Source organism: Bacillus salipaludis (assembly GCF_004358205.1).
Genome location: NZ_SMYO01000005.1, coordinates 1 through 57,671 on the forward strand (window position 1 = coordinate 1; position 57,671 = coordinate 57,671).

53 protein-coding genes, 8 tRNA genes, 3 riboswitches and 1 other annotated feature (1 of these 65 running past the window's edge) are annotated in these 57,671 nt (G+C 39.2%); of the genes, 44 read left to right on the forward strand and 17 right to left on the reverse strand.

Features of this window, described 5'->3' with window-relative positions:
- The first annotated feature begins 64 nt into the window (after positions 1–64).
- The 13 genes from E2K98_RS10625 to E2K98_RS10685 all read left to right on the forward strand — a co-directional run bounded on the left by E2K98_RS10625 (position 65) and on the right by E2K98_RS10685 (position 9,526).
- Positions 65–141, forward strand: a tRNA-Asp gene (locus E2K98_RS10625).
- 6 nt (positions 142–147) lie between these two features.
- A tRNA-Phe gene (locus tag E2K98_RS10630) sits at positions 148–223 on the forward strand.
- 31 nt (positions 224–254) lie between these two features.
- A tRNA-His gene (locus E2K98_RS10635) sits at positions 255–330 on the forward strand.
- 6 nt (positions 331–336) lie between these two features.
- Positions 337–410, forward strand: a tRNA-Gly gene (locus E2K98_RS10640).
- Between the two features lie 6 nt (positions 411–416).
- Positions 417–493: transfer RNA gene (locus E2K98_RS10645), tRNA-Ile, on the forward strand.
- Between the two features lie 12 nt (positions 494–505).
- Positions 506–580: transfer RNA gene (locus E2K98_RS10650), tRNA-Asn, on the forward strand.
- 3 nt (positions 581–583) lie between these two features.
- Positions 584–674: transfer RNA gene (locus E2K98_RS10655), tRNA-Ser, on the forward strand.
- 12 nt (positions 675–686) lie between these two features.
- A tRNA-Glu gene (locus tag E2K98_RS10660) sits at positions 687–758 on the forward strand.
- 855 nt (positions 759–1,613) lie between these two features.
- Positions 1,614–3,560, forward strand: a complete 1,947-nt coding sequence (gene glgB / locus E2K98_RS10665) for a 1,4-alpha-glucan branching protein GlgB (RefSeq protein WP_133334232.1) — start codon at positions 1,614–1,616, stop codon at positions 3,558–3,560.
- Complete coding sequence (locus E2K98_RS10670; protein WP_133334233.1) at positions 3,502–4,647, forward strand: glucose-1-phosphate adenylyltransferase; 1,146 nt, start codon at positions 3,502–3,504, stop codon at positions 4,645–4,647. Before glgB ends, E2K98_RS10670 begins: the two co-directional genes overlap by 59 nt.
- Positions 4,648–4,669: 22 nt before the next feature.
- Positions 4,670–5,701, forward strand: coding sequence for a GlgC family sugar phosphate nucleotidyltransferase (locus E2K98_RS10675; protein WP_133334234.1), 1,032 nt, complete (start codon positions 4,670–4,672; stop codon positions 5,699–5,701).
- The gene (gene glgA, locus E2K98_RS10680; protein ID WP_133334235.1) at positions 5,698–7,149 is read left to right on the forward strand and encodes a glycogen synthase GlgA; all 1,452 of its coding nucleotides are present in this window, start codon (positions 5,698–5,700) and stop codon (positions 7,147–7,149) included. Before E2K98_RS10675 ends, glgA begins: the two co-directional genes overlap by 4 nt.
- Positions 7,139–9,526 carry a glycogen/starch/alpha-glucan phosphorylase gene (locus E2K98_RS10685; RefSeq protein WP_133334236.1) on the forward strand — a complete coding sequence of 796 codons (2,388 nt, stop codon included), beginning with the start codon at positions 7,139–7,141 and terminating at the stop codon, positions 9,524–9,526. Before glgA ends, E2K98_RS10685 begins: the two co-directional genes overlap by 11 nt.
- Before the next feature lie 210 nt (positions 9,527–9,736).
- On the opposite strand, the gene E2K98_RS10690 is transcribed toward E2K98_RS10685, so the two are convergent.
- Positions 9,737–10,666, reverse strand: coding sequence for a 1,4-dihydroxy-2-naphthoate polyprenyltransferase (locus E2K98_RS10690; RefSeq protein ID WP_133334237.1), 930 nt, complete (start codon positions 10,664–10,666; stop codon positions 9,737–9,739).
- A 351-nt stretch (positions 10,667–11,017) separates the two neighbouring features.
- Here E2K98_RS10690 and E2K98_RS10695 point away from each other — a divergent pair, with 351 nt between their 5' ends.
- The 5 genes from E2K98_RS10695 (at position 11,018) to E2K98_RS10715 (ending at position 17,373) form a co-directional block, all read left to right on the forward strand.
- Positions 11,018–12,418, forward strand: coding sequence for an isochorismate synthase (locus E2K98_RS10695; RefSeq protein ID WP_133334238.1), 1,401 nt, complete (start codon positions 11,018–11,020; stop codon positions 12,416–12,418).
- Between the two features lies 1 nt (position 12,419).
- Positions 12,420–14,174 (forward strand): 2-succinyl-5-enolpyruvyl-6-hydroxy-3-cyclohexene-1-carboxylic-acid synthase, encoded by a 1,755-nt coding sequence (menD, locus tag E2K98_RS10700; RefSeq protein WP_133334239.1) that lies wholly within the window; start codon positions 12,420–12,422, stop codon positions 14,172–14,174.
- Entirely contained in the window at positions 14,165–15,001 is an 837-nt protein-coding gene (gene menH / locus E2K98_RS10705) for a 2-succinyl-6-hydroxy-2,4-cyclohexadiene-1-carboxylate synthase (protein WP_133334240.1), read from the forward strand. The genes menD and menH overlap by 10 nt, the downstream gene beginning before the upstream one ends.
- On the forward strand, positions 14,991–15,809 hold the full coding sequence (menB, locus tag E2K98_RS10710) for a 1,4-dihydroxy-2-naphthoyl-CoA synthase (protein WP_133334241.1): 819 nt from the start codon (positions 14,991–14,993) through the stop codon (positions 15,807–15,809). Before menH ends, menB begins: the two co-directional genes overlap by 11 nt.
- Positions 15,810–15,894: 85 nt before the next feature.
- A complete protein-coding gene (locus tag E2K98_RS10715; RefSeq protein ID WP_133334242.1) occupies positions 15,895–17,373 on the forward strand; it encodes an o-succinylbenzoate--CoA ligase in 1,479 nt (492 codons plus the stop codon).
- Positions 17,374–17,418: 45 nt separating this feature from the next.
- On the opposite strand, the gene E2K98_RS10720 is transcribed toward E2K98_RS10715, so the two are convergent.
- Together E2K98_RS10720 and E2K98_RS10725 are read right to left on the reverse strand one after the other, a co-directional pair.
- Positions 17,419–17,577, reverse strand: a complete 159-nt coding sequence (locus tag E2K98_RS10720; RefSeq protein ID WP_133334243.1) for a DUF1540 domain-containing protein — start codon at positions 17,575–17,577, stop codon at positions 17,419–17,421.
- A gap of 83 nt (positions 17,578–17,660) precedes the next feature.
- Positions 17,661–18,599 (reverse strand): metal ABC transporter solute-binding protein, Zn/Mn family, encoded by a 939-nt coding sequence (locus E2K98_RS10725; protein ID WP_133334244.1) that lies wholly within the window; start codon positions 18,597–18,599, stop codon positions 17,661–17,663.
- 208 nt (positions 18,600–18,807) lie between these two features.
- Between E2K98_RS10725 and E2K98_RS10730 the strand changes: the two genes are divergently transcribed.
- Complete coding sequence (locus E2K98_RS10730) at positions 18,808–19,380, forward strand: beta-class carbonic anhydrase (protein WP_133334245.1); 573 nt, start codon at positions 18,808–18,810, stop codon at positions 19,378–19,380.
- Here the strand turns inward: E2K98_RS10730 and yidD are convergent.
- The gene (gene yidD, locus E2K98_RS10735; protein WP_165976259.1) at positions 19,377–19,613 is read right to left on the reverse strand and encodes a membrane protein insertion efficiency factor YidD; all 237 of its coding nucleotides are present in this window, start codon (positions 19,611–19,613) and stop codon (positions 19,377–19,379) included. The two genes, E2K98_RS10730 and yidD, sit on opposite strands and share 4 nt — an antisense overlap.
- Before the next feature lie 144 nt (positions 19,614–19,757).
- On the opposite strand from yidD, the gene E2K98_RS10740 reads away from it, so the two are divergent.
- Positions 19,758–20,228, forward strand: coding sequence for an S-ribosylhomocysteine lyase (locus E2K98_RS10740; RefSeq protein WP_133334247.1), 471 nt, complete (start codon positions 19,758–19,760; stop codon positions 20,226–20,228).
- A 35-nt stretch (positions 20,229–20,263) separates the two neighbouring features.
- On the opposite strand, the gene ytzI is transcribed toward E2K98_RS10740, so the two are convergent.
- The 6 genes from ytzI to E2K98_RS10770 all read right to left on the reverse strand — a co-directional run bounded on the left by ytzI (position 20,264) and on the right by E2K98_RS10770 (position 26,107).
- Positions 20,264–20,431: a YtzI protein gene (gene ytzI / locus E2K98_RS10745; protein WP_133334248.1), complete on the reverse strand. Its 168-nt coding sequence runs from the start codon at positions 20,429–20,431 to the stop codon at positions 20,264–20,266.
- Positions 20,432–20,538: 107 nt separating this feature from the next.
- Complete coding sequence (locus E2K98_RS10750; RefSeq protein WP_133334249.1) at positions 20,539–20,796, reverse strand: DUF6154 family protein; 258 nt, start codon at positions 20,794–20,796, stop codon at positions 20,539–20,541.
- Positions 20,797–21,017: 221 nt separating this feature from the next.
- Positions 21,018–21,500, reverse strand: coding sequence for a carbonic anhydrase (locus E2K98_RS10755; protein WP_133334250.1), 483 nt, complete (start codon positions 21,498–21,500; stop codon positions 21,018–21,020).
- A 13-nt stretch (positions 21,501–21,513) separates the two neighbouring features.
- Positions 21,514–21,879 carry a DUF2294 domain-containing protein gene (locus E2K98_RS10760; protein WP_133334251.1) on the reverse strand — a complete coding sequence of 122 codons (366 nt, stop codon included), beginning with the start codon at positions 21,877–21,879 and terminating at the stop codon, positions 21,514–21,516.
- A gap of 83 nt (positions 21,880–21,962) precedes the next feature.
- Entirely contained in the window at positions 21,963–24,563 is a 2,601-nt protein-coding gene (locus E2K98_RS10765) for a DUF2309 domain-containing protein (RefSeq protein ID WP_235824797.1), read from the reverse strand.
- Between the two features lie 14 nt (positions 24,564–24,577).
- Positions 24,578–26,107: an NADH dehydrogenase subunit 5 gene (locus tag E2K98_RS10770; RefSeq protein WP_133334253.1), complete on the reverse strand. Its 1,530-nt coding sequence runs from the start codon at positions 26,105–26,107 to the stop codon at positions 24,578–24,580.
- A 474-nt stretch (positions 26,108–26,581) separates the two neighbouring features.
- On the opposite strand from E2K98_RS10770, the gene E2K98_RS10775 reads away from it, so the two are divergent.
- From E2K98_RS10775 to purU, 14 genes are all read left to right on the forward strand, one after another.
- The gene (locus E2K98_RS10775) at positions 26,582–26,905 is read left to right on the forward strand and encodes a hydrolase (RefSeq protein WP_133334254.1); all 324 of its coding nucleotides are present in this window, start codon (positions 26,582–26,584) and stop codon (positions 26,903–26,905) included.
- Between the two features lie 94 nt (positions 26,906–26,999).
- Positions 27,000–27,467 carry an RNA deprotection pyrophosphohydrolase gene (gene ytkD, locus E2K98_RS10780; RefSeq protein WP_133334255.1) on the forward strand — a complete coding sequence of 156 codons (468 nt, stop codon included), beginning with the start codon at positions 27,000–27,002 and terminating at the stop codon, positions 27,465–27,467.
- A gap of 159 nt (positions 27,468–27,626) precedes the next feature.
- Positions 27,627–27,728: riboswitch (glycine riboswitch) on the forward strand.
- Between the two features lie 215 nt (positions 27,729–27,943).
- Positions 27,944–29,332, forward strand: coding sequence for an amino acid permease (locus E2K98_RS10785; RefSeq protein ID WP_133334256.1), 1,389 nt, complete (start codon positions 27,944–27,946; stop codon positions 29,330–29,332).
- A 216-nt stretch (positions 29,333–29,548) separates the two neighbouring features.
- A riboswitch (glycine riboswitch) is annotated at positions 29,549–29,649 on the forward strand.
- 155 nt (positions 29,650–29,804) lie between these two features.
- Complete coding sequence (glyA, locus tag E2K98_RS10790; protein ID WP_133334257.1) at positions 29,805–31,055, forward strand: serine hydroxymethyltransferase; 1,251 nt, start codon at positions 29,805–29,807, stop codon at positions 31,053–31,055.
- Positions 31,056–31,072: 17 nt separating this feature from the next.
- Positions 31,073–31,585 (forward strand): serine dehydratase beta chain, encoded by a 513-nt coding sequence (locus E2K98_RS10795; protein WP_133334258.1) that lies wholly within the window; start codon positions 31,073–31,075, stop codon positions 31,583–31,585.
- On the forward strand, positions 31,585–32,466 hold the full coding sequence (gene sdaAA / locus E2K98_RS10800) for an L-serine ammonia-lyase, iron-sulfur-dependent, subunit alpha (RefSeq protein WP_133334259.1): 882 nt from the start codon (positions 31,585–31,587) through the stop codon (positions 32,464–32,466). Before E2K98_RS10795 ends, sdaAA begins: the two co-directional genes overlap by 1 nt.
- An 11-nt stretch (positions 32,467–32,477) precedes the next feature.
- The gene (gene gcvT / locus E2K98_RS10805; protein ID WP_133334260.1) at positions 32,478–33,590 is read left to right on the forward strand and encodes a glycine cleavage system aminomethyltransferase GcvT; all 1,113 of its coding nucleotides are present in this window, start codon (positions 32,478–32,480) and stop codon (positions 33,588–33,590) included.
- Positions 33,591–33,713: 123 nt separating this feature from the next.
- Positions 33,714–34,112, forward strand: a complete 399-nt coding sequence (gene gcvH / locus E2K98_RS10810; RefSeq protein WP_026572110.1) for a glycine cleavage system protein GcvH — start codon at positions 33,714–33,716, stop codon at positions 34,110–34,112.
- 1 nt (position 34,113) lies between these two features.
- A complete protein-coding gene (gene gcvPA / locus E2K98_RS10815) occupies positions 34,114–35,466 on the forward strand; it encodes an aminomethyl-transferring glycine dehydrogenase subunit GcvPA (protein WP_133334261.1) in 1,353 nt (450 codons plus the stop codon).
- Positions 35,459–36,949: an aminomethyl-transferring glycine dehydrogenase subunit GcvPB gene (gene gcvPB / locus E2K98_RS10820; RefSeq protein WP_133334262.1), complete on the forward strand. Its 1,491-nt coding sequence runs from the start codon at positions 35,459–35,461 to the stop codon at positions 36,947–36,949. Before gcvPA ends, gcvPB begins: the two co-directional genes overlap by 8 nt.
- A 242-nt stretch (positions 36,950–37,191) precedes the next feature.
- Positions 37,192–38,073: a lipoyl synthase gene (gene lipA / locus E2K98_RS10825; RefSeq protein ID WP_133334263.1), complete on the forward strand. Its 882-nt coding sequence runs from the start codon at positions 37,192–37,194 to the stop codon at positions 38,071–38,073.
- A 38-nt stretch (positions 38,074–38,111) separates the two neighbouring features.
- Positions 38,112–38,417: an iron-sulfur cluster biosynthesis family protein gene (locus E2K98_RS10830; RefSeq protein WP_133334264.1), complete on the forward strand. Its 306-nt coding sequence runs from the start codon at positions 38,112–38,114 to the stop codon at positions 38,415–38,417.
- A gap of 113 nt (positions 38,418–38,530) precedes the next feature.
- Positions 38,531–39,931: a dihydrolipoyl dehydrogenase gene (gene lpdA / locus E2K98_RS10835; RefSeq protein WP_133334265.1), complete on the forward strand. Its 1,401-nt coding sequence runs from the start codon at positions 38,531–38,533 to the stop codon at positions 39,929–39,931.
- A gap of 18 nt (positions 39,932–39,949) precedes the next feature.
- Positions 39,950–40,819 carry a formyltetrahydrofolate deformylase gene (purU, locus tag E2K98_RS10840; RefSeq protein WP_133334266.1) on the forward strand — a complete coding sequence of 290 codons (870 nt, stop codon included), beginning with the start codon at positions 39,950–39,952 and terminating at the stop codon, positions 40,817–40,819.
- 575 nt (positions 40,820–41,394) lie between these two features.
- Here the strand turns inward: purU and E2K98_RS10845 are convergent.
- The 3 genes from E2K98_RS10845 to E2K98_RS10855 are packed head-to-tail and all read right to left on the reverse strand — an operon-like array spanning position 41,395 to position 44,015.
- The gene (locus E2K98_RS10845; protein WP_133334267.1) at positions 41,395–42,195 is read right to left on the reverse strand and encodes an ABC transporter permease; all 801 of its coding nucleotides are present in this window, start codon (positions 42,193–42,195) and stop codon (positions 41,395–41,397) included.
- Positions 42,182–42,952: an ABC transporter ATP-binding protein gene (locus E2K98_RS10850; RefSeq protein WP_133334268.1), complete on the reverse strand. Its 771-nt coding sequence runs from the start codon at positions 42,950–42,952 to the stop codon at positions 42,182–42,184. Before E2K98_RS10850 ends, E2K98_RS10845 begins: the two co-directional genes overlap by 14 nt.
- Positions 42,953–43,001: 49 nt before the next feature.
- Positions 43,002–44,015, reverse strand: coding sequence for an ABC transporter substrate-binding protein (locus E2K98_RS10855; RefSeq protein WP_133334269.1), 1,014 nt, complete (start codon positions 44,013–44,015; stop codon positions 43,002–43,004).
- Positions 44,016–44,163: 148 nt separating this feature from the next.
- Here E2K98_RS10855 and E2K98_RS10860 point away from each other — a divergent pair, with 148 nt between their 5' ends.
- Both E2K98_RS10860 and E2K98_RS10865 read left to right on the forward strand, forming a co-directional pair.
- The gene (locus E2K98_RS10860) at positions 44,164–44,925 is read left to right on the forward strand and encodes an alpha/beta hydrolase family protein (protein WP_133334699.1); all 762 of its coding nucleotides are present in this window, start codon (positions 44,164–44,166) and stop codon (positions 44,923–44,925) included.
- A 38-nt stretch (positions 44,926–44,963) separates the two neighbouring features.
- Entirely contained in the window at positions 44,964–45,206 is a 243-nt protein-coding gene (locus E2K98_RS10865) for a DUF2584 domain-containing protein (protein WP_026572121.1), read from the forward strand.
- Between the two features lie 198 nt (positions 45,207–45,404).
- Here E2K98_RS10865 and pckA read toward each other — a convergent pair whose 3' ends face one another.
- Positions 45,405–46,988: a phosphoenolpyruvate carboxykinase (ATP) gene (gene pckA / locus E2K98_RS10870; protein WP_133334270.1), complete on the reverse strand. Its 1,584-nt coding sequence runs from the start codon at positions 46,986–46,988 to the stop codon at positions 45,405–45,407.
- A 274-nt stretch (positions 46,989–47,262) separates the two neighbouring features.
- A riboswitch (SAM riboswitch) is annotated at positions 47,263–47,419 on the forward strand.
- 241 nt (positions 47,420–47,660) lie between these two features.
- Between pckA and metK the strand changes: the two genes are divergently transcribed.
- Positions 47,661–48,860: a methionine adenosyltransferase gene (gene metK, locus E2K98_RS10875; protein WP_133334271.1), complete on the forward strand. Its 1,200-nt coding sequence runs from the start codon at positions 47,661–47,663 to the stop codon at positions 48,858–48,860.
- 148 nt (positions 48,861–49,008) lie between these two features.
- Positions 49,009–50,907: an asparagine synthase (glutamine-hydrolyzing) gene (gene asnB / locus E2K98_RS10880; protein WP_133334272.1), complete on the forward strand. Its 1,899-nt coding sequence runs from the start codon at positions 49,009–49,011 to the stop codon at positions 50,905–50,907.
- 18 nt (positions 50,908–50,925) lie between these two features.
- Here the strand turns inward: asnB and E2K98_RS10885 are convergent, their stop codons facing one another.
- Entirely contained in the window at positions 50,926–51,444 is a 519-nt protein-coding gene (locus E2K98_RS10885; RefSeq protein WP_133334273.1) for a gamma carbonic anhydrase, read from the reverse strand.
- 203 nt (positions 51,445–51,647) lie between these two features.
- Here E2K98_RS10885 and E2K98_RS10890 point away from each other — a divergent pair, with 203 nt between their 5' ends.
- Together E2K98_RS10890 and E2K98_RS10895 are read left to right on the forward strand one after the other, a co-directional pair.
- A complete protein-coding gene (locus E2K98_RS10890) occupies positions 51,648–52,451 on the forward strand; it encodes an alpha/beta hydrolase (protein WP_133334274.1) in 804 nt (267 codons plus the stop codon).
- 15 nt (positions 52,452–52,466) lie between these two features.
- Positions 52,467–53,558 carry a tetraprenyl-beta-curcumene synthase family protein gene (locus E2K98_RS10895; protein WP_133334275.1) on the forward strand — a complete coding sequence of 364 codons (1,092 nt, stop codon included), beginning with the start codon at positions 52,467–52,469 and terminating at the stop codon, positions 53,556–53,558.
- Between the two features lie 27 nt (positions 53,559–53,585).
- Here the strand turns inward: E2K98_RS10895 and E2K98_RS10900 are convergent, their stop codons facing one another.
- Positions 53,586–54,158: a class I SAM-dependent methyltransferase gene (locus E2K98_RS10900; protein WP_133334276.1), complete on the reverse strand. Its 573-nt coding sequence runs from the start codon at positions 54,156–54,158 to the stop codon at positions 53,586–53,588.
- Positions 54,155–55,114, reverse strand: coding sequence for a TIGR01212 family radical SAM protein (locus E2K98_RS10905; RefSeq protein WP_133334277.1), 960 nt, complete (start codon positions 55,112–55,114; stop codon positions 54,155–54,157). The genes E2K98_RS10900 and E2K98_RS10905 overlap by 4 nt, the downstream gene beginning before the upstream one ends.
- 176 nt (positions 55,115–55,290) lie before the next feature.
- On the opposite strand from E2K98_RS10905, the gene E2K98_RS10910 reads away from it, so the two are divergent.
- The 4 genes from E2K98_RS10910 to leuS all read left to right on the forward strand — a co-directional run.
- Entirely contained in the window at positions 55,291–55,578 is a 288-nt protein-coding gene (locus E2K98_RS10910) for a YtzC family protein (protein ID WP_026572130.1), read from the forward strand.
- Between the two features lie 20 nt (positions 55,579–55,598).
- Positions 55,599–55,778 carry a hypothetical protein gene (locus E2K98_RS10915; RefSeq protein ID WP_026572131.1) on the forward strand — a complete coding sequence of 60 codons (180 nt, stop codon included), beginning with the start codon at positions 55,599–55,601 and terminating at the stop codon, positions 55,776–55,778.
- A 149-nt stretch (positions 55,779–55,927) separates the two neighbouring features.
- Positions 55,928–57,109, forward strand: a complete 1,182-nt coding sequence (locus E2K98_RS10920; protein ID WP_133334278.1) for an MDR family MFS transporter — start codon at positions 55,928–55,930, stop codon at positions 57,107–57,109.
- A gap of 154 nt (positions 57,110–57,263) precedes the next feature.
- Positions 57,264–57,481: a binding site (T-box leader), on the forward strand.
- A 40-nt stretch (positions 57,482–57,521) separates the two neighbouring features.
- A protein-coding gene (gene leuS, locus E2K98_RS10925; protein WP_133334279.1) for a leucine--tRNA ligase crosses the window boundary here: on the forward strand, positions 57,522–57,671 show its 5' end (the start). The gene runs 2,268 nt beyond the window's last position; the window shows 150 of its 2,418 coding nt (coding positions 1–150); the start codon lies at positions 57,522–57,524; its stop codon lies beyond the right edge, outside the window.

Sequence of the window (57,671 nt, forward strand, 5' to 3'; positions counted from 1 at the left end):
AGTCTGGTAGCTCGTCGGGCTCATAACCCGAAGGTCGCAGGTTCAAATCCTGCCTCCGCAATTTGGTCTGGTAGTTCAGTTGGTTAGAATGCCTGCCTGTCACGCAGGAGGTCGCGGGTTCGAGTCCCGTCCAGACCGCCATTTGTTGGCTCAGTAGCTCAGTCGGTAGAGCAAAGGACTGAAAATCCTTGTGTCGGCGGTTCGATTCCGTCCTGAGCCACCATTTAAATTTCAATAGCATGCTTCCAAGTATGGCGGTTGTGGCGAAGTGGTTAACGCATCGGATTGTGGTTCCGACATTCGTGGGTTCGATTCCCATCAGCCGCCCCATAAAATGCGGGTGTAGTTTACTGGTAAAACCTCAGCCTTCCAAGCTGATGTAGTGGGTTCGATTCCCATCACCCGCTCCAAAATATGGGCCTATAGCTCAGCTGGTTAGAGCGCACGCCTGATAAGCGTGAGGTCGATGGTTCGAGTCCATTTAGGCCCACCATATTTTAATTATTCCGCAGTAGCTCAGTGGTAGAGCTATCGGCTGTTAACCGATCGGTCGTAGGTTCGAGTCCTACCTGCGGAGCCATATAGAGAAGTACCCAAGTGGCTCAAGGGGCTCCCCTGCTAAGGGAGTAGGTCGGGTAACCGGCGCGAGGGTTCGAATCCCTTCTTCTCTGCCATAAAATTTAATCGGCCCCTTGGTCAAGCGGTTAAGACACCGCCCTTTCACGGCGGTAACACGGGTTCGAATCCCGTAGGGGTCATATAGTAAAGCTGATGATATAGTTCATCAGCTTTTTTATATTGAAGGATCCTCCGCCATAGAATCTATATGAGACTGAATTTTATGAATTACTTTTGTATGTTTCCTCAATGTACGTATAGGGGATAGATGTAAATAAGCCACGAGACTAAAAGTGTCTCCAATACAGCGTATAGGAGACAGATACGGATGTATCATGACTGAAAGTGTCTCTTATAGGGCGTATAGGAGACAGATATCGGTGTATCATAACTGAAAGTGTCTCCTATAGAGCATTTAGTAGACAATTATGAATGAATTAAGGCTAAAGTGTCCCCAAAAGGCCCCTTTAACAAGTATTTGTTAAAAAAGTATCTCTTACGCAACATGCTGCATTTATGAAGATTTTTATAGGTTCATGTACTTTCTACTTTTAAAAATCATTATTTCCACTTTCTACGTTTTACTTTCTGATTTAGCAAATATACGTTCCACTTTCTACGTTTTACTTTCCGGTTTAACCAATATACTTTCCACCTTTCACACTTTACTTTCCACCTACCAAAATTTATCGTCCGCCTCGACCCAAACCGAACCACTCTCCATTAATATTTTCCTCTATATATCTTCCACTCCTACAATCACAAAATGTAAACGCTGCCAGGCAGAAACTTTTTTTAAGAGATTTCATCTGTTTTTGTCGAGAAACGTTATTTTCTTTGTCTGTTATGCTCGAATTCTGTCGAAAAAGCAAGCAATATGGAATTTGATAATAGTTATTGTCAGAAAACATAAAAAAGTATTTCAACGAAAATACAATAATTACAATTATAATTGTACTTTGTAATACATATTTTCAATGGAGATGAGAAAAGCCATGGCAGTGAATACATTTTTTCCTACTGACTATCAGTTGCATTTATTTCATGAAGGAAGCTTTTTTCAAAGTCACCAGCTTTTTGGCGCTCATATCTATAAAGATTCCGATAAAGTATATACACGGTTTTGCGTATGGGCCCCTAGGGCGCTAGAGGTGAGGCTAGCTGGCGATTTTAATAATTGGAACGGAAAGGGATATGAACTACAAAAAGTGAATGATGAGGGTGTTTGGATTCTCATAATGGACCAGGACCTTGAAGGACGCCTTTATAAGTACGAAATTATGACTGAAAATGGTGAGGTCATCAAAAAGGCTGATCCATATGCATTTTATTCAGAACTACGTCCGAATACTGCATCAGTTGTTTATTCCTTAGAAGGATATTTGTGGCAGGATGAACAGTGGATGAATCAGAGAAGGAAAAAAAACTTTCTATCAGAGCCTTCTGTTATCTATGAAGTTCATCTAGGGTCATGGCTGAAGAAGCAGGATGAAGAATTTTTATCCTATAAGGAATTGGCGGCAGAGCTTCTTCCCTATGTTCTTGAACATGGGTTCACACATATTGAGTTATTACCCCTTGTTGAACATCCGCTCGATGCGTCTTGGGGATATCAAGGTACAGGTTATTATTCTGTAACTTCAAGATATGGTAAACCGGAAGATTTCATGTATTTTGTTGACCAGTGCCACCAGCAAGGAATAGGAGTTATTCTTGACTGGGTACCAGGGCATTTTTGTAAAGATGCACATGGTTTATATCAGTTTGATGGTTCGCATGTCTACTCTTATAGTGATGTACATGATCGGGAAAACCCGGTATGGGGGACAGCGAATTTTGATTTAGGAAAAGCTGAAGTGCAGAGCTTCCTTATTTCAAATGCCTTTTTTTGGATGCTTTACTACCATATTGATGGTTTTCGAATGGATGCGGTTGCCAATATTATTTATTGGCCGAATGCCGACGGAAAAATTGAAAACCCATATGGGATTGAATTTTTAAAGAAATTGAACAAAGAAATCCACGAATATGATCCATCCTTCTTGGTGATTGGAGAGGACTCAACTGATTTTCCTCGTGTCACCACACCGGTTTGTTATGGAGGATTAGGCTTCGATTATAAATGGAATATGGGCTGGATGAATGACATGCTTGAATATATGGAGACACCCCCTTATTCTCGTTCAAAAGTCCATTCAAATGTATCCTTTTCGCTTTTATATGCATTTTCAGAAAACTTCATGCTTCCATTCTCTCACGATGAAGTTGTCCATGGGAAAAAGTCATTATTAGATAAAATGCCAGGTGATTATTGGGAAAAGTTTGCTCAATTACGACTATTACTGGGCTATATGTACGCCCACCCTGGCAAGAAACTGTTATTTATGGGATTTGAACTAGGGCAATTTTCTGAATGGAAAGATAAAGAACAGCTTGATTGGAACTTGCTGGAGTATGACATGCATCAAAAAATGAATGTGTATGTTAAAGAATTAACAAAGTTTTACAAACGTTCAAAACCTCTTTATGAATTAGACCATCTTCAGGACGGATTTGAATGGATTGATGTAAATAATCATCATCAATCAATCTTTTCTTTTATCCGAAAAGGAAAAAAAGTGGAAGAGTCATTAATTATTATTTGTAATTTTACAGGGGTTGGATATGAAAATTATCGGATTGGTGTTCCGTCCCCTGGAGAATATCGAGAAATTTTTAATAATGATTACGAAATATTCGGCGGTGCCGGATGGATGAATAAAAAGAAAATCATCTCTAAAGAGGAGCCGTTTCATGGCAGGAGATATTCTGTTGAAGTAACCATTCCGCCATTTGGATTCCTCATTATTAGACCTGTCAAAAAGCGAAAGGAGAGAAAAGGAAATGGGAAAGAAAAAGTGCGTAGCCATGCTATTGGCAGGAGGGAAAGGAAGCAGACTTAACTCTCTCACAAAGGACCTTGCAAAACCGGCTGTACCTTTTGGGGGGAAATATCGGATTATTGATTTTCCTTTAAGTAACTGCTCTAATTCCGGTATCGATACCGTTGGTGTTTTAACGCAATATCAGCCATTACTGCTCAACTCGTATATTGGAATTGGCAGTGCCTGGGATCTTGACCGAAAGGATGGCGGGGTAACTGTTTTACCTCCATATAGTGAATCGTCTGAAGTTAAGTGGTACACAGGTACGGCTAGTGCCATTTATCAAAATTTAAATTATCTTAAGCAATACCAGCCGGAATATGTGTTAATACTTTCCGGAGATCACATCTATAAAATGAACTACGAAAGCATGCTTGAATATCATATTGAAAAAAGGGCGGATGTCACGATTTCCCTAATTGAAGTACCATGGGCAGAAGCCAACCGCTTTGGCATTATGAGTACGAATGAGGATATGAGAATTACAGAGTTTGAGGAAAAGCCGAGCAGTCCTAAAAATAATCTTGCTTCCATGGGCATTTACATTTTTAGCTGGAATATACTGAAAGAATATTTGGAAATGGATGAAAGAAATCCTCATTCCAGTCATGACTTTGGAAAGGATGTTATTCCTTTATTACTGGATGAAAAGAAGAAACTTTATGCCTACCCTTTTAAAGGGTACTGGAAAGATGTAGGTACGGTCCAAAGCCTTTGGGAAGCCAATATGGATTTATTAAATGATAAGTGTGAATTAGATTTATTCGATCTTGACTGGAGAATTTATTCAGTTAATCCGAATCAGCCACCGCAATATATTGCCCCAAATGCTATCGTTACAGAATCACTTATCAACGAAGGGTGCACCATTGAAGGTGAGATTGAAAAGTCAGTTCTATTTCAAGGGGTAAGTGTGGGGCAAGGGACAATTATAAAAGAATCAGTCATTATGCCTGATGCAATTATTGGTAATAATGTCTTGATTGAAAAGGCAATTGTTCCAAGTGAAGTTACGGTTCCGGATGGAACAGTCATTCGTTCATATGAAGATGAAATTATCCTTGTGACAGAAGAAATGTTAAGTGGGCTATATCCTGCGTTTTAAATAAATAAGGAGGGAATAAGGTTTGAAAAGAAGGCTATTAGGAGTAATTGACGCAACAACCTATCATGAAGATTTAGAGGACTTAATCACACACCGCTCACTTGCAGCCCTGCCTTTTGGCGGGCGCTATCGAATGATTGATTTTATTCTTTCCAACATGGTTAATTCCGGAATCCGCAGCGTGGCGATTTTTCCGAAGCAACAATACCGTTCATTAATGGACCATTTAGGTTCAGGAAAGAATTGGGATCTAAATCGAAAACGAGATGGACTGTTCTTTTTTCCTTCGCCCATTCTCGAAAATGATCAAAACAAAGTCGGTTCATTTGATCATTTTGCGGCTAATATGGACTATTTTTATCGCAGCACCCAAGAATACGCAATTATTGCTAATTGCTATACTGTTTTTAATATGAACTTTAAACCTCTTTTGGATTGGCATATCCGTTCAGGTTGTGATATCACAGAACTCCATCACAAAGACGGCCAGCCGATGGAGATTTACTTAGTAAAAACCTCCCTGCTTATGAAATTAATTGAAACCAGAAATGAAACAGGGTATACCTGTATGAAAGACGTTGTTCGGGATATTCATCATGAATACACAGTCTGCCACCATGTATATGATGGATATGCAGTAATGATTGATTCATTCCAAAACTATTATTCTACGAGTATGGAAATGTTAAACCCAGCTGTTTGGAAGCAGTTATTTTTAAAAGACCAGCCAATTTTAACCAAGGTAAAGGATGAGCCGCCATCAAAATATATCAAAGGCTCAAGCGTAAAAAATACGATGATTGCCAATGGCTGCATAATCAACGGTACAGTTGAAAATAGCATTATCTCTAGGGGCGTTAAAATTGGTAAAGGGTCAGTTATTAAAAACTGTATTATCATGCAGAAGTGCCAAATCGAGGATAATTGTTACCTAGATTCGGTGATTTTAGATAAGGATGTCAAAGTTCAGGCTGGAACCCAATTAACGGGGACAGCTCAGAATCCATATGTTATTCGTAAAGGTACGAAACAAGGAGTGTTGATTAATTCGTGAAAGTTTTATTTACAGTTTCTGAATGTGGTCCATTTGTAAAATCTGGAGGGCTTGCCGATGTTGCAGGCTCTCTTCCCAAAGAATTAAAGAGTCTTGGTACAGATGTTAGAGTGATCCTTCCTAAATATGGTACAATTTCTGATGATTTTAAGAAGGAAATGAAAAAAATAAAGGAATTTACTGTTCCCGTAGGCTGGAGAAATCAATATTGCGGGATTGAAGAGCTGGTTTACCAAGGACTTACCTTTTATTTTGTCGATAATGAATATTATTTCAAACGAGAAAGCCTTTATGGTTTCTTTGATGATGGGGAAAGATTTGCTTTCTTTAACCGGGCTGTGTTAGAAGCCTTATCACACCTTAATTTCTTTCCAGATGTCCTCCACTGCCATGACTGGCATACAGCGATGATTCCTTTCCTTCTAAGAAAGGAATATTATCAACGAAAAGGGTACGGTAAAATCCGCACAGTCTTTACAATTCATAATCTTCAATTTCAGGGAATTTACCCAAATGAAGTATTAGAGGATTTATTTGGAATGGACCGTAAGGCTGTCGATTTGGGACAACTGGAGTTTTTCGGAAATGTTAATTTTATGAAAGCTGCTATTGTGGCTGCCGATAAAATTACGACTGTTAGTCCTACGTATAAGGAGGAAATACAAACACCAACCTATGGTGAAAAGTTGAACGGTCTTTTGAAAACAAGGGAAGAAGACCTTCTTGGAATCCTGAATGGGATTGATGAGGATTTTTATAATCCGGAAAAGGATCCATTTATTTATCAAAGGTACACGGCCAATAATCATGAGAAAAAGTCCGTTAATAAACGCGAGATTCAAAAGCTTTTTGGTCTGCCGCAATCCTCGGGGACTCAGCTTATGGTGATGATTTCCCGACTTACGAAACAAAAAGGGTTTGACCTGGTTAAATGTGTCCTTAGAGAAATCCTGCAAGAGGATATCCAGTTAATTGTTCTTGGAACAGGCGATTACGAGTTTGAAGAATATTTTAGACAGGCTGCAAGGGTTTATCCTGAAAAATTAAAAGTTTATACCGGATTTAGTGAAGAACTGGCTCATAGGCTGTATGCTGCGGCAGACCTATTTTTAATGCCGTCACTCTTTGAGCCATGCGGGCTTGGTCAGATTATTGCCATGAAATACGGTGCCATTCCGATTGTTAGGGAAACCGGCGGGTTGAATGATACCGTTCAAGCCTGGAATGAAGCAACAGGTGAAGGAAATGGCTTCTCATTCAGCCATTTTAATGCACATGACATGCTCTATACGATTCAGAGAGCCATTCATTTTTACCATGATCAGAAGGTATGGCCAAAGCTCGTAAAGAGGGCTATGGAGACGGATAATAGCTGGGCACAGTCCGCATTCAGATATAATCAACTCTATGCAGAGCTCATCTCAAGGAGTGAAACTCATGTTTTCTAGTAAAAACGGGTTTAAAAAGACTTTTTTAAAAAGAGTTGAGATGGTATGTGGGACTAGTTTTGCCGAGAGTACGGAGCGGGACCATTTTCAAACCCTAGGAAATATGATTCGTGAATATGTAAGCAATGATTGGATTAAAACCAATGAACATTACCGGGAAACGAAGGGGAAACAGGTTTACTATCTCTCCATTGAGTATCTTTTGGGGAAACTTTTACGACAAAATTTAATCAATCTTGGTATCGAAAATGTGGTCCAAGAAGGGCTTGGGGAACTTGGGATTGATTTAAGCGAGTTAGAAGAGTTTGAAGCGGATGCAGGCTTGGGAAATGGTGGCTTAGGTAGGCTGGCCGCCTGTTTTTTAGATTCCCTCGCCTCGCTTAATCTTCCTGGCCATGGATATGGCATCCGCTATAAACACGGGTTGTTTGAACAAAAGATTGTCGACGGGTACCAGGTTGAACTTCCGGAACAGTGGCTTCGGAGCGGGAATGTTTGGGAAATTCGTAAGGCAGATTTAGCGGTTAAAATTCCATTTTGGGGGAAAGTAGAAGCTAAAATGGAAAATGGCAGGCTTCAGTTTCAGCATTTGAATGCTGAAACAATTACTGCCGTGCCCCATGACATGCCGGTAGTCGGCTATAACACTGACACTGTCAATACATTAAGGTTATGGAACGCCGAGCCTTCACAATTTCCGATCCACCATGATATTTTAAGGTATAAAAGAGAAACAGAGTCTGTTTCGGAATTTTTATATCCTGATGATACGCATGATGAAGGAAAGATTTTACGATTAAAGCAGCAGTATTTTTTAGTTTCTGCGAGCCTTCAATCCATTATTAAGTCCTACCGTCAGCAGCATGGCAATTTAGCACAACTTCATGAGTATGTCTGCATCCATATCAATGATACTCATCCTGTTTTGGCTATTCCCGAATTGATGCGGATATTAATTGATGAGGAGTCATTTGAGTGGGACGAGGCATGGAATATTACGAAAAATACCATTTCCTATACCAATCATACCACTTTAACAGAGGCCTTAGAAAAATGGCCGCTCAGGATTTTCCGCCCGCTGCTTCCACGAATTTATATGATTGTAGAAGAGATCAATGAACGGTTTTGTAAGGAACTTTGGGAACGGTATCCTGGGGATTGGGACCGAATTGCGAAGGTTGCCATTATTGCGGATGATCAGGTGAAAATGGCTCATTTAGCAATCGTCGGAAGCTTCAGTGTAAATGGGGTTGCGAAACTCCACACAGAAATTCTAAAGAATCGGGAAATGAGTCAGTTTTATCAGTTGTTTCCGGAGAAATTTAACAATAAAACGAATGGAATTGCCCATCGGCGCTGGCTATTAAAGGCAAACCCAAAATTATCGGGCTTAATTTCCGAAACAATTGGTACTAATTGGACACAAGCACCGAATGAATTAGTTCGGTTAAGCGAATATGAGAATAATACATCCTTCTTAGAACGTTTAGCGAAGATTAAAAAGGATAATAAAGAAAGACTTGCAGATGTCATTCATGAAAAAACAGGAGTTGCAGTTGATACGAATTCTATTTTTGATGTGCAGGTAAAAAGACTTCATGCCTATAAACGTCAGCTGCTCAATGTTTTACATATCATGTATCTTTATAACCAAATTAAAGAGGATTCAAGTTTTTCGATGGTTCCAAGGGTGTTTATTTTTGGTGCTAAAGCTTCACCGGGATACTATTATGCAAAGAAAATCATTAAATTAATTAATACGGTTGCAGAAAAGGTCAATCATGATCCAAAAGTCGGTGATCGTATGAAGGTCATTTTTATGGAGAACTATCGCGTTTCATTAGCAGAGAAAATTTTTCCCGCTGCTGATGTAAGTGAACAAATTTCTACAGCGAGTAAAGAAGCTTCGGGAACAGGAAATATGAAATTTATGATTAATGGAGCCCTTACAGTAGGAACACTGGATGGTGCTAATATTGAAATCCGTGAATTAGTAGGGGATTCCAATATTTTTACTTTTGGACTTACGGCGGATGAAGTACTGCATCATTACCAACATGGCGGCTACCAGTCCCTTGAATATTATCATCATGATTGGCGGATTCGGCAGGCCGTGGACCAGCTGGTCAATGGATTCTTCCCAGGAGTATATAATGAATTTGAGCCGATATTCGATTCTCTACTTGAGGAGAATGATCAATACTTTGTTTTAAAGGACTTTGCCTCCTATGTGGATATTCAGAAAGTAATTGGCAACACTTTTATGGACCCAATTAAGTGGCAAAAAATGAGTTTAGCGAACATTGCCAATGCCGGCTATTTTTCCAGCGACCGAACGATTCAAGAGTATGCTGATGATATTTGGGGCATTAAGTAATAGGCTGTATTAAAGTATAATGTTGATTTTTGAACAACGTTGATTGGAGTGGAAGGCACGAAGACTCCTGTGGGAGTACGGGACAGGGGAGACCCCACAGGAGCGAAGCGACGAGGAGGCTCCCCGAACCGCCCACGGAAAGCGAAGTGCCTGGAACGGAAATCAACCACCAAGTTAAAAAGGGAGACCAATAATACGGCCTCCCTTTTATTATGAGAAAAAGTGTCCAATAAAGATTCCGACAGCTAATAGAAATCCAAAGATTGTATTCGTTTGAGCTGTAGCTTTCATGGCTGGTGCCATTTGAATAGGAAGGGTGTTTTCGATAAATCCCTTTGTTGCTTTGATTGCTTTTGGTGCACTAATTATAACAATTGCGACCCAGGCAGGAGTGACTCCGGCAACAATCAGAGCGATCACCCAAAGATAAGAGAATGTAAACATCCCAGCAAGTAGATATATAGCTCTTTTCTTTCCTAGCAGAATGGCAACCGTTTTTCGGCCGTTTTTCTTATCTCCATCAAGGTCGCGAATGTTATTGGATAGCATGATTTCACCGACAAGTACCATACTAGGAACAGACACAAGAATGCTGGTACTAGTAACTGTACCGGTTTGAATAAAGAAAGAGATTAAAATAATCAACATTCCCATAAAGAAACCAGAGAAAATCTCTCCAAATGGGGTATAAGCAATTGGGAAAGGCCCTCCAGTATAAAAATATCCGATTGCCATACAAATCAATCCAACTAATGCAAGCCACCAGCTGCTGTTTGCACAAATATATACTCCTAATAATAAAGCAATCCCATAAAAACCAAAGGCAAGATTTAAAACGGTTTTTGGTTTAATTCCATCACGGACAATCGTACCGCCAATTCCGACCGATTCCTCATTATCTAAGCCTCGTTTGAAATCAAAATACTCATTAAACATATTGGTTGCTGCCTGTATTAACAAACTGGCAATCAGCATAGCAATAAAAAGTCCCACGTGAATTTTTTCATATTTAAGTGATAGTGCTGTCCCAAGCAGGACCGGTACAAAAGATGCCGTTAGCGTATGGGGGCGGGTCATTTGCCACCAAACCTGAAAACCGCGGTTTGATTCCACAGCTGAACGCTGTAAATTTGGCTGCATATTTATTCTCTCCCTTTTAAAATTTTATCTATATTCCAAGCTTAATTTCTAATAGGACCAATGATCTTTCCAAATACTAAGTGTAAGAAAACAAAGAGTCAGTGTCAATGGAATTTTATTAGTTAGCCTAGCAGATAATACCTGTTTGATTGAAAAGACCGTTTAACTAGCATGAGGAAATACCCGATTATACTGTTTTTATACGAAAAAGAAAAATTTACTATATAATAAGGAATGAAAAGGAAGGAAAAGACATGGATTTATTGACTTTTTTACGATGGGAGTAGTATGTTTAAATAGGCTTGAAAATGAATGGATAACAGCATTTTTAGCTGTTTTGGAGGGATTTTTTTGGTTACCATTCACGAATTAGAATTAAAGGAAAGGGGCCTTTTGGCTCTTACAAGAGCAAAAAAACTTGGCCGGTCCATTTTAGTAAGTGAAGTTCATCAAATGGATTGGATGAACCCTTTTACATTTTTTTTGCTGGGGAAGGAACGCTATCTGGGTGAACGTTTTTTCTGGAAGGACCCAACAGATGAAATAGTGCTTACAGGTATTGGAATATCAAAACAAATTCAGTCGGATCAGGCTACTGACCGCTTTTTTCATGTTGATAAAGAATGGCAGACTTTTTTAAAGGATAGCCTTATTTATAATTCATATTCAGAATCGGGGGTCGGGCCCGTCATGTTTGGCGGATTTTCTTTTGACCCTCACAAACCCAAAACAAATCTTTGGTCAAAATACCCGGATTCACTGTTTCATATCCCGAAATACATGTTAAGTATTATAAAGGGTCAAACCTTTCTTACAACCAACATTGTTTGTACCCCAAATGATGATGAATCATTATTTACAAAGATTCTGGACGAAAGAAATCAGCTTATACGTTCCAGCAATCAGAAGTTCGAAACAAAGTCAGCAGACCTCCTTATGACGAAAGAAATTTCCCCTGAATCGTGGAAAGCGTCCGTTGATGAAGTTGTAAAGGATTTAAAGACAGGCCCATTAAAAAAGGTTGTTCTTGCCCGTGAACTCCGTCTGTTATTTAATACTACGGTTGAACCGGAATCCGTATTAAATCGGTTATCTGAGCAGCAACAAGATAGTTATCTCTTTGTGTTTGAATCCAATGGGGATTGCTTTATCGGGGCTACTCCTGAACGGCTAATAAAGAAGCAGAATACTCACATTTTTTCGACTTGCCTTGCAGGCTCTATTTCGAGAGGCCAAACAGAGGAAGAGGATGAACATTTAGGTAAGACCTTATTAAACGACAAGAAAAATCTAATCGAGCATGGTTATGTTGTTGAAATGATTAAGGAAGCTTTAGAGGAATCCTGTGAAGAAATTATCCTTCCTGATAAGCCGCAATTAATGAAAATTAGAGACATACAGCATCTTTATACACCAGTTGTGGGAAGAGCTAAGAGCGATGCTTCTTTGCTCCATATAGTTGAGAGGCTCCATCCAACACCAGCCCTTGGAGGGCTGCCAAAAAAAGAAGCGGTTGAAAAAATCAGGGAAGTAGAAAAACTTGATCGGGGCTTTTATGCAGCACCCCTTGGCTGGGTGGACTATCGTGAAAATGGAGAATTTGCTGTTGCGATTAGGTCCGGCCTTATTCAGGGAAAGGAAGTTTCCTTATTCGCCGGATGCGGTGTTGTTTCCGATTCTGAATCAGAAAGTGAATATTTAGAGACGGATTTAAAATTTAGACCGATGCTTCGTGCTCTTGGAGGAAATTAAAATGAGTCATCAGGAATCACTAACTGCTTATATTGCAGCATTTGTTTCAGAGCTTGTGCTTTCCGGCATAACCGATGTCGTAGTCAGCCCAGGCTCCCGTTCAACACCAATGGCTATGGTCATTGCGGAACACCCAGACTTAAAACTTCATATCCATGTAGATGAACGCTCGGCAGCGTTCTTTGCATTAGGGATTGCAAAGGCTTCCAATCGTCCAGTAGCGATCCTGTGCACATCAGGAACGGCCGCTGCTAATTATTATCCTGCAATTGTCGAAGCACGATACGCAAGGGTACCGCTACTCGTACTAACGGCTGACCGTCCGCATGAACTACGAAATGTGGGTGCACCGCAGGCGATTGATCAAATTCATTTATATGGTCATCATGTTAAGTGGTTTTCAGAGATGGCATTGCCTGAAAAAAATGACGAAGTGATTCGCTATGCAAGAACCGTTTGCGCTCGTGCGGCAGCTATTGCGACACAAGCTCCAGCTGGCCCTGTCCATTTGAATTTCCCTTTTAGGGAGCCGTTAATACCAAAGCTGAATGGTGAGCTGTTTCATTTGACGGAACGCCCGAATGGGTATGTAAACGTCCTTAACGGAGATGTTACGATAGACGATGAACAATTTAAGGCGATTGCCTTGTTGCTTGAAGAGAATGAAAAGGGAATTATTGTATGTGGGAATATAGGTGACAAGGATTTTGCAAAAAATGTGACGAAGTTGGCGGAAACCTTAAACTATCCAATTCTGGTTGACCCATTATCACAGCTAAGAAGCGGTAAACATAATCAGGAGCATATCATCGAAGCTTATGATACATTTTTAAGGAATGAAGATGCGAAAAATAATCTAAAACCTGATATAGTGATCCGTTTTGGAGCCATGCCTGTTTCAAAAGCGTTAACAATCTTCCTAAAAGAAAATCACAATGCATTGCAATTTGTGATTGATAGTGGAGGGGGCTGGCGTGACCCTGCTGCATTAACAACCAATATGATTTATTGTAAAGAATCAACTTTTTGTAAAAAGTTAGCATCAAGTGTTGAGCGAAAATCGACAACATCATTTTTAGATAGCTGGAAAAGGGTTAATCAACTGACGAAGGACCATATGGGTATGATAAGAGATGCTGCCGAGTTAAGTGAAGCGAAATTATTCTCCCAGTTGGCGGACATTCTTCCGGAGGGTGCCACTTTATTTGTCGGAAATAGTATGCCTATACGGGACTTGGATAGTTTTTTCCTTAATAATGATAAATCGATTACCATTATGGCCAATAGGGGAGCGAATGGAATTGATGGCACCGTTTCAACGGCTTTAGGTGCGGCTTTATATTTAAAACCTCTTTATCTTGTAGTAGGAGATTTAACGTTTTTCCATGATTTAAATGGATTATTGGCAGCGAAGTTACATGAAATCGACATTCAAATTCTTGTTATTAATAATAATGGTGGAGGAATTTTCTCCTTCCTTCCACAATCGGAACATTCGACTCACTTTGAGCTGCTATTTGGAACACCAATAGATCTTGATTTTGAATATGCTGTTAAGATGTATAACGGGAATTTTACTAGAATTAAGGATTGGGATCATTTTTATTCGGTAATGAATAATGCCAAAACACCTGGTTTAAATGTATTTGAACTCGTGACAAATAGAGAGAAAAATACGGAGGAACACCGCGAATTTTGGCGATCAGTTTCCCAGGAAATATCAAACTTTGTCAATGGTGAACATGAATGGACGTAATGGTTGATGATCTGCAGGTTCATGTCGAAATATACGGAAAAGGATTCCCATTACTTTTGCTGCATGGGTTTACAGGAGATGCCTCCACTTGGACTCCTTTTTGCTCTGTTTGGGGCGGACATTCCAAATTAATCATTCCTGATATCGTGGGCCACGGTAAAACCCAGATGAGCGAAGATTTAGAGCGCTATACGATTGAGTCAGCTGCTGGGGATTTGAACCTCTTACTTGAACACTTAGAAATAAATCAGATTGACGTTCTTGGATATTCAATGGGGGGGAGACTTGCATTAACCTTTGCCATTCTTTATCCTAAAAAGGTAAGAAAGCTGATTTTAGAAAGTGCTTCACCAGGTCTAGAAACCGAAGAAGAACGGAAAAACCGCTGTATAAATGATTTTAAACTTGCTCGTTTTATAAAAGAAAAAGGAGTCCATTCATTTGTTGATTATTGGGAGACAATCCCATTATTCGCAACGATGGAAAAACTTCCGGATGAAACGAAGGAGTCAATTAGAAATCAGCGGTTAAACAACTCCCCGATTGGGCTTGCTAACAGTTTAATTGGAATGGGAACGGGTGCTCAGCCCTCATGGTGGGAGAATTTAAATCAGCTATCCTGTGAGGTTTTACTGCTTACTGGTGAAAAAGATGTTAAGTTTTGTCGGATTGCAGAAAAAATGATGGAAAAGCTGAAAAATGGTAATTGGATTGTGGTTCAAAAAAGTGGACATGCAATCCATGTGGAAGATGCTGAAAAGTTTGGTACAATAGTTAGTGACTATTTGTCGAATAAAACAAAAGGAGGATCAACTTATGACAGTTGAATGGGTTGCAGGTCGCAAGTACGATGAAATTATTTATGAAACCTATAATGGGATTGCGAAAATTACCATTAACCGCCCGCATGTACATAATGCTTTTACACCAAAGACCGTAATGGAATTAATTGATGCTTTTGCTTATGCACGTGATGACTCAAATGTAGGTGTTATTGTATTAACAGGTGCAGGAGATAAGGCGTTTTGTTCCGGGGGAGATCAGAGCGTCCGTGGACATGGAGGCTATGTGGGGGATGACCAAATTCCTCGTTTAAATGTGCTTGATCTTCAACGTCTAATCCGTGTCATTCCGAAACCAGTTATCGCAATGGTAAAGGGGTATGCAATTGGCGGAGGACATGTCTTACATGTTGTCTGTGATTTAACAATTGCAGCAGACAATGCTGTTTTTGGACAAACAGGACCGAAAGTAGGAAGCTTTGATGCCGGATATGGTTCAGGCTATCTTGCAAGAATTATAGGACATAAAAAAGCCCGCGAAATTTGGTATTTATGCCGTCAATATAACGCGCAGCAGGCGCTTGATATGGGTCTTGTTAACACTGTTGTTCCACTTGAGCAGGTAGAAGAAGAAACCATTAAATGGTGTGAAGAAATGTTAGAAAAGAGTCCAACAGCTCTTCGCTTTATAAAGGCTGCCATGAATGCGGATACCGATGGATTAGCTGGACTTCAGCAATTTGCCGGAGATGCTACATTACTATACTATACAACGGATGAAGCGAAAGAAGGCCGCGATGCATTTAAAGAAAAGCGTAAGCCTGACTTCGGTCAATTCCCGCGATTCCCTTGATTTTAAAAACAAATTTCAATGCAGCTTGATGGTCTCCATCAAGCTGTTTTAATAGAAAGCGGAACTTTAAAAGTTGGTGACTACGATGCAAAATGATTTAATGCCTAATTTTTTAAAGAATAGATCGTATTTAACACCTAATCGCGTAGCGGTTTATTTTAATAACAGGCAATTAACTTTTCATGAACTTTATGAACGATCAGTTGAAACAGCAGGCAAATTTCAAAGCCAAGGTGTTAGAAGGGGTCAATATGTGGGGGTTTTATTAAAAAACCACTTGGATACAATTGTGGTATTATTTGCACTCCAACTTCTCGGAGTTAGAGCTGTTATTCTCAATAACCGTTTAACCTCGTCTGAAATCATTTGGCAGCTCAAAGACTCACAGGCTGCCTTTTTGATAACCGAAAAAAGCTTTGCTGATAAAGAACTTGAAATAAGAGACATGATTCCAACACTTCCAACCCTTATAAAAGAACAATTGGACAGCCTTCCAATGGAAACTCCTGATATAGAAGAAGAAATTAATCTTGGCGATGTTTGTACCATAATGTACACCTCCGGAACCACAGGTAAACCAAAAGGAGTTATGCAGACATATGGAAATCATTGGTGGAGTTCTGTTGGATCCGCCCTTAATCTTGGATTTACCGATTCAGATTGCTGGCTTTGTTCGGTCCCTCTTTTTCATATCAGTGGTTATTCCATCCTCATGCGTAGTGTCATATATGGTATGCCAATCGTTCTTCATGAGAGCTTTGACGTTGAAAAAATCATAGAGGATTTTCATAGTAAGAGGGTTACCATTATGTCCGTTGTAGGAACTATGTTAACAAGAATTGTTGATTTCATTGGTGAAGAGCAGCTGCCGCAATCATTCCGCTGTATGCTTCTTGGCGGAGGGCCTGCTCCATTGCCATTACTTCAATTCTGCGTGGCAAAAGATATCCCTGTATTTCAGACATATGGCATGACAGAAACTTCCTCACAAATTGTAACCTTGTCACCGGAGTATAGTATTTCAAAATTAGGTTCTGCTGGAAAGCCGCTTTTTCCTTCACAGGTTCGGATTATGCTTGATGATGGTCGAAGAGCTCAGGAAGGCGAAACAGGAGAAATTTTCGTTAAAGGCCCCAATGTTACTCCAGGTTATTTAAACCGTCCAGGAGCCATGTTAGACAGGACGAAGGATGGCTGGTTTTCGACGGGGGACATCGGATATTTAGACGATGAGGGCTTTTTATATGTATTAGATCGCCGTTCTGATTTGATTATCTCAGGAGGGGAAAATGTTTACCCGGCTGAAATAGAATCGGTGCTTCTATCCCATCCTTTTGTTAAGGATGCAGGGGTAACAGGACAAGAGGACGAACGATGGGGTCAGGTACCTATTGCTTTTATTGTGATAAAAGAGGGAATCGCTGTATCTCGAAATGAACTTGAATTATTTTGTATGGAGCGTTTAGCCAAATACAAAGTGCCAAAAGATTTTAAGTTTGTTGAAGAGCTCCCAAGAAATGCTTCCAACAAGCTGTTAAGAAGAAAGCTTAAAGGAGAACATTAGCAATCTAAAAGAACCAGGCAGATCACAAATGCCTGGTTCTTTTCTTTATATTCCCTCTGCTTCAAAGGTTTTACAGTCTGTTTCTTGAATATTATCTGCTGTTTTTCCTTTATGACTTACAACATATATTTGTTCAGCGCTGCATTTATTTCCTTTTGCCCAATAAGTACAGTTATTGACTTCACATAAAACATCTTGTGCCATTTTGTATCACTCCTTTTAATTTCGTAATACAGCTATAGCTTTTGATGTTTGGTATTGATCCATCCATGGGAGTAAAAGGAATTTTATTTAGATAAAGCCGTTTTTAAAGTCGCTAAATTTTTATTCATTAAAGTAAAATAGGTTTCTTTATTTTTAATATTTTCTTCGGTTAAAATGGCTAAATTGTGGATGGGAAGTGCCTTTGCACCAATTTCATTTTTAACAATTTCTCCTAATTTGGAATGAACATTTTGTTCAAAAAGAATATAGTGTAATCCTTCACGGTCGGCCAATGAAATGATTTTTTCTAATTCCTTTTGTGTAGGTTCATTCGTTGTCGATAAACCGGAAATACTAATTTGCTTAATCCCATAACGAGTTTCCCAATAGCCAAATGCAGCATGGGTAACGATTATTTCTTTATGTGGTGCATTTTTTATCGTTTCTTGATACTTTGTATTCAGATTATCCAATTGCTTTGCAAGCCTTTGGTAATTTTCTGTGAATAATGCTTTATGCTGCGGCATTTTTTTAATTAATGAATTTTTAATGACTTCGGCCATTTCTTTAGAGTATATAGGGTCAAGCCATACATGGGGGTTTATATCGCCATGTTGATGGCCATCTTCATCCGCTTCATCAGCATGCTGATCTTTTGGAAGTTGAAGCTGATCAGCAGCTGCAACTAATGTAACATTCTCGTCCTGCAAGGTGGTCTTTGCCTTTTCTACAAATCCTTCAAGACCTAAACCAATATAGAAAAACAGGTCTGAATCTGCAAGGTTCATCATATCCTTTTGCGATGGTTCAAAGGTATGTTCATCCGCTCCAGGGGGATAAATGGTTTTTACATTTACGTATTTTCCGCCAATTTGTTCAGTAAAATACTGAAGTGGGAATACTGTTGTATATATGGTTAATTGTCCTTTCTTTTTTTGCACTTGGTTATTATTTGATGTACATCCTGACAAAAGCAAACTTAAAGGAACTAGGATCGAAAGAAAAAGAATAAATTTTTTCATAAAAACTCCTTTATTAATTTAATAAATCGGATTAATTACGATTTAAATAAGAAAAATTTTTAAAAATAGCATGTATAATACGGAACGATTCCGATTTCCTTATGTATCTTACAAAAAAATAACCTTATTTGCAAGCAAAAAGTTTACTGCCGCAAGCAGAATTTATATAAGATAGAGAAAAGGAAATAGATACGAAAGGTAGATGGCTATGACAGGAAAGAAAATGTTAAATGATATTTTGGAATTTAATAAGCAATTTGTGGAAAATCGAGAATATGAAAAATATGAAACGACCAAATTTCCAAAAAAGAAAATGGTGGTCCTTACCTGTATGGACACCAGATTATTGGAGTTATTGCCAAAAGCGCTGAATTTAAATAATGGGGACATCAAACTTGTCAAAAATGCTGGTGCGATTGTTTCCCATCCGTTTGGTAGTATTATGCGCAGCATTTTGATTGCAGTCTTTGAATTACAAGCAGATGAGGTAATGGTCATTGCCCACCATGATTGCGGCATGAGTGGACTAAAAGCAGGCCCGGTAATTGAAAGTATGAAAAAGCGGGGAATTTCAGAAGAAAAACTTGAGACATTAAAATATGCAGGGGTTGATTTTGAAGAGTGGCTGCATGGATTTGATAACGTCCAAGAGAGTGTTGTTCACAGTGTAAATACCATTAAGTATCACCCGCTAATGCCAGAAGGCGTACCGGTTCACGGCCTTGTTATTGATCCAAAGACAGGAAAGCTTGATTTGATTGTCAACGGATACGAGGACTAATCACCTTTTCGCAGCACTTTTTTTTCAGGAACAGGATCGAAACCGCCTGGATGAAAGGGATGACATTTTAATATCCGTTTGATTGTCAGCCAGCCGCCCTTAAAAGCTCCAAAGCGTTGAATGGCCTCCATGCCATAATGGGAGCAGGTGGGATAAAAACGGCATGTTGGCGGTTTTAAAGGTGAAATCACCAATTGGTAAAAACGAATCAACCCAATAAATGTTTTTTTAATCATGCAGTTCACCTCTAGAGAATCAATATCTACAACATATCATAATTTTAAAGTAACGTCTAAATTGTTAATTTGAACTAAGTAGATGTAAGAACTCGGATTTTATAGTATGATAGGGAAGAAATAAGTAAAGGAGTGATATGAATGCCTTCAGTTGAAAGCTTTGATCTAGATCATAATGCTGTTAAAGCCCCGTATGTCCGCCACTGTGGTGTCCAAAAGGTAGGCAGTGACGGTGTTGTTAATAAATTTGATATCCGATTTTGCCAGCCAAATAAAGCGGCCATGAAACCAGATGCCATTCATTCTCTTGAACACTTACTGGCACATAATATTCGTGAGGCTGCTGAAAAGTATGATTTCAGCATTATTGATATCTCGCCTATGGGTTGTCAAACGGGCTATTACCTTGTTGTTAATGGAGAACCAACAGTTGATGAAATTATTGACCTTATTGAAGATACAATGAAAATTTCTCTTGAAGCAACAGAAGTTCCTGCAGCAACAGAAAGGCAGTGCGGGCAGGCAAAGCTACACAATTTAGAAGCTGCTAAAGATTTAATGCGTGAATGGCTTAAAATCAGCAAAGAGGAATTAAAGCAAGTATTTGCATAGCAAAAAAACTCCTATTCAATCGAATAGGAGTTTTTTTATGGCCTATTTTGTTCCTCTTCATCCTTGTTTTCTTTCTCTGCATAAGGATTATCTTCCAATGGATCAACGGAATGTTTATATGAGTAGGCTTTAGAGGTGGTAATAACTGCAAGCAGTAAAACAACGATTACAATTACAATACATACTACGAAAACTGCATACATCTTTTTTTTCCTCCCTTCCCACACTATTGTAGCATGCCATTAACCTTTTTTTGTACAAAAAAAAGGAAATTGCCCAAAGGCAATTTCTCTTTATTCTATATGTAAAATTAATGTATATTACGAGGATAAAAGGTATGTGTCCGGTGCTGTCCATATTCTTCTTGAGCAAATTTGCCCTTTAAACTTTCGATTAAATATAACCCCATTAAATCGTAAAGTTCTTGTTTATCCATATCTTGGATTAATGAGAGTAAATCTTCATGGGACATTTCCTCAAGAAAAGCGAATGCCAGCATATCAATATCTTCTTCGTCACCAGTCAATTTATTCCGATACATTTCGTATAGTTCATCAACTAATTTCAAATTGGTCACCTCCTATGAGAATATTTTACTTAATCACTATTTTATCCCTTTTTCATAATAAAAAATCTGTTACCTTAATTTTATGATAATTATACAGCATTCATTTCTAAAAAATGAACCAAAATTTAAAAAAGAATAAAATTATCTTTTCGGAAGTATTATTTGGGGTTAGTTAGGAAAGGAGTAGTGTTTCACTACCCCTTTTTAGGTTGAAGTTATTCTTATAAGAAAGCAGGCTCTGCCTTATTGATGAATAATTCCCTAACTTTTACATGGGAAGGAATCAATGGGTGGTTTTGAATAACGTTCACACTTGTATATACATTATCTTTAAATGTACCACTGCCCTCGAGCCATTCCATTATACTATCTGCTGGATACTCTGGCTTGCAATGTTTAAAAAGATAATCAAATATTTGAATTTTGTTCTGAATTTCTTTGTTTTCGTTTATCTTTTTAACGATTGCCTCTAAGTTATTGTGGTTATTTTCTGAAACTGCCACAATAATTTCATCTACATTTTCCTGATAAACAGAAAGGATGATGTCCCTCATTAAATCACCGAATGGCGAAATGACTGGTTGGAAACACTGCAAAATTAAGAAGTCCTCAGGATCCATTTTGATATTTTCTTTAATAAGCCCTTCAATTTTTTGGTCCATTCCAATAACAAAAAGGATTTTTTTCTTCCCATCTATATACATTTCATTCACCTTCTCAAGATAATTTGTTCTCTAAATTATTAGAGAGCTTAAAAACCATGATTCGTTCTCCAGTACGTGTACTAATATCAGTGTAAAAACTAATCACTTCCTGACCCGTGATCGTAAAGATAATCTCCTTTAATTCTTCTATACCTGATTCCACTAAACTATTTCGGGTCTTCTTAACGGATAGCAATCCCTCTTTGTCCTGACATAATGAATATTCAGCTGGAGATAAAATACCATGCAATATGACAAAAATCATATCCCGTAAGATATCTGATTTAACAGATACTGATCCACGTCCAAGATAACTTTTTTCCCAATAAGTTAAAGCTTTACTTATTTCAGCTTCAACCATTCCTTTTGACTTATCCATATTGATTCCTGTTCCTTCTCTCTTTTTAAAAGTTAAAAATAAATATGAAACATTATAATTGCATTATGTGAGGGGAAGAGCTGTTATGACCAACTCTCCCAGTTTCCTTCTGGATCAATAGATGCAAGCCGAATCCATCCATTTTGTACTTTTTGATAGAATTCTTGACTCTGGTTAAGTGCCCTTTGCACATATTCTCTTGGCGCTTGAATTACCATCAGAAGTCTTATTGGAGCGTGATAGACCTCTTCATCAGAATGCATAACGGATTGCCATGGAAGTCCGGATAATAAGTCACTGGCATTCCCTTGCATCACTCCGATACCGGCAGTTACGGTTTGGGTTGCTTTATTTCCACTGCCATAATAATGCGGTGCAACAGTAGAGGCATAATACTGCAAGTTAATCCATTGGCAAACTGTTCCTGGACCATTAATGATAGCGGAAAGTAAATCACCATTTTTATCATTTTGCCATTTATAATTATGCAGAAAAGCTCTTCCGTTCAAATTGCAATCTTGGGTTAGGTTTCGTTCTCCGATAATAAAGGAGGCATTGCGTGCCAGGCCCCACTCTGGACGTACTTCACTCCAATCTTCTGCAAAGCGTTCTGCTTCTCTCTTCGGATTTTTGCAAGTCAAGTTGATATTTGGTAATTGTGGTATACGTTCAGCATTGGCTTTTTCACTAACTTTTAACAATATGGACTCTATTTGATCAAATGCCTCCTTGGCTGAATCCGAAAGTTCCGGAACATAAAGCCAATTCAATTTATCCAGTGTAGTAATATGTTCGGCGGCCGCAAAAACCGTATCAACCGGAATCGAAATTCCCTCCCTAGCGAGAGTTTGCCGAACCTTTGGAAGATTACACAAGGACGCGAGCACTCGGGCATTGAATCCACTCGAGGCTCCACCACATGCACCACAGTCAAGTGCAGAGGCATAAGGATTGTTTGTGCTATGACTTCCATGACCGCAAATAACCACTAATGGAGCGAAATATTCAGTAAGTCCCATCATCTTCAGTGCTTGACGTACGTAGGACACTTTTTCCTCATCAGTAAATCCAACAGGCAACTCTGAATGTAAAGTATACTCACGTTCTAATGAGAGTTTAGTGGAAGGTTTTTGCAGCCAAGTTTTTCGAATTATGCGTAAAGCAGATCCGGCCCCTCTAGGAACAAAACTTCTTACTAACGTTTGTAAGCCCATCCATGGACCGCTAATCTCCGGCAGCAGCATGCTTGAAGGAAGGTTATGTTTCATTGTCTTAAATGTTGAATTGAGTGAATGAGCAGCCTTCCTTCTTTGTTGATACTGCTTTAATTCCAGTTCAGATGAAGTTTCTTTTACTTTAAATTGCGGTTTAAACATAACCGGTAAAGAGTTATGGCTGTGATGACATCCAAGCTCAGAGGTTTCGATTGGCAAACCGAAAAAACCAGCAGCTCCCATTGTCTCAAATGGTCCCTCTTGTTCAAGGTTACGGCGAAAAGGCTCAGAGCGTACATCAATACAAAAGATAAATTGTGCCATTACAGGTTTTACATACTTTTCTGAATTCGGTTGTTTTGATTCGATTATTTTCTTTAATTGATTTTCGTATGTTTTTTCCCATGCTTCTAACCAGAGGCGCTGGCGGACAACCCGATCAAAACGATGGGCAAGTGTGAAATGTGCTTTTAGTTCTGCAGTAGATAACTGGGCTAATCTGTTGAGTGGTATGCCACCCCACTCGTCCCAGGCTGCAGCCAACGGTTCTATTAAGACTTTATCCTCTATTTTTTTCTCAGGCAAGGGAAGATAAGGTTTAATCAAAGCATATTCCAGAGAAATTCGAACAGCCAAATATTCCTCAAGCAGTGAATTTTCCTGGGATGATTTCTGTGAGCGCCAAAGCATCATTCCCGCCCAGCCTGGAAGAGCAAGTAAATGAGCTTCTAGATACTCCTGTATCTCATAAAAAGGAATTTCTAGCTTCATCAAAGCCTTCATTAAAGCATCTTCAGCTTTTTCAGGTAAATCATTAAGTTCTAAGCGTACAGAAGATTTTAATGCTGGGTCATACTTGACTAATCCCCGCCAAGCATGATAGAAACCATCTTCCCGATTCGGCATTGACAAAACAGCCTGGGATTCATCGAGAAATAATTTACACCACTTAATCATGTGGCGATTGAGATCTTTCGCTGTTCCTTCATTTCCGAGTTGATCCAAGCATTGACTAAACGTTTTAATGGCATGTTTTTCGGAAATCTTATGCTTAAAATGACTTAGTTTCTTTTCGAACCTTCTAAACTCCTGTGTTTGTGGTAGTTTGGAAGGAGGGTGGTCCATCAAAAGTGCAGAGCGACAGAAGCGTTCTGCAACATCACGCGGTACGTCTAAAGATTGTGAATCCAGCCAATTATGAAGGACAATTTCGAGAAATTCCTGTCCAATTTCACCTCGTTTATATGCCGACTTTAATATAGATTCTGTCGGATAAATATCGACATCACAAACATCCTTGAGCCGACGGGCGACTTTCTCAAATGGTTGCTGTTCTAATCCCATCCACGGATTTCGCGCAGCAAACGTATTAATAGGTCCAAGGGGTGATATGACTTCAGCGGCTGATTTCACCAAATCGTTAAGATGCTGGGGATAAGATTCCTTTTCTAAACTGGATGATCGTGCCAATGTTAATGTAGTACTCACCGTAAATTTCCTCCTTGAGACAGTAATCTTGTCAGATACTTTGGATGGCTTTCAAAGAATTTATTTTTCGGTTCACTTAACCGTAAGAGCCACAGATAAATGACAGCAAAGGCCGCGGATGAACGATAATGAAATAGTAATAAACCAAGAGCACTGCAAGCTAGCACAATAATCAGAAGCATAAGGGTTGCAAGGGCAGGAGGTTGTGTTCCAGTTCCAATTTGAACGGTTTCCTCTAACAATCTATAAAAGGCGGTATGCACGAAGTGGAAAACAATACCTGCCCCTGCAAATAGTATAAATCCTGCTACTCGCCCGACCTTACCGTTTGCATGTGCAACAAGCTGTTTCCAGGCTAGTAAGACAGACCATCCTAAAATGATAGCGCTCATTAATTGATACCCGTCTTTAGGGGAAGTCAACCAAAAGACAGCACCCAGGAACAATCCTAAAACGCCCCCACTGATTGTCCATAACCAAGATGAAGGTTGTGTGGTCCTGATGATTGATTTACGGTGTTGCACCGCAGCCCCAGCCTGAAGGAAAAGGGTGGCCTTGAATAGACCGTGTAACACAGCGTGAATGATGGCTGCCCAATAAGCCCCTAATGCACATTGAATCAGCATGAAGCCCATCTGTGCGATCGTAGAGCCTACGAGTTGTCGTTTATAGTCAACCTGGACCAGCATAATTCCCGTACCCATTAAAACTGAAAAACTTGATAATACTAACAGAACCACCTGTGCCACATCTCCACTAAAAAATGGTGCAAATCGGGTTAACATAATTCCACCGGCATTTACAATCCCTGCATGCATCACAGCAGAAATAGGTGTTGGCGCAATAACTGAATCTAACAGCCAGCGGTGGAAAGGCCATTGTGCGGCTGGAATCATAACGGCCACGATTACCAGCAAGCATATACAGGTTTTTTCCCATGAATCAAGTTGCTCAAGACTATTCTCTGAAAGTACCTTTGACAACTGCCACTGTCCTGTTGCCTGTCTAATCCAGAGAAAAGCTGACAATAAGATGATCCAACCAAGGGCGAAAAGACGACCGGAGAGCCTAGAAGCATTTCGGGCAATTTGCCACTCTTTTTTTAATCCGATGAGAAGGGTCAATCCTAGAAGTGTCGCTCCCCAGCAAAGTAATAATAATCGGGTATCATTACTTAACCAGGCAAGAGAATCGGCGGCCGTAGTCATGGTAAGCAGTGTAAAATACTTCCGGTAAGAATGTTCCCCAAGTAAATAATGAACGGAGTACCGCTGCACAATAAAACTAATCGTAAATACAAAACATGCAAGCAGCCACGATAATGAATCAAGATGCCACGGGCCGAAATTTATTTCTCCATTTCTAAAAACCAGGGCGATTAGTGCGGAGATCGCGGGCAATAAAAGAATTGCAGTATGAACACGTACAAAATTCAAGGGAACTTTCGGATTTAATAGCAACATGGAGCTAAGCACAGAAAGTGCAACCATGAGAAAAAAAATCGTAGGCAGTAAAATCATTTGCATCAATTTCCTTTCTACTTAACATTTTTAAAACAAAAAAACCGACAATTTTTCAATGTATAATAGTTTTGTAATCAAACTATTATACGCTGAAAATTGTCGGTTTACTTTTAACTAGCCTATTTTAGGCTTTTTACTAGTCTACCTTATTATATAATTGTTCCTTCCTTGTCAAAAAGGAAGCATATTCCGAATTAACCTATTCCATTTTTCGTTAAAATTATAGATTTCCTTTTTCATATAGTCATAAATAAATGATTAACCAAATGCTAAAGGAAAATGAATTTTATATCTTAATAGAATAAGTTTTATATAGTAATAATGTTACTACTCATTAAACATTCTGTCAATGAATACGAACGGATGAAATAAAAAGAATAAAATGTATCACTTTGTGGAAAATGATAATTAGTGTTAAGAAAATTGGGCTGCCTCCGAAATTTCAGAGGAAATGGCCAAGAAAAAGGGGCTGACTGCATGGATGGACAAAAGAAAACCTATTATATAGATGTTGGAACAGGGCATATAACACAAAGTGCCCGGAGTTCAACATGGAGCTATAAAATTCAAGCAACGGATGAAGAAATTACTGAGCTGCGTGAATTATTTGATCAGAACTATTCAACGGAATGGGATAATTTTATCCGCGCCCATATTCCCTATGTTGAATATCACCATGATCGTGAAAACCACCGGTATGATAGTACGATTCAACAGGTTTATGGAATAATTTTCAAACTCGGTGATGAGGAAGCAAGGAATCATATTGAAACGATGAATATCCTGCCAAAAAGTGAATAATAAAAGGAAATCCTTATCCATCCAAAGATAAGGATTTTTTGTTTCCTGATTATTGATTATAATAAAAGAATCAACGGTAATAGGCGGTAATGAGATGATAGAGTTTATTGATCAAAATGGGAATCAAGTTGAGTTATCTTTTTCTGAAAAAATTTTTCCCGAAAAGGCAAAGCACGTACTGGTCATTTGTCAATATAAAGATTCCTGGTTATTGACGTGTCATAAAACACGTGGTCTTGAATTTCCTGGGGGAAAAATGGAGGAAGGAGAAACACTGGAAGAAACGGCGCGTCGTGAGGTTTATGAAGAAACAGGGGCTCTTCTTGGTGATTTAAGGCGAATCGGGGAATACAGGGTAATCGATCCAAAAGGTCCTTTTGTAAAGGCAATTTTTTGGGGAATCGTGAGCATGTTAAACAAAACGAATACCTATTACGAAACCAATGGCCCTGTTCTTGTGAAAGGAGATCTTTTACAACTCCGGTTTGGTGATGAATACAGCTTTATTATGAAAGATCGAGTCGTGGAAGAATGCCTTCAAGTTCAAGGTAGAAGAGAATAGCGGCATTGGTAGTGATTACTGCTATTCTTTTATTTTTATCAAAAATTTTGAATTTTCCCTAATAACTGAATTGACAAATAAACTAGTTTATGAGAATATAATTTTATGAATCCGCTTTCAACTATTCGATTCTTCAAAAAACAATAGAATATTTTACGGTTGATTGTATTGGGAGAGAGTAACAAATGTTGCCGCCGAAGGAGCAAATTCCATAAAAGCCTTGGAATAAATCTCTCAGGTAATAAGGACCAGTACATGACGTAGCTCTGGAGAGTGCATATTTCTTTATATGCCACCAAAGGGGATCTGCTTTTTTAGCAGGAAACTTTCAGGTAAAAGGACAGAGAAGGCAGTAATAATGCCTTCTTCTGTCCTTTTTTGTTGTCAAAAAGGAGGTAAAGAAAATAGGTTGGATTTACTGAAACATGATGAGGGTGTATTCACGCTTTGAAAAAATTAGGAAAAGAGGGGAATCAATGCAGGAACAAAAATTAGATAGGGGTTTAAAGAACAGGCACGTTCAGCTAATCGCCATTGGCGGGGCAATTGGAACGGGGTTATTTCTTGGGGCAGGAAAATCTATTCATTTGGCAGGACCTTCGATTTTATTTGCTTATATGATTACAGGTGTCATTTGCTTTTTAATTATGCGTGCACTTGGCGAACTACTCTTAACTAATTTGAACTATCATTCATTTGTTGACTTTGTTCGAGACTATTTAGGTAATATGGCAGCTTTTATCACTGGTTGGACCTATTGGTTTTGCTGGATTTCGATTGCCATGGCTGACTTAACAGCGGTTGGTCTCTATACCCAATATTGGTTTCCGAATGTACCACAGTGGATGCCAGGATTAATTGCTCTTGTTATTCTGTTAGTTATGAACCTTACAACTGTTAAACTTTTTGGTGAAATGGAATTTTGGTTTGCATTAATCAAAGTAATTGCCATCTTGGCACTAATTTTCATCGGGCTTGTCATGATTATTAAAGGCTTTTCCACAAATTCTGGGCCATCCAGTTTCAAGAACTTGTGGAGCCATGGAGGCATGTTTCCAAATGGAATAAATGGGTTTATACTTTCATTCCAAATGGTCGTGTTTGCATTTACAGGGATTGAACTAGTAGGACTTACAGCGGGTGAAACAAAAGACCCGGAAAAAGTAATCCCAAAAGCCATCAATAATATCCCAATCCGTGTTTTTATTTTCTACCTTGGCGCATTATTTGTCATTATGAGTATTTATCCTTGGAATGCCATAAATCCGGCAAAAAGCCCGTTTGTCCAGGTCTTCGTAGCGGTTGGTATCGCAGCTGCTGCCGGTATTGTTAATTTTGTCGTGCTTACATCCGCAGCTTCAGCATGTAATAGCGCCATCTTCAGCACAAGCCGGATGGTTTACTCACTAGCCAAGGATAATAATGCACCTGTACCATTCGCAAAACTTACTTCACGAAAAATACCTTCAAATGCATTATTCTTTTCAACAGTTGTCATTCTCATTGCCGTAATTTTAAACTATATCATGCCGGAAGGAGTATTTACACTAATTACAAGTATTTCTACGGTATGTTTCATCTTTATTTGGGGAATTACTGTCATCAGCCATTTAAAATACCGTAAAGTAAGACCAGATTTGGCAAAAGTAAATAAATTTAAGTTGCCGTTTTATCCTGTTTCCAATTACTTAATCCTTGCTTTTCTTGCATTCGTTTTGGTTGTCCTTGGGCTAGCAGAAGATACTCGTGTTGCCTTGTTCGTAACTCCTGTTTGGTTTATTATGCTAATTGCTATTTATAAGGTACGGAATCAAAAGGAAAACCATGCAGATCCAGTGAATCAAGAAAAAATTGCAGAAAATTAACAGCAAACGATAAATGATCTTAATTACTTTTTATTGTTATCGCTTTCAAAAATTTATAAAAAAAGCTTGACGTGAATTATGTTAGCGATTATTCTGAAAATAATAATAAATAGAGCGGATGACGGTTGTGGGAGAGTGCAAATTAACACGCCACCGAAGGAGCAAGTTCCAAAAAGACCCTTGGAATAAATCTCTCAGGTAGATGGAACCATAACTGGACGCAACTCTGGAGAGCGCATAAATAATTATGCCACCAAAGGGGAAGGTTCTTTTCGTAAAAGAGCTAAACTCTCAGGTAAAAGGACAGAGAAGGGTAGAGCAATCTTTATGCTACCCTTTTCTGTCCTTTTTTGCGTGCAAAAAAGTGAGTGTTTCTATCGGTTTACTTGGAAAAAATATCTTCGGTGATAAGGAAGATATTCCATGTTTGAAACATCAAAGGGTAGTTGAACCATTAAAAGGAGGACTAGAAATGGGATTACAACAAAATGATTCAACTATTTTTGAAGCAATTAAGAAAGAGCAGGAACGCCAGCATCAAACATTGGAGTTAATCGCTTCTGAAAACTTCGTAAGCCAAGATGTATTAGAAGCAATGGGAAGTGTGATGACGAATAAATATGCAGAAGGCTACCCAGGGAAGCGTTACTATGGTGGATGCGAATTTGTTGATATAGCAGAAAATACAGCGATTGATCGCCTAACAAAGCTGTTTGGCGCAAAATATGCAAATGTTCAGCCACACTCAGGTGCACAAGCGAATTTTGCAGTATTCTACGCATTGTTGCAGCCTGGTGATAAGGTCATGGGGATGAACCTTTCACATGGCGGGCACTTAACTCATGGAAGCCCTGTCAGTGTTTCAGGAAAATGGTTTGAAATTGTCTCCTATGGTGTGAGAGAAGACACTCAATTGATTGACTATGATGAACTGGAAGAGATTGCAAAAAGAGAAAAACCAAAATTGATTATTGCGGGGGCAAGTGCTTACCCAAGAGTAATTGATTTTGCTCGTTTTAGACAAATTGCTGACAAAGTTGGTGCAAAATTCATGGTGGACATGGCGCATATTGCGGGACTTGTTGCAGCTGGTCTTCATCCATCACCAGTCCCATTTGCTGATGTTGTAACAAGCACTACACATAAAACGCTCCGTGGTCCGCGCGGCGGAATAATTTTAACCAATGATGAAGACATCATAAAGGCCATTAATAAATCAGTGTTCCCAGGGATACAAGGCGGTCCCCTCATGCATATTATTGCAGCCAAGGCGGTTGCTTTCAATGAAGCACTGCAGCCAAGCTTTAAGGAATATGCAAAACAGGTCATTGAAAATGCATCAACACTTGGCGAAACATTAAAAAATGAAGGTGCTGCACTAGTTTCTGGGGGAACGGATAATCATATCGTTCTTTTAGATTTACGTCCGTGGAATTTAACTGGAAAAGAAGCAGAAAAATTATTAGAAGAAGCGGGTATTACCGTAAATAAAAATACGATTCCATATGACCCGGAAAAACCGTTTGTTACGAGTGGGATCCGGATGGGAACTGCAGCTCTGACAACACGCGGAATGAAGCAGGAAGAAATGGTGGAAATCGGGAAAGTCATTGCCGCTGTTCTGAAGAGTAAAGGGGACAAAGTCGTGCTTGAGAAAGCAAAGGAAACAACAAAAACGATTTGTGGCGCCTATCCGTTATTTCAACAAGCTGTAACAGTGTAAGAAAGGGGCAAATTGGGATGGAATTTCAGAGTTGTTTTGACATTATCGGTCCGATTATGGTGGGACCATCGAGTTCTCATACAGCTGGAGTCGTATCAATCGGAAAGTTTATCTTCGAATTGTTAGGAGATTGTCCGGAAAAAGCAAATATTGTATTTTATGATTCATTTGCCGAAACCTATCAAGGTCATGGAACAGATAAGGCACTTCTCGGAGGATTACTTGGGATGGATACTGATGACTCGCGAATTAAATCTTCATTAGATTGGGCTAAAAAACATGGCATGCAGTACCAATTCGATTTTGCAGAAAACTGTGAGTATTACGACCATCCAAATATTGCAATGGTAACAGCAAGGTGCGGTGATTATGTTGTTAAAGTTGGCGGTGTTTCTCTAGGCGGCGGCTTATCTAAGATCTTTATGATTAACGAGAAGATGGTTGATATTCGATTGAGTGCAGGGGATGATTTTGCCGTCCTTGCTCGTCATTACCAACCAATCAGGAAAGAGCTTATGGAGGCAATATGATGGGAATTCAGTCGATGAGAGAACTAGTCGAAGCTTGTGAAAAAGAACAAACAACCATAGGCGAAATGATGTTGATGATGGAAGCAGAAAAATCAGGGAGAAACAAAGAAACCATTATTGCCATGATGAGAGAGCGACTAATCAAAATGAAAGAAGCTGTCGACAGCGGCATCAAAGATGACTCAGCTGCACCAAGTGGGATTTCCGGCGGGGATGCTGTGAAAATGTATGATTACATGAGTCAGGGAAAGGGTCTGTCAGGAAATTATATAAGTAATGCAATGGCCTTTTCATTGGCAACCTCTGAAGGTAATGCCCGTATGGGGGTCATAGTAGCAACGCCAACCGCCGGAGCAGCCGGCATTTTACCTGGAGTTTTGTTTTCGCTTCATAAAAATGATGGTACGCCCTTTAAAGATTTAGTTATGGGCTTGTTTACTGCAAGTATGCTTGGTTTAGTCATTGCAAACCGTTCTTTCATTTCAGGAGCAGCTGGAGGGTGCCAGGCTGAGGTAGGGTCCGCAACTGCCATGGCTGCCGGAACAATCGTTGAACTAAAGGGAGGCACACCACAACAGGCCGTGAATGCCACTGCCATTGCCATGAAATCACTCTTAGGTTTGGTTTGTGACCCGGTAGCAGGACTTGTTGAAGTGCCATGCATTAAACGGAATGTGATTGGGACTTCCATTGCGTTTTCAGCAGCGGATATGGCCCTTGCCGGGATTGAAAGCCGGATTCCTTGTGATGAAGTCATTGAGGCGATGTATAGGGTTGGAAAAGATATGCCTAGGACACTCCGGGAAACAGCTCTTGGAGGACTGGCAACGACAGAAACAGGCAAACAGGTAAAAGAACGGCTTTTTTGCAGGAAATTATAGGAGGTATAACAATGGGGATAGATACAGCATTAAAACAAACACCACTTTTTGAAACTTATGGTAAGCATGGTGCGAAGGTTATTGACTTTGGCGGCTGGGCACTACCAGTGCAGTTTTCCAGTATTTTAGATGAGCATGAAGCGGTCCGAACAAAGGCAGGACTTTTTGATGTCTCCCATATGGGTGAAGTGCTCGTTGAGGGAAAAGATGCAGAGAGTTACATTAACTACTTGGTTACAAACGATGTAACAAAACTTAGCATCAATCAAGCACAATATACCGCAATGTGCTACCCAGAAGGCGGAACGGTCGATGATTTATTAGTATATAAATTAGACAATGAAAAATATTTACTCGTCATTAATGCGGCTAACATCGAGAAGGATTTTGACTGGATGAAGCAACAGGCAAAAGGGGAGATGACGCTCCAAAATATTTCGAATGAAATCGCTCAGCTTGCCATTCAAGGTCCAAAGGCTGAAGGTATCGTTCAAAAATTAACTGATATCAACCTATCAGAAATTGGCGCATTTAAATTTGCCCAACATATCAATCTAGACGGGGTAACAGATGTACTTGTATCTCGCACCGGTTATACAGGAGAAGATGGTTTTGAACTATATTTAGCTGCTGATCAAGCGGACACCCTTTGGGAAAAGCTTTTAGAAGCAGGAAGTGAGGACGGCTTAAAGCCATGTGGACTTGGTGCACGTGACACACTCCGTTTAGAAGCACGTCTGGCACTTTATGGTCAAGAACTTTTAAGTGATATAAGTCCGCTTGAAGCAGGAATTGGCTTTGCCGTAAAACTGAAAAAAGAATCCGATTTTATTGGAAAGGCTGCACTTATCGCCCAAAAAGAATCAGGTTTAAAACGGAAGCTTGTTGGGATTGAAGTCACTGGACGAGGGATTCCGCGTCACGGTTATAAGGTTGTTTCGGAAGCTGGAGAGGAAATTGGGGTTGTTACATCCGGAACTCAATCACCCTCTTTAAAGAAAAGTGTTGGACTTGTTCTAATTTCTGCGGAACATGCTGAAGTGGGGACACCATTAAAAGTGGAAATCCGTAATAAGATGATTGATGCCGTTGTTGTGAAAACACCATTTTATAAAAGGGGTTAATAGAGTAATAAAGATACTCTCGCAGACTCTCAAACTGGCAGCACACCTAATCCACAAACATACTTAAAAATGATTTTTTTAACTTATTAAATTCTAATTAATCGTTGAAGGGAAGAAAATATGATGACACAAGCAATTGCAACTTTACTATATAGCAAGGAACATGAGTGGGTTTTAAAGTTAGACGGAAATCGAGTACGAATCGGGATTTCTGATTATGCACAAAAACAGTTAGGAGATATCGTATTTGTTGAAAATCCGCAAGTGGATGATGAAGTAACAGCGGATGAATCAATGGGAACAATCGAATCGGTTAAAGCCGTTTCTGAAATTTTCGCTCCAGTATCAGGTACAGTAGTCCGGATAAACGAAGAGTTAGAAGATGCTCCTCAGACAATTAATGAACATCCATTCAGCAAAGGCTGGTTGGTAGAAGTGGAAATGTCAGTTCCTGAAGAGCTTGAATCCCTTTTAAATGAAGATGAGTATAAAGCATTTATCAATGAAGAAGGAGAGGAATAAGATGGCGAATACTTATAGATATCTCCCTGATACGGAACAAGATAAAAAGGAAATGCTCGATTTCTTAGGAATGTCTTCAATCGAAGAATTATTTGAAGATATTCCATCTGAACTTCGCTTAAAAGGTGAATTAACTATTCCAGATGCGGATCCAGAACCTATTTTAATGAAGAAATTGAACCAACTTGCTGCAAGTAATTTAAATGCAAATCAATATCCAACTTTTCTAGGTGCGGGTACATATGATCATTACATTCCAAGTGTTGTTGATCATATGATCTCACGTTCAGAATTTTATACAGCTTATACACCATATCAACCAGAAATCAGCCAAGGGGAATTACAAGCAATTTTTGAATTCCAAACCATGGTTTGTGAGCTGACAGGAATGGATGTGGCCAACTCCTCCATGTACGATGGCTTTACATCACTTGCAGAAGCTGCCTCACTTGCTGTTGCTTCTACAAGACGTTCAAAAGTAGTTATTTCAAAAGCTGTTCATCCTGAATCACGTGCAATTTTAAACACTGTTGCTAAGGGTCAAGAATATTCAGTTGAAGAAGTAAGTCTTGATACAGATGTAACAGACTTAGAACAACTTAAAGCACAAGTAGATAAAGGCACGGCTGCTGTTATTGTTCAATATCCAAACTTCTTCGGTTCTATTGAAGATTTAACAGAAATTAAGAAAATTGCTGATGAGGTTGGTGCTCTTTTCATCGTAAGTTCAAACCCGCTTGCATTAGCTCTATTACAATCACCAGGTAAACTTGGAGCAGATATTGTTGTCGGGGATATGCAGCCACTTGGTGTTCCTATGTCCTTTGGGGGACCGCACTGCGGATATTTTGCTGTTAAACAAAAATATATGCGTAAAATTCCAGGTCGTATTGTAGGACAAACTCATGACGAACAAGGAAGACGCGGCTTTGTATTAACCTTGCAAGCTCGCGAGCAGCATATTCGCCGCGATAAAGCGACTTCTAATATTTGTTCAAACCAAGCACTAAATGCTCTTGCCTCTTCTATTTGCATGTCAGCATTAGGAAAGAATGGTGTTCGTGAAATGGCACAGCAAAATATTGAGAAAGCTGACTACATGGCAAAGTCTCTTCAAAACAAAGGCTTTAACGTTTTAAACAAATCAGCATTCTTCAATGAATTTGTTGTAGAACTACCACGTCCAATTAAAGAAGTTAACACTAAGCTCCTTGAATCAGGGCTCATTGGTGGTTATGACTTAGGTATTGATTACGGATTTGACAATCAAATGCTGATTGCGGTAACAGAACAACGTTCAAAAGAAGAGATAGACAAATTTGTAGAAGCATTGGGGGCTGTTGTAAATGGTTGAATATAATGATCTAATTTTTGAAATCAGTCGTTCAGGTCGTGTAGGTTACAGCCTTCCGAAAAGTGATGTTAAAAGTGTTGATTTACAAGATAAATTTCCAAAACACTTAATTCGTGATGAAGCAGCAGAACTACCTGAAGTATCTGAGCTTCAACTTGTTCGTCACTATACTGCACTTTCAAATAAAAACCATGGGATTGATAATGGATTCTATCCTCTTGGATCTTGCACGATGAAATATAATCCGAAAATTAACGAAGATGTGGCACGTCTAACAGGTTTAAGCCGTATTCACCCATATCAACCAAGCGAAACGGTACAAGGTGCATTAGAGCTTTTATATAATCTACAAGAAGAGTTAGCTGTAATCACTGGTATGGATGCAGTAACATTACAGCCTTCTGCAGGTGCTCAAGGTGAATGGACTGGATTAATGATGGTTAAAGCTTACCATGAGCAAAAAGGTGAAGTTAGAAAGAAAGTTCTTGTTCCAGACTCCGCTCATGGTACAAATCCTGCTAGTGCGAGCGTTGCAGGATTTAAGACAGTAACGATTCCATCAAACGAAAATGGATTAGTTAACTTAGATGAATTAAAGAAACATGTGGATAGTAATACCGCTGCATTAATGTTAACAAACCCTAATACACTTGGTTTATTTGAACAAGAAATCGCAGAAATTGCTGCTGTAGTTCATGAAGCAGGCGGATTACTATACTATGATGGTGCGAATGCCAATGCGATTTTAGGAAAAACAACTCCAGGAACAATGGGCTTCGATATCGTGCATTTAAATCTTCACAAAACATTTACTGGTCCACACGGTGGCGGAGGTCCTGGTGCAGGTCCTGTTGGTGTTAAGGAATTCCTTCTTCCATATTTACCTGTACCACGTGTTGAAAAAGACGGCGATAAATTTGTGTTGAATTCAAATTATCCATTATCTATTGGCCGTGTAAAAGGCTATCATGGAAACTTTGGAATTTTGGTTCGTGCATACACTTATATTCGTACATTGGGACCAATTGGATTGCGTGAAGTTTCTGAAGGGGCTGTCCTTCATGCGAACTATCTTCGTAAAAGACTTGAGCCTTATTTTGATGCACCATATTCACAAATTTGCAAGCATGAATTTGTATTATCTGGATCAAGACAGAAGAAGTTGGGGGTAAGAACCCTTGATATGGCCAAACGTCTGCTTGATTTTGGGTATCATCCGCCAACCATCTACTTCCCGTTAAATGTTGAGGAATGTTTGATGATCGAACCAACAGAAACGGAGTCAAAGGAAACAATGGATGCATTTGCTGATGTGATGATTCAAATAGCCAAAGAGGTTGAAGAAAACCCTGGTATTGTATTAGAAGCACCACATACAACAGTGATTGGCCGATTAGATGAAGTGCAGGCAGCGAGACAACCAATTTTGCGTTATAAAAAAGAGGAATCGGCAGTAAAAGTAAAAGAACCTGTAAACGTATAAAGTGAAACTTCAATCAGTGGGGGTTTTTTTCATCCCCCACTGATAGTTAGTTGAACCAATCGGGCTTTTACGGGCAGTTGGACCCCCACTTATGCTTCCTGTTTCCACTTGGCCTTGAAGCGGGGGTTCTTACTGCCCGTTAATGCGGGATAAAAGAAACCTTCCGTCTGTGCAGGGATTCCCTTGCACAGATAATTTTCAAGTTTAACAGATTATATGTTCCGTTCATAGGAGTGAATAAGATGGCAACTGAGTATGTACGTAAACCAGAATGGCTTAAGATAAAATTAAATACGAATGAGCAATATACCGGGTTAAAATCGATGATGCGTGAAAAAAAGCTTCATACCGTCTGTGAAGAAGCAAAATGTCCGAACATTCATGAATGCTGGGCATCTCGAAAAACGGCAACCTTTATGATTTTAGGAAGTGTATGTACACGGGCCTGTCGATTCTGTGCCGTTCAAACAGGGCTTCCTACAGAGCTTGATTGGGAAGAGCCAGAACGCGTAGCAGAATCAGTGGAGCTGATGGGATTAAAGCATGCCGTGATTACGGCTGTTGCCCGTGATGATTTAAAAGATGGGGGAGCCGGGGTTTTTGCAGAAACGGTCAGAGCCGTCAGACGTCGTAATCCATTTTGCAGCATTGAAGTTCTACCTTCTGATATGAATGGAAAATATGAAAATTTAAAAACGTTAATGGATGCAAAGCCTGATATTTTAAATCACAATATTGAGACAGTGAAACGTTTATCACCAAAAATACGTGCCCGGGCTACATACGATCGTTCCCTTGAGTTCTTGCGGCGCGCAAAAGAAATGAATCCTTCTATTCCAACAAAGTCAAGCATTATGATTGGCCTTGGAGAAACAAAAGAGGAAATTATCGAAACGATGGATGATCTTCGCGCGAACAATGTGGATATTATGACCATTGGACAGTATTTGCAACCTACTAAACATCATTTAAAAGTCCAAAAATATTGGAGTCCGCAAGAATTTGAAGAACTTAAAATAATCGCCATGTCAAAAGGCTTTAGTCATTGCGAAGCGGGTCCGCTCGTTCGCTCCTCCTATCATGCAGATGAACAGGTCAATGCAGCAAAAGCGAAGGCACAATAAAGGTAAATAAGTGATTAGGAGAAGAGGAGCGTGGTCCTATGAAGTTAAAAGTGACAGAAGCTGCGATAGACAAACTTAAAGAGCTGATTGAGACGGAAGGAAGAAGTCCCCGGATTGATGCGGATGTAACAGGGGGCTGCGGGATGTCCGTTAAGTTTTCAATTGTTTTTGATGAATCGCGTCGAAACGATTTATGCATTGAAATGGAAGGAATACAAATCCGGCTGGATCGTTTTACTAAACGCTATTTAGATGAAGAAACAGAAATTGATTATCAAGTTGAACAGGGGTTTCTAGTTGGAGACAGCTTTACCTCAAGTGCATGTGCAATTGAAATCGATTAATGGGAACCTGGTTGTGTCGTAAGATGCAATGAATATCTCTAATTTTTATTACTTATAATCTAAGTTTTCCGGTAGGTATTATAGGTATTTTTGTTTGGAAAGGAGAAACGAAAATGACAAAAGAATATGATGTTGTTATTATCGGCGGTGGACCTGGAGGATACGTAGCTGCCATTCGCGCATCTCAATTGGGTTTAACAGTAGCGGTTGTTGAAAAAGGGAAAATAGGTGGAACATGCCTTCATGCTGGGTGTATCCCAACCAAAGCCTTATTAAGAAGTGCAGAATTATATTCTCAAACAAAAAATGCAGAGCGGTTTGGTGTCATTGCCCCTGAAATTGGACTTGATTTTTCAAAAGTACAAGCTCGGAAAGAAGAAATCCAAGAACGTCTTTTTAAGGGGATCCAACATCTAATGCAAAAAGGAAAAATCGATGTTTATGATGGAAAAGGCAGTATCTTGGAGTCAAAAGATGTATTAGTTGAATTGAACAATGATGGCGGAGAAATCATTATAAGCCCGCGGAATATTTTAATTGCGACAGGTTCCCGGCCAAGAACATTCTATGGCTTGGAGGCAGATGAAAAGTATGTGATGACATCAGATGAAGCCTTAGAAATGGAAACACTTCCAAATTCCATCATAATTGTTGGCGGTGGGGTGATTGGAATAGAATGGGCATCGATGCTTGTGGACTTCGGTACACAGGTTACTGTGCTTGAATATGCTGATCGTATTTTACCGACAGAAGATAAAGATGTTTCAAAGGAAATCCAACGCTTACTAAAGAAAAAGGGAGTAAAAATCATCACAGGGGCAAAAGTTCTACCGGAAACGCTTGAAAAAGGTGATGGTGTTTCGATAAAGGCAGAGCATAAAGGGAAAGAAACATCATTTTCTGCCGATAAACTTTTAGTTTCCGTAGGGAGATTACCAAACACGGAAGGAATTGGACTTGAAAAAACGGGCATTGAAATGAATGGAATTTTTATTAAAACAAATGATTCCTATCAAACAAAAGAACCGAACATTTACGCAATTGGTGATGTTATTGGCGGCTTGCAGCTTGCTCATGTCGCTTCACATGAAGGAATCATTGCTGTTGAACATATAGCTGGAGAAAGTCCTAATGCACTTGACCCAACTCTTGTTTCAAAATGTGTATACTGCAGTCCTGAAGTAGCAAGTGTTGGACTTACAGAAGATGAAGCAAAGGAAAAAGGATTTCAAGTAAAAACCGGTAAATTCTCATTTCGTGCAATCGGTAAGGCACTCGTTTTTGGTGAATCAGACGGATTTGTCAAACTTGTTGTTGAAGAAGGAACAAATAAACTGTTAGGAGCTCACATGGTGGGTCCTCATGTAACGGATATGATCACCGAGTTTGGTCTTGCCCGTGTATTAAATGCGACTGCAATGGATATTGCCCATACAATCCATCCACATCCTACATTAGCCGAAGCAATAGGTGAAGCAGCACTAGCGGTAGATGGAAAGGCCATTCATGCATAAAGGAAGGTGAGAGAGGAAATGATCACAAAGTTAAAGCTGAATCGTGCGGTACTATTAATTTCTTGTCCAGAAAAGCCAGGTATTATCTCCACAGTAACGAATTTTTTATTAGAACACAAAGCGAATATTGTCCATTTTGATCAACATACAACGGACCCACACTCTGGTGTATTTTTCATGCGGATTGAGTTTGATTTGGAAGAATTAGATACTTCATTTGAAAAACTTGAACATGATCTTCATATGTTAGGGGAGGAGCATGCTTTAGATTGGCAGTTAAGCACGAATAAAAAAAGGAAGCGAATGGCTATCTTTGTTTCCAAAGCAGATCATTGTCTCACCGAGCTTCTTTGGAGGTGGAAATCAAAGGAAATCCCGGTGGACATCCCTTTGGTAATTAGTAATCATCCCGATTTAAAAGAGGAAGTTGAAAGTTATGGCATCCCTTTTTATCATATTCCAATGTCTCATGAGACAAAAGAAGAGGCCGAACATAAAGCGTTAGAACTAATAGACGGGAAAGTAGATTTTATTGTATTGGCAAGGTATATGCAAATTCTCTCCCCAAATTTTATCTCTCATTTCCCGAATCAAATCATTAACATCCATCACTCTTTCTTACCGGCATTTGTTGGTGCAAATCCCTATGTGAGAGCATTTAACAGAGGTGTGAAGTTAATCGGGGCTACTGCCCACTATGTAACGAATGATCTTGATGAAGGACCAATCATTGAACAAGATGTACAGCGTATTAATCATCGTTTTACAGTTGAGGACCTAAAGACGGCCGGGCGCCATGTGGAAAAAAGGGTTCTAGCTGAAGCGGTTTCCTGGCATGTTGAAGATAAAGTACTTGTTCATGGGAATAAAACGATTGTATTTGCATGAGAGGCATGAAAAAACTAAAAAGAATAGCGATATTTTTTCGCTATTCTCAGATTGTCGAGAAAGTGTATTTTTCTCGGCAATTTTTTACTTTGTTTAAATCTAATACCCATTTTATTATTGTCCCTCCAAAAGGGCCTGTTGATTTTCGCTCCGGTTAACAGGGGTGCAAATCAATTATTTAATTCCTCATCTGGAACTAGTTCATCAATAGAGACAAATTCATTTTCACTTTGCCTTGACTTTTTTAGCTTAAACATTAAATTTACCACTTATTTTTATTATTTATTGGGAGTTATAGTCTTTATTGAATACACCTGTTGGTTGGAGCGGAAGGCACGAAGACTCCTGCGGGAGTACGGGGCAGGTGAGACCCCGGAAGCGCCAAAGCGCTGAGGAGGCTCCCCGGCACGCCCGCGGAAAGCGAAGTGCCTGGAGCGTAAATCAACAGACCAGTTGAACAGCTATATTTTAACTTCTTATAATAAATAAACGCGGTAAATTATAAGAAAGAAAGTGAATGAAATAAAAGGCTATCGAAAGTTTTTCGACAGCCCGAGAATAGTGATACATTTTCGCTATTCTTTTATTAGTTTTTTTTCAATAAAGTCCACAAGTTGGTACATAATCGTTGCTAAGACGGCAACAACAAGGAGTGACAGCATCACTAATGTAAAATTAAATACCTGGAAGCCGTAAATAATTAAATACCCTAGCCCTTTAGCTGATACAAGGTATTCTCCTACAATTACTCCTACCCATGATAATCCGACATTTACCTTTAAAGTTGAGATAATCGTTGGAAAACTGGCCGGCAGAATCGCTTCTTTAAAGCATTGAAAACGAGTGGCACCAAATGTTCGCAGAACTTTTATATAGTTCGGATCAACTTCGCGAAAGGACGTATAAATTACGATGGTTGTCACAATAACAGATATGATGACTCCCATAGCAATAATCGAAGGATAACCCGGACCTAAAGCGACAATTAAAATTGGACCAAGGGCCACTTTTGGCAAAGCATTTAAGATTACTAAATATGGATCGAAAATTTTTGAAATCATCGGGGACCACCATAATATTGCAGCCATAATAGTGCCCAGTAATGTCCCTAAAATAAAACCGAAAATGGTTTCAGTTAATGTGACCATCGTGTTATCAAGCAATGTTCCATCTTGAATTTTATCCCAAAATAATAACCCAATTTTGGAAGGGGAACTAAAAATGAGCGGATCAACCCAATGGAGTCTGCTTGCAACTTCCCAACCTATAAAAAATAAGAGGAAAATTAACAGCTGATAAAATCTTACCCATCTATTTTCAACCTTTAAGAAGTGCAGGTATTCCTGGTGAAGCTGTTTTACTTTATGAGGATTCAAGGGACTCCAACTCCTTCCATATCATCTCAAATAAGTTGGAATATAATTCGTGGTTTCGGGCTTCAAGTGGTGATAAATCTCTTAGCTCATTTGGAATTTGAAAAGTTTGATGGAGCTTCCCAGGTCTTGCTGAAAACAAAAATACCCGATCACTCATGGCTATGGCCTCACCAATATCATGTGTAACAAGGATGGCTGTTTTGTTTAACTCTGTTAATGTGTTAGAGACTAGATCCTCTAATTTTAACTTTGTTTGATAATCAAGTGCTGAAAAGGGTTCATCCAGCATCAACAACTTAGGCTCTGTTGCTAATGTTCGAACGAGTGCAGCACGCTGCCGCATTCCTCCAGATAATTGTTTTGGCAGTTGTTTCTCCACACCTTTTAGACCGATTTGATTTAAAAGCTGTAATGTTTTCGTTTTCGACTTTTCATTCAGCTGGTTTGATAATTTCAGTCCCATAAGGACATTTTCCTCAATTGTTTTCCAAGGAAACAGGTAATCCTGCTGAAGCATGTAGCCAATTTCATTGTTGTTCGAGGATATAGGTTTATTTTCGAGAAGTACCGTCCCTTGGGTCGGTTTAAGTAACCCTGAAATAATGGATAGAAGCGTTGTTTTTCCACAGCCGCTTGGGCCGAGAAAGGAGACAAATTCCCCTTCCTCGATTTTTAAAGAAACATCGGAGAGGGCCGTGGTCACGGAGTTTTTTGTCAAATAGGTATGATGGATTTCATTAATGGCTAAGAAACTCATCGGACCGCCTCCTAAAGTAGTTTTAAAAAAATTTAGAGCCTTGGTGTCATTATTTTTGTATGATTTTTTCTGCAACACTGGTATTCACTAATGTTTTGTAATCAACTTGCTTTGGTAGTTCGCCTGCTTCTTTCATAATGTTTTGGAGATTGTTCCATTCTTCTTCATCGAGAATTGGGTCTGTAGCAAAAGACCCTTGATTTTTATAACGATCAACCACCATTTTAATAATTTCAAAGTCCGTGTCCTGGAAATAAGGCTGAACCGCCTTAGCAATTTCTTCAGTACTGTGCGTTTTCACCCATTGTTGAGCTTTATAAATGGCTCTGGTGAATCTTTCAACTGTTGCATTATGCTCCTTCATATAACTTTGCTTTGCCATAAAAGTGGTATAGGGAACATGACCTGATTCGGTGCCGAACGAAGCGATGATATGACCTTTTCCTTCTTTTTCAAAAATACTGGCGGTCGGCTCAAATAATTGGACAAAATCACCAGTCCCGGAAGCAAAAGCACTGGAAATATTTGCGAAATCAATGTTTTGAATTAAATTTAAATCTTTATGCGGATCAATTCCGTGTTTCTTTAAAACAAACTCCCCCACCATTTGAGGCATACCGCCTTTACGCTGTCCTAAGAAGGTTTTTCCTTTCAGCATATCCCATGAAAAGTTATCAATTTTTTCTCTGGAAACGAGAAATGTTCCATCTGTTTGTGTTAGTTGAGCAAAGTTTATCACCGGATCATCTGTTCCTTGGGTATAAACGTAAATGGAAGTTTCTGAACCGACTAATGCAATATCTGTTCCACCGGACAGTAATGCTGTCATGGTTTTGTCGCCACCGAAGGTAGTCGTTAGTTTTACATCCAATCCCTCAGCTTTGAAAAATCCCTTTTCTAGGGCAACATATTCAGGTGCGTAAAAAATTGACCTCGTTACTTCAGCTAACCGAACTTTTTCCAATTTTTTTGTCTTCGTAGTATCATTATTGCAGGCTGCAAGTGAAAACATAAGAATAGCAATAAGAAGCGTTGAGAAACTGAATTTTAGCCATTTTTTCATGTTAAACCTCCTAATCTTCAAAAATCTGGGCTGCTTTTGCATACGATATCGTATGAAAAGGGAAAAAATGTGTGAATGCCCAGTGACAAAATTTTTTAATAAATAGGGAGTGGTTGCGTTGAATGCAGATACAGGAAAAATCATTGAAATGGATCGGTTTCCCTCCCCAAATCCGAATGTTGAGCTGAAGCTTGTTACCTACCTTTCAAATGGATTAAAGGTGAAAGGAATGCTAGCAGAGCCAAAATATGAAAAAACAAATGAAGGATTTTTATATTTACGCGGCGGGATTAAAAATGTTGGAAGAGTTAGACCAGCTAGAATTGCTCAGTTTGCAGCGGAAGGGTTTATTGTTTTTGCACCGTTTTACCGGGGAAATCAGGGTGGAGAAGGGAATGAAGATTTTGCCGGTGAAGACAGGGAGGATGCATTTTCGGCCTTTTTGCTGTTAAAATCCCTTCCAAAGGTTCAGCATATTCATATTTTTGGTTTTTCACGAGGCGGGGTGATGGCGCTCTTAACAGGAATTCAATTTCCAGAGGCAGCATCCCTTGTTACATGGGGAGGGGTAAGTGATATGGCCTTGACCTATATGGAGCGCACTGATTTGCGTAGAATGATGAAAAGAGTGATTGGCGGTACACCTGAAAAATTTCCTGAGCGATATGAGGAACGGACTCCCTTATTTAAAATGGAGGCGTTAAAAGCACCTGTTTTAATTATCCATGGAGTGAATGATCATAATGTTTCGGTTGAACACGCATATCGTCTTGAACGGAGGCTGAAAGCTTTAAACAAGTCTGTAGAGCCCTGGTATTTTGAGTCATACACTCATTACTTTCCTCCGGGGGTAAATCGAAAAATTGTCCAAGATTTAACGAATTGGATGAAAAGGCAAATCAAAAGATGATAGAATGGAAGTAACCAATTAGCAGAGGAGTGGGTCATATGGGCATGCCTCTTGAGTTAAACACGATGATAGTGACAAAAGGAAATGAAAAGCGGGTAGAAGAAAATCTGTTCTATTTAGTAAAAGAAGGATACAGGCTCTATCCAATTGATATTCCGATTGAGGTTCGAAAAACGATACAAAGTGATTCTAATGGAACAGCGGTCATTCGGAAAGTAGAATGGCAGGAGAAAACAACTAAAATTACGTACCAATTAATTTCATTGAATTCAACGAATTAAGCAGGGGTTTTTACACCTGCTTTTTCTTTTATTAAAAAATCAGTTTCGCAGATAAAAGCATGTTTATCGCAGATACATCATCCAGTAACGCAGATAAATGTCCCCTTATCCCAGATAAAAGTGCGTTCACCACAGATAAACCTAAATCAAGATAAAAAAAGAGATGCCATTCATTTGGAATGGCACCCCTTTTTCATATTATGCGATTGGTCCGCCTTTTTCTTCGATATCGCTTGCGGCAGATGAAAACTTTTTGAAGTTTTGACGGAATTGTTCAGCTAATTCTTTTGCTTTCAGTTCATATGCATGTGCGTCAGACCATGTTTTGTTAGGCTGAAGCACCTCGTCTGGAACTCCTGCAATGTGAAGCGGGATATGAAGACCAAAGATTTTATCCTGAACAGTTTCAACATGATTTAATTCACCTTCAAGAGCTGCCTGAACCATTGCTCTTGTATAGGAAAGCTTCATTCTGTTGCCAACGCCATATTCTCCACCAGTCCAGCCTGTGTTTACAAGGAAAACATTTGCACCGTGTTCAAGGATTTTCTCACCAAGCATTTCTGCATAACGTTTTGCAGGCAGCGGCAGGAATGGCGCCCCAAAGCAAGTTGAGAATGTAGCCTGTGGTGAAGTGATTCCACGTTCTGTACCGGCAAGCTTCGATGTATAACCGCTCAAGAAATGGTACATTGCTTGTTCCTTTGTTAATTTAGCGATTGGAGGCAGTACGCCGAATGCATCAGCCGTTAAAAAGACGATTGTATTTGGATGCCCAGCGATGCTTGGCTCAATAATGTTATCAATCGCTTGAATTGGGTAAGCTGCACGTGTATTTTCTGTTAATGTGTTATCATCATAATCAGGAATTCTTGTTTCAGGATTCGTAATGACATTTTCTAACACAGTTCCAAAACGAATGGCATCAAAGATTTGCGGTTCTTTTTCACGAGTAAGACTAATGGTCTTTGCATAGCAGCCGCCTTCAATATTAAAAACTCCATTGGAAGACCAGCCATGTTCATCATCACCAATTAATTTGCGATTTGGATCTGCAGATAGCGTTGTTTTACCTGTTCCAGATAGACCGAAGAATAAAGCGACATCACCTTCTTGGCCAACATTTGCAGAACAGTGCATGGAAAGGATATTGTTTTCAGGTAGTAAATAATTCATGACAGAGAAAATGGACTTTTTCATTTCTCCCGCATATTCTGTACCACCGATTAAGACAGTGCGGCGTTCAAAAGAAATAATAATAAATGTTTCGGATTTTGTCCCATCAACAGCCGGATTTGCTTTAAAATTTGGTGCGGAAATAACGGTAAAGCCCGTTTCGTGTGCTAATAACTCTTCTGCATTAGGACGAATAAATAATTGATGGGCAAATAGGTTATGCCACGCATATTCATTAACCACTTGGATTGGCAGGCGAGATTTTTTATCTGCCCCGGCGAATCCTTTAAAAACAAAGATTTCTTCTTTTGTCTTTAAATAGTCAAGGACTTTATTGTAAAGGTTTGTGAATGCTTCTTCAGAAATAGGCTGATTGTTTCCCCAATCAATTTTATCCTTTGTAGATCCTTCAGCAACAATAAATTTGTCGTGAGGAGAACGTCCAGTATATTTACCAGTTGCTACACTGATAGCACCTGATGAGGTTAAAGTTCCTTCATTACGGCTTAATACTTTCTCTACCAATTGCGGAACGGATAGTTGGATTTGAACATTTTTTTCATCTAATAATTGATTTAATTCATTAGGGATATGAAGAGAATTCATTTGGATGGGACCTTCCTTTTTAGTTTTTTTAGCAGGGACTGCATCTTGATAAAAAGTATAACACATTTAATTTATTAGTCTATACTAATTCGAAAAATAACTAACATTTTATACATTATTCATAAATTAATGCGTTTATTTAGGCAAAATGTTCATTAATATTATTTTTTACAAAAAATAATTTTTTCGCTGATTTTTATTGTTGGTTTATTTTTGAAAAATTGATTGACATCCTTCGACATGGTAGGTTAAGATTTAAAATTGAACGGATACTCTCTTATCCCGAGCTGGTGGAGGGACAGGCCCAATGAAACCCAGCAACCTGCTATTTTCAGGAAAGCAGTCGACAAAAGGATATTCCTTTTTAAACTGGTCATTTTCTAAGCAAAGGTGCTAAACCTGAAGCAAGGCTAGACCTTGAACGATAAGAGTGAAAGGCGCGGAAACAGTATGCTCTTGACCTTTCCTCAAATGGAAAGGTTTTTTGTTTTGGTGCAGTAATCTTTTATTTCTACCCTTGAAAATGTACAATGGGCTTGTTTTTCTCATAAAATGCCCGTATTTATTTCATACTACTAAGGGAATGAGTACCGTATCAGCCCGAGGTTAAATGGAAAAGGTTTAAAAGCCGACACAGATAACCTCATATAATAAATTTAGGAGGAATTCAGATTGTCAACAAAACGTCGTTTGTTTACTTCTGAATCAGTAACCGAAGGTCATCCTGATAAAATCTGTGACCAAATTTCTGATTCCATTTTAGATGCCATTTTAGCAAAGGATGCTAATGCACGTGTTGCAGCTGAAACTTCAGTTACAACCGGATTAGTTCTTGTTGCCGGTGAAATCACCACTTCTACTTATGTGGACATTCCAAAAATCGTTCGTGAAACCATTAAAGGAATTGGTTATAACCGTGCAAAATATGGCTTCGACTCCGAAACCTGTGCGGTATTAACCTCAATTGATGAACAATCACCTGACATTGCAATGGGAGTTGATCAGGCACTTGAAGCACGTGAAGGTCAAATGTCTGATGAACAAATTGAAGCAATTGGTGCAGGAGACCAAGGCTTAATGTTTGGATTTGCTTGTAATGAGACAAAAGAACTTATGCCGCTTCCAATTTCACTTGCTCATAAGCTAGCACGTCGTTTAACTGAAGTTCGTAAAGAGGAGATTCTTCCATACCTTCGTCCAGACGGAAAAACTCAAGTAACAGTGGAATATGATGAAAATGATAAACCAGTTCGGATTGATACCATTGTTATTTCAACCCAGCATCATCCTGAAATTGCTCTTGAGCAAATTCAACGCAATTTAAAGGAATATGTAATTAATCCGGTTGTACCAAAAGAACTAATTGATGAAAATACAAAATACTTCATTAACCCTACTGGCCGTTTCGTTATCGGCGGGCCTCAAGGGGATGCAGGTCTAACTGGCCGTAAAATTATCGTTGATACGTACGGCGGCTATGCTCGTCATGGCGGTGGTGCATTCTCCGGTAAGGATCCTACAAAGGTTGACCGTTCTGCTGCCTATGCAGCGCGTTATGTAGCAAAAAATATCGTTGCTGCAGGACTTGCTGAAAAATGTGAAGTACAGCTTGCATATGCTATTGGTGTAGCAAGACCGGTATCCATTTCTGTAGATACATTTGGTACAGGTAAGGTAAACGAAGAGATTTTGGTTGAATTAGTAAGTAAAAACTTTGATCTTCGACCTGCAGGCATTATCAATATGCTTGACCTTCGCCGCCCAATTTACAAACAAACAGCAGCTTACGGACATTTCGGACGTACAGATGTTGATCTTCCTTGGGAGCGTACAGACAAAGCTGACGCCCTTCGCGAACAAGCAAATCAATAAACATTTTAAGGAAGAGAGTTACACAACCGTGTAACTCTCTTTTTTTCGTCACATACATAACCGGTAAGAAGAATAGGATGTTTAAGTCATCCTAAACAGGTGAAAACTGGATAATATCTATATTTTAATATGAAGCAGGTGAGATACGATGTGCGGATTTATTGGCTGTGTCGATGATCAGCCAAGGGTTTATAGGGATGAACAAAAACAGCAATTTAAAACGATGAATGATATCATTACCCATCGTGGACCTGACGATGATGGGTTTTATCATGATGAATATGTTCAATTTGGGTTCCGCCGCTTAAGTATCATTGATATTGAAAGTGGGCAACAGCCATTAACATTTGAAAATGAACGTTATTGGATTATTTTTAATGGTGAAGTATATAACTATATTGAATTACGTGAAGAGCTTTTAATGGAAGGAATTGAATTTACCACAAGTTCTGACACGGAGGTCATTGTCGCTCTTTACAGTCATTTAAAAGAGCAGGCTGTTGAAAAACTTCGTGGTATGTTTGCCTTTATTATTTGGGACAAACAGGAACAGCGGCTTTTTGGAGCACGGGATCCCTTTGGCATTAAACCATTTTTCTATTTTGAAGAGAATGGAAAAACCTTCTTTGCTTCCGAGAAAAAGAGCATTTTGCTTGCACGTAAAAATGAGGTTCTGAATTATAATGCCTTGCAGCACTACTTTACCTATCAATTTGTCCCCGAACCGGAAACCTTATCAGAAGGAATAAAAAAATTAGAACCTGGACATTTTTTTACAAAAAGAATTGGCACTGCGATGGAAATAAAAAGGTACTGGAAAGCGCAGTTTCATCCTATTAACCGATCGGAATTTGATGTGATAAAAGAAATCAGGGATGTACTCACTGAATCGGTAAAAATTCATATGCGCAGTGATGTTCCAGTCGGTTCCTTCCTATCAGGAGGAATTGATTCGTCTATTATTGTCTCATTAGCAAAGGAATTTCACCCGGCGATTAAGACGTTTTCAGTAGGTTTTGAACGAAATGGATTCAGTGAAATTGATGTTGCGAAGGAAACGGCAGATAAACTTGGAGTTGAAAATATTAGTTATGTGATTCCACCTGAGGAATATATGGCTGAACTCCCCAAAATCATGTGGCATATGGATGACCCACTTGCCGACCCGGCATGTGTTCCTCTTTATTTCGTAGCCCGTGAAGCGCGCAAGCATGTGACGGTGGTTCTCTCCGGTGAAGGAGCGGATGAGCTTTTTGGCGGATATAATATATACCGGGAACCGCATTCACTGGAGGTTTTTAATAAAATCCCAAGAGTGGTGAAATTATTTTTAAAATGGATGGCCTCCGTTATGCCGGAAGGTACAAAAGGGAAAAGCTTTATTGAACGCGGGGTAACTCCAATGGAGGAACGCTATATTGGGAATGCCAAAATGTTTACGGAAGAACAGAAGCGGGAGTTGCTGAATGTTTATCAAGAAGGTTTGAATTATACGGAGATTACTAAATCTTTTTATCAAGAATCATTAGGATATGACCCTGTTAACCGCATGCAGTTCATTGATATTCATACATGGCTGCGGGGCGATATCTTATTGAAGGCCGATAAAATGACGATGGCCCATTCTTTAGAGTTGCGTGTTCCCTTTTTAGACAAGTCGGTCTTTGCAGTTGCTTCTCAAATACCTGAAAGTCTGAAAACAGCAAACGGAACGACAAAGTATATTTTAAGAAAAGCTGTAGAGGGAATTGTGCCGGATCATGTGTTAAATCGAAAAAAGCTGGGGTTTCCTGTCCCGATTCGCCACTGGCTGAAGGATGAAATGAATGAATGGGCGAAATCTACCATCCGTGAAAGCGAGACTGATCATCTAATCAATAAAAGCTATTTATTGAAGTTATTGGATGAGCATTGTCAGGGTAAAGGGGATTACAGCCGGAAAATTTGGACCGTGCTTATGTTCATGATCTGGCATCAGGTATATATTGAAGAAAAGTACTCATTTCAGAGGGAGTTTACAAGAGAGCCAGAAGTATTAAAAAACTAAGGGACTTATCATCATCCCTTAGTTTTTTGTTTGCAGTGATTTATAATACTGACCCTTTTCTGCGTATTCCCGAATGATTCTTTCCATGTCTTTAATATCTTCAGCGTTTAATTCGCGAATGACCTTTGCTGGTCTGCCAAATGCCAATGTATTTGGAGGGATTTTTTTACCTTGCGGAACAAGACTGCCAGCACCAATAAATGCACCCTCCCCAATTTCGGCTTGATCTAGAATAATGGAACCCATCCCGATTAATGCCTTTTTTCGAATAATACAACTATGTAAAATGACTTGATGACCAACGGTTACTTCATCTTCTAAAATGAGCGGATTATTTGGACTTTGGTGCAGGACGGAATTGTCCTGTATGTTTACCTTATTACCGATAATGGTAGGTGCTACGTCCCCGCGGATGGATGTGTTAAACCATACCCCTGATTCTTCTCCGATGGTAACATCGCCGGTGATGGTGACATAGTCAGCAATAAATGCTGAATCAGCAATTTGTGGGTATTTATTTTTAAAAGGATAAATCATTCATTTTTTCCCCTTTCTAGGTGATGGTTTTATTTTAACTAAAACGAGGAAGAAATAAAAAGTATTTGAACGTCTCTCATTAAATGCATGTCATTTTTGTAACTTATGTTAAAATAATATAATAATTATGACTAGGGTTCTAATATTTTGTCTATTGTTTCGTTCTAGCACGCAGCGCTTGCGGTTTCTAAGGAGGAAGGAAAATGTGGAAGTGGGAAGCAGAAGGGGAGGCTAAGGCGGTTATTGTGATGGTTCATGGGGCAATGGAACATCATCGCCGCTACGGTTGGCTAATTGAAATGTGGAGAACATCTGGCTTTCATGTCATCATGGCCGATCTTCCCGGTCAAGGCATGACCACTAGAACCCGCAGGGGCCACATTGATTCTTTTGATGAATACATACTAGAAGTGAAGGACTGGGTACAGGCTGCCTATCGCTACAATCTGCCTGTATTTTTACTAGGTCACAGCATGGGCGGTTTAATTTCGATTCGGCTCATGCAGGAGGAGAGAATGAATTTAGCCGGTGTGATTCTTTCTTCCCCTTGCCTTGGCCTTGTCCAAAAGCCATCCAGGTTTTTAGAGTTTCTCTCGTATGGTTTGAATTTTGTTTTCCCTTCCTTTCGAATCAATTCTGGTTTAACGGTGGAAATGGCGACAAGGAATCTGGATGTAAGGGAAGCCGATGTAAATGATACTCTATATGTGACAAAGGTTTCTGTCAGATGGTATCGTGAATTAACGACAGCAATGAAGCTTGGCTTTTTAAATTTGGAAAAAACGCATGATGTACCTATCCTTGTAATGCAGGGTGGGGATGATAAAATTGTCAATAAAAAAGCGGTAAAAGATTGGTTTAACCATGCCCTATTTTCAGAAAAAAGATTTAAGGAATGGCCAAAATTGTACCATGAGATTTTTAACGAGCCAGAGCGGGAAGAGGTTTTTGAATACGCAAAAGACTTTGTTACCAGTCAGTTGAAAGCAATTGGGTATATTGTATAAAAAAGAGGTGGAATGATGAGTTTTTCGATGATGCCAATCAATCTAATGTCAAACGTATACCGTAAAATCATTCCGGCTGTGCACCAAGAATTAGGCTACTGGAAAAAACGCGCAGAAAATATTCCAAATTCGGAGTTGCGAACCCAGGCACTTGCCAGCATTGAGCATAAAACCTTCCATTGTGAAGGTGGTGCAATCCTAGCATTAACTGCCAATAAGCATTATAAAAAAGCCGTTAAATTTATTGTTGCTTATCAAACCATTAGCGATTATTTGGACAATCTTTGTGACCGTAGTACATCCCTTGATCCAAACGATTTTGCCGCACTTCACGAATCCATGACAGATGCACTATCAATTGAAGCAACAAGGAAAAATTATTATCGCCTTCGTGAAGACCAGGATGATGATGATTATTTAAATGATTTGGCTGAAACATGTCGTTCGGTATTAAACGAAATGGGAAATTATGAGTTAATCAAGAAATACCTTCTAGAGCTTTGCAGCTATTATTGTGATCTGCAAATTCACAAGCATGTGGTAAAAGAAGAGCGGGTACCTAGGTTGGAAAATTGGTTTAATCTTTATAAAAGTCAACTTCCAGACATGGAATGGTACGAGTTTTCTGCATGCTCTGGTTCTACACTTGGGATTTTTTGCCTTATTTCCTATGCGATGCGGGAGGATTTCCAGGAGAAGGATGGGGAAAATATCCGTAAAGGTTATTTTCCTTATATACAAGGCCTGCATATTTTATTAGATTATTTTATTGATCAAGAGGAAGATATTGAGGGAGGAGATTTAAATTTTTGTTTCTATTATGAAAATCAGGAAAAGCTCTTTAAAAGGTTGAAACACTTTGTTTTAGAAGCTGACCGTCATACAGAATACCTTCCTCACAAGAAATTCCACCAGTTGATTAATCGCGGTTTGTTAGGGATTTATTTATCGGATCGAAAAGTAAGAAAACAAAAGAATGTTCGGAAATTAGCAAAGGAAATCATAAAGACCGGCGGAATCATTAGCTACTTCTTTTTTATAAATGGACTAGCTTATCGTTCTTTTCAAAAATGGGTGCCATCATTTGCTACAAGATTGATAAAGTAAAAAACCAGGCCTTTTCAAACCTGGTTTTTAACGTTTTTCAATCGCCACAATAAATGGCGGATGATTTTGTTGGTTGATAAATTGATACATTAGGACATGAGCAGACTTTTGGTCGAGTGTTTGACAATACTCTAGTACCGCATCACGCTCAAATGCACCTTCAGAATGACCGTGATAAATGACAAGAATAATGATTCCTTCAGGCTCCATTATGTTTAAAAGCTGCTCAACCGCTGCAATAGTCGTTTCAGGTTTTGTGACAACCGTTTTATCGCTGCCTGGTAGATATCCGAGGTTAAAAATTGCTCCTGTTATTTTTCCGTAATCAGCAGCGGGAATTTTTTGTTTAATTTTCTCGTGTCCTTCATGAAAAAGTGTTACCCGTTCGTGCATGTTATGCTCGGACAGCCGTTCTTTACTTGCTTCTATGGCTTCTTCTTGAATATCAAAACCATATACTTTACCATTTTCGCCGACAAGCTCCGCTAAAAATAGGCTATCGTGTCCGTTCCCAAGTGTTGCATCAACAGCAATATCACCAGGTTTTACAGCTTTGGCTAGTAACTGTTTTGCAAAAGGAAGAATCCGCTCTAATTTCATTGGATATTCCCCTTTTGAAAAAATTTCCCCTGCCAGCTGTTTCTTCTTTTTAGCTCAGCATTAATTGCATTCAAAACTTCCCATTTATTTACACTCCACATTGGTCCAACCATTAAGTCAATTGGTCCATCACCGGTAATGCGATGGACAATCATTTCGGGTGGTAAAATTTCTAATTGGTCACATACTAGGCTTACATAGTTTTCTTGGGAAAGAAACTCTAGCATACCTTTTTCATATTGTTTTACCATTGGTGTCCCTTTTAAAAGGTGAAGTAAATGGATTTTAATCCCTTGAACATCTAATTTTGCGACCTCACGAGCAGTCTCCATCATCATTTCATTCGTTTCAAGCGGCAGGCCGTTAATTATATGAGAGCAAATGCGAATCCCATGTTTTCGTAACTTGTTAACTCCCTCAACATAGCATCGAAAATCATGAGCGCGGTTAATTAACATGGCTGTCCGCTCATGAACAGTCTGTAAACCAAGCTCGACCCAAAGATAAGTTCTTTCATTTAATTCAGCCAGATATTCCACCACATCATCTGGAAGACAGTCCGGGCGGGTGGCAATCGACAGGCCCACAACGCCTTCCTGTTTGAGTACTGCTTCATATTTCTCACGAAGGACCCCAACAGGTGCATGGGTATTTGTGAACGCTTGGAAATAGGCCAGATATTTTCCGTCTTTCCATTTTGTATGCATTTTTTCTTTTATTTCAAGAAATTGGGTTTCTAATGTCTCGGAACGGTTTCCGGCGAAGTCCCCGGAACCTGAAGCGCTGCAAAAGGTACAGCCTCCATGAGCCACCGTACCGTCACGGTTTGGGCAATCGAATCCGCCATCTAATGCCACTTTAAAAACCTTGTGGCCGAAATGGTGGCGAAGATGATAATTCCACGTATGGTAACGTTTATCATCTAATGCATATGGAAAAGGTTTCGTTTCAATCATTCGAAAACCTCCTTATTAAAAAATTTTATAAAGAAGCACATAAAGTAAATTTTATCATGAAGTATAGGCTTATCCAAATGGATTTTATTTGCTGTTATAGGAAAAGAAATCGAGAACAAAATAAGGATTGAAGCGGTGCGCTTCAGGGTTTACAGCAATAGGAAAGGGGTTCTAAGATGGCTACTCGTGATTCAATGAGTCATTTAATTCAGCAATGTGAGGATGCTATTCGATTTGCCCAGGATCAATATCGGGAAGGCAGCCTTCAACAACATTATAATAACGATGATTATACGAATGCCCTACAAGGACTAGAACAAACTTATCAGGATGTTTGTAAAATGGCACAATTTGCAAATGGACAACAAAGGGAGCAGCTGCACAGAATGAGACTACAGCTGCAACAGATTCAAAATACAATGATTTTACAGGGGCCTTATCAAAATACACAAATTCTTGAGTAACCAATGAGGAGGAAACTTTGGTGAAAAAACGGTCGAAACAGCAAAATCCGGAACAAAAAACAAGGAATGGCATCAATAATAACGATTTAGAGTTAGGTCAGGATGTTGATTTAGTAAAACAGGCAAAAAAGAAATATGAAGAGACAGGCGGTCAACCAGTAAAATCGAAATTTCATCAAGAAAAGGAACAATCTTCTTAATAAGTTGTTAACCCTCAACATATTGTTGGGGGTTTTTTATATTTGATTTTTCAGTCGAAATAAGGCAATGAAAAAGGATTGCGCGTTAGGTAAAAGTACACTACACTTATGTAGGGTTTCGAAATATTTATATGTAAAGGGGAATTTTCATGCCGCGTGCATTATGGCTGTTAATTATTGGGATGGCAGTGAATTCAACTGGCTCTTCTTTTTTATGGCCTTTAAATACAATCTATATTCATGATCATCTAGGAAAAAGTTTATCAATGGCTGGGGTTGTTCTTATGTTAAACTCTGGTGCAAGTGTTATTGGTAACCTAATTGGCGGTAGTTTTTTTGATAAGTATGGGGGTTATAAATCAATTTTATCAGGTATTGGGGTTTCATTGTTTGCCATCATCGGCCTTTCGATTTGGCATGGCTGGCCGGAATACGTGATTTTTTTAACCATCATTGGACTTGGAACTGGCATTATCTTTCCTTCGATGTACGCTATGGCAGGTTCTGTATGGATTGAGGGTGGTCGAAAAGCTTTTAATGCTGTGTATGTTGCCCAAAACCTGGGTGTAGCAGTAGGGGCTGCTCTATGCGGAATTGTTGCTGATTATTCTATGCAATTAATTTTTCTAGCAAATGCTGTTATGTATATCATATTTTTCTTCATTGCCGTTTTTGGCTATAGGAATATTACTGTGAGTACCGTAAAACAAATGAAAAAGCAAGAAGAACATATTCAGGTAAAAAACAAAAGGAATTTAAAATCATTACTTATCCTATGTTCTGGTTACTTGCTATGCTGGGTAGCCTATGTTCAATGGACAACAACGATTGCTTCATATACGCAGGAAATCCATATTTCATTATCACAATATAGTTTATTATGGACGATAAATGGTGCACTCATCGTTCTTGGCCAGCCAGTTTTAAATAGTGTTTTAAAACGCTGGGTTACTTCGTTAAAGGTACAGATGGTGACAGGAATCATCATTTTTATTATTTCATTTGTCGTAGCTGGTAATTCAAATGCTTTTTTGGGGTTTCTAATGGGGATGATTATTTTAACAATTGGGGAAATGTTTATTTGGCCCGCGGTCCCAACAGTTGCTTTTGCCTTATCACCTAAGGGTCGTGAAGGATTCTACCAAGGAATTGTCAATAGCACTGCCACCGGCGGCAGGATGCTCGGTCCGCTATTAGGCGGAATAATCGTCGATCTATACAGCATGTCCACTTTATTTACAGTATTAATCGCATTATTTTTGGTGGCTATCGTCACAACCCTAATCTATGACCGCGCAACGGTGACAGGCACCGTTCGTGGACAAATCTGAGGATTTGTCCGTATGGAATGGACAAAGTGGTTTTTTTAACCTCTTTGTCTATTTTTATGTTTAAAAGAGAAGGAATGCGGCAATTCTGAATTTAGGCTTTTGTTATCTTGCAAATTGCCGGGAAATTTTATACAATATCCGTATATCTTTATATTGAAAGACATGGATTAGGAATAGTAATGGTTCCTGCCCGTTTAGAGAGTTGACGGCTGGTGAAAGTCAATCGGGTACATCATGAACTCGCCTAGGAGTTGCAGGCACGAAAGAATAGTAATGTTTGCCGTTTACCGCGTTAAGGATAATGAAGCGAGTGTTTTAACACTAATGTGGGTGGTACCGCGGGAAGATACATACAATCCTCTCGTCCCTGTTTAGGGATGAGAGTTTTTTTATTTTTAAGGAGGAAAATCTTATGAGTTTCGACCATCAACAAATCGAAAAGAAGTGGCAAAAGAAGTGGGAAGAAGAGAAAACATTCAAAACAAGCGAAGAGTATGATAAACGAAAATTCTATGCGCTTGATATGTTTCCATATCCTTCCGGTGCCGGACTTCATGTCGGA

Excerpts from the sequence above, each read along its gene's own strand:
- glgB (WP_133334232.1), top strand. The coding sequence starts at position 1,614 with ATGGCAGTGAATACATTTTTTCCTACTGACTATCAGTTGCATTTATTT.
- E2K98_RS10670 (WP_133334233.1), top strand. The coding sequence starts at position 3,502 with ATGGGAAAGAAAAAGTGCGTAGCCATGCTATTGGCAGGAGGGAAAGGA.
- E2K98_RS10685 (WP_133334236.1), top strand. The coding sequence starts at position 7,139 with ATGTTTTCTAGTAAAAACGGGTTTAAAAAGACTTTTTTAAAAAGAGTT.
- E2K98_RS10690 (WP_133334237.1), bottom strand. The coding sequence starts at position 10,666 with ATGCAGCCAAATTTACAGCGTTCAGCTGTGGAATCAAACCGCGGTTTT.
- menD (WP_133334239.1), top strand. The coding sequence starts at position 12,420 with ATGAGTCATCAGGAATCACTAACTGCTTATATTGCAGCATTTGTTTCA.
- menH (WP_133334240.1), top strand. The coding sequence starts at position 14,165 with ATGGACGTAATGGTTGATGATCTGCAGGTTCATGTCGAAATATACGGA.
- menB (WP_133334241.1), top strand. The coding sequence starts at position 14,991 with ATGACAGTTGAATGGGTTGCAGGTCGCAAGTACGATGAAATTATTTAT.
- E2K98_RS10715 (WP_133334242.1), top strand. The coding sequence starts at position 15,895 with ATGCAAAATGATTTAATGCCTAATTTTTTAAAGAATAGATCGTATTTA.
- E2K98_RS10720 (WP_133334243.1), bottom strand. The coding sequence starts at position 17,577 with ATGGCACAAGATGTTTTATGTGAAGTCAATAACTGTACTTATTGGGCA.
- E2K98_RS10725 (WP_133334244.1), bottom strand. The coding sequence starts at position 18,599 with ATGAAAAAATTTATTCTTTTTCTTTCGATCCTAGTTCCTTTAAGTTTG.
- E2K98_RS10730 (WP_133334245.1), top strand. The coding sequence starts at position 18,808 with ATGACAGGAAAGAAAATGTTAAATGATATTTTGGAATTTAATAAGCAA.
- E2K98_RS10740 (WP_133334247.1), top strand. The coding sequence starts at position 19,758 with ATGCCTTCAGTTGAAAGCTTTGATCTAGATCATAATGCTGTTAAAGCC.
- ytzI (WP_133334248.1), bottom strand. The coding sequence starts at position 20,431 with ATGTATGCAGTTTTCGTAGTATGTATTGTAATTGTAATCGTTGTTTTA.
- E2K98_RS10755 (WP_133334250.1), bottom strand. The coding sequence starts at position 21,500 with ATGTATATAGATGGGAAGAAAAAAATCCTTTTTGTTATTGGAATGGAC.
- E2K98_RS10760 (WP_133334251.1), bottom strand. The coding sequence starts at position 21,879 with ATGGATAAGTCAAAAGGAATGGTTGAAGCTGAAATAAGTAAAGCTTTA.
- E2K98_RS10770 (WP_133334253.1), bottom strand. The coding sequence starts at position 26,107 with ATGCAAATGATTTTACTGCCTACGATTTTTTTTCTCATGGTTGCACTT.
- E2K98_RS10775 (WP_133334254.1), top strand. The coding sequence starts at position 26,582 with ATGGATGGACAAAAGAAAACCTATTATATAGATGTTGGAACAGGGCAT.
- ytkD (WP_133334255.1), top strand. The coding sequence starts at position 27,000 with ATGATAGAGTTTATTGATCAAAATGGGAATCAAGTTGAGTTATCTTTT.
- E2K98_RS10785 (WP_133334256.1), top strand. The coding sequence starts at position 27,944 with ATGCAGGAACAAAAATTAGATAGGGGTTTAAAGAACAGGCACGTTCAG.
- glyA (WP_133334257.1), top strand. The coding sequence starts at position 29,805 with ATGGGATTACAACAAAATGATTCAACTATTTTTGAAGCAATTAAGAAA.
- E2K98_RS10795 (WP_133334258.1), top strand. The coding sequence starts at position 31,073 with ATGGAATTTCAGAGTTGTTTTGACATTATCGGTCCGATTATGGTGGGA.
- sdaAA (WP_133334259.1), top strand. The coding sequence starts at position 31,585 with ATGGGAATTCAGTCGATGAGAGAACTAGTCGAAGCTTGTGAAAAAGAA.
- gcvT (WP_133334260.1), top strand. The coding sequence starts at position 32,478 with ATGGGGATAGATACAGCATTAAAACAAACACCACTTTTTGAAACTTAT.
- gcvH (WP_026572110.1), top strand. The coding sequence starts at position 33,714 with ATGACACAAGCAATTGCAACTTTACTATATAGCAAGGAACATGAGTGG.
- gcvPA (WP_133334261.1), top strand. The coding sequence starts at position 34,114 with ATGGCGAATACTTATAGATATCTCCCTGATACGGAACAAGATAAAAAG.
- gcvPB (WP_133334262.1), top strand. The coding sequence starts at position 35,459 with ATGGTTGAATATAATGATCTAATTTTTGAAATCAGTCGTTCAGGTCGT.
- lipA (WP_133334263.1), top strand. The coding sequence starts at position 37,192 with ATGGCAACTGAGTATGTACGTAAACCAGAATGGCTTAAGATAAAATTA.
- E2K98_RS10830 (WP_133334264.1), top strand. The coding sequence starts at position 38,112 with ATGAAGTTAAAAGTGACAGAAGCTGCGATAGACAAACTTAAAGAGCTG.
- lpdA (WP_133334265.1), top strand. The coding sequence starts at position 38,531 with ATGACAAAAGAATATGATGTTGTTATTATCGGCGGTGGACCTGGAGGA.
- purU (WP_133334266.1), top strand. The coding sequence starts at position 39,950 with ATGATCACAAAGTTAAAGCTGAATCGTGCGGTACTATTAATTTCTTGT.
- E2K98_RS10850 (WP_133334268.1), bottom strand. The coding sequence starts at position 42,952 with ATGAGTTTCTTAGCCATTAATGAAATCCATCATACCTATTTGACAAAA.
- E2K98_RS10855 (WP_133334269.1), bottom strand. The coding sequence starts at position 44,015 with ATGAAAAAATGGCTAAAATTCAGTTTCTCAACGCTTCTTATTGCTATT.
- E2K98_RS10860 (WP_133334699.1), top strand. The coding sequence starts at position 44,164 with ATGGATCGGTTTCCCTCCCCAAATCCGAATGTTGAGCTGAAGCTTGTT.
- E2K98_RS10865 (WP_026572121.1), top strand. The coding sequence starts at position 44,964 with ATGGGCATGCCTCTTGAGTTAAACACGATGATAGTGACAAAAGGAAAT.
- pckA (WP_133334270.1), bottom strand. The coding sequence starts at position 46,988 with ATGAATTCTCTTCATATCCCTAATGAATTAAATCAATTATTAGATGAA.
- asnB (WP_133334272.1), top strand. The coding sequence starts at position 49,009 with ATGTGCGGATTTATTGGCTGTGTCGATGATCAGCCAAGGGTTTATAGG.
- E2K98_RS10885 (WP_133334273.1), bottom strand. The coding sequence starts at position 51,444 with ATGATTTATCCTTTTAAAAATAAATACCCACAAATTGCTGATTCAGCA.
- E2K98_RS10890 (WP_133334274.1), top strand. The coding sequence starts at position 51,648 with ATGTGGAAGTGGGAAGCAGAAGGGGAGGCTAAGGCGGTTATTGTGATG.
- E2K98_RS10895 (WP_133334275.1), top strand. The coding sequence starts at position 52,467 with ATGAGTTTTTCGATGATGCCAATCAATCTAATGTCAAACGTATACCGT.
- E2K98_RS10900 (WP_133334276.1), bottom strand. The coding sequence starts at position 54,158 with ATGAAATTAGAGCGGATTCTTCCTTTTGCAAAACAGTTACTAGCCAAA.
- E2K98_RS10905 (WP_133334277.1), bottom strand. The coding sequence starts at position 55,114 with ATGATTGAAACGAAACCTTTTCCATATGCATTAGATGATAAACGTTAC.
- E2K98_RS10910 (WP_026572130.1), top strand. The coding sequence starts at position 55,291 with ATGGCTACTCGTGATTCAATGAGTCATTTAATTCAGCAATGTGAGGAT.
- E2K98_RS10920 (WP_133334278.1), top strand. The coding sequence starts at position 55,928 with ATGCCGCGTGCATTATGGCTGTTAATTATTGGGATGGCAGTGAATTCA.